Origin of the sequence: Enterococcus lemanii (assembly GCF_016909125.1) — a bacterium.
Lineage (GTDB): Bacteria > Bacillota > Bacilli > Lactobacillales > Enterococcaceae > Enterococcus_I > Enterococcus_I lemanii.
Genome location: NZ_JAFBFD010000029.1, coordinates 1 through 42,297, shown reverse-complemented (window position 1 = coordinate 42,297; position 42,297 = coordinate 1). Strand labels below are relative to the sequence as shown.

The window sequence follows — 42,297 nt, the reverse complement described above, 5'->3', positions numbered from 1 at the left end:
ACAATATCCAAGCAATATGATTTTAAGGAATGAAAATATTTTATTTAGTTTTCAAGGAGCGTAATTTGCTTCTAAATATATTATACGAGGAGGGATTGCTATGTTTTCCAAGACACCGATAGAATTATTATCAAAAGATTACTCAAATCTCTACAACAAGTGCCAAGCCGTTTACGAACTCGTCTCTAGCCGTCGCTACAACGAATCACTTGCACTTTTAACGACTGCTGAAATTTATGCCTTAGCTGAAAAAACTTATGTCCGTTGCGATACTTTTAAAGAATTACAGACACCAGAAGTAGAAGACTACGTGAATGCTTTCGATGATTATTATTTCAGTCTAAAACAAACCCTTTTTCATAACCATCGCGACTTTGAAGAATTGCGCGTTCGCTTACGTGCGATGCGTGAAGCTTATGAAAAAATGAATACTTCCTTTAATTTATTTTAGAAAAGAGGGATACTTTTGACGCCTGATGAAGTATTAGATCGCTTGCGAGAAGAATTGGAACTGCCATTTTTTCAAGTAAAAGTAGAAGAAAAAAATTACACCGAAGAAGAATATTTACAATTTAAAGCAGACTTGTTACGTTATTTTGACGATTACGTCCGCAATGTTGAAAATTAAAATACAATGCCTACTTGCAATTTTGAACGATTGCGAGTAGGCATTGTTATTTGTTTTTCTTTAGAAATTGGTCAATCAAGTAAAAGTGAAATAAATCATCTGTTTTTTCTAGGAAAACCTCTCTAAAATTTAGAAAATTAATAAATTCTTTTTATTTTTTTAATTCAATTACTTTTGTCGCAATTTTTGTTAAAAAATGTGAGTCATGATCAATTACAATCATTGTTGGTTGCGTTTTAAGAATGGTTTGTTCAAGTTGTTTGTAATTGAATGCATCTAAATAGTTTAGCGGTTCATCCCAAATAAAAATATTCGCTGGCGTTACCAGTGCTTTTGCAATTTCAATTCGTTTTTGTTGCCCTTGGCTCATATGTTCAATTTTATTGTTAAACACGTGACGCTCTACGCCTAATTTACGGATTTGATTTAAGAATTGCTCTTCATTTATTTTATTTTTTTGACAAAACGTAGCAATTGTCCCCGTATTTTCTTCAAAATTTTGTCGCACATAACTTAGCTGCCACTGACGATCAATTGTAATTTCCCCTTGAACTTCTCCTTTGAAATTGCCTAAAAAATAATTTAATAGTGACGTTTTCCCTGATCCGTTTTCACCAATCACTGCTAATCGATCACCAGGATTTAACTCAAAGGAAATCGGTTGAAATAAAGGCTTTTTATCATAAAACAATTGAAATTTTTCAACTTTTAACCATTGTTTTTTGTGAGTCGCCAATGGAATTATTTTTAGTTCATCGATCTTTTCGATATTTTTTAATAAGCGTTCTTTTTCTTCTAGTTGTTTTTCTACACGTTGAACAATCGTCTTACTCCGTTTCATAACACGTGCTGCTCTAGCCCCGATTGCACCTGTATCATAAATGGCTCCACTTCCTTTTTGATGTGGATTGCCATATTTATCTTTTTCACGAACATTTGACCATTGTGCTTTTTCGCGAGCCGTTTGATGTAAACGATTAATTTCACGCTTCAATTTTCTATTTTGGGCTTGCTCCATTGCATCTTGTTGTAATTTTTCTTGTTCATACTGACTATAATTGCCTTGATGTAATACGAGCTGGTTTCGTTCAATTGCTAGCGTATGATCAACAATTTCATCCACAAATTGACGATCGTGACTTACTAAAATAAAGCCTTCTTTCTTCCCTTTTAAATAATTTGCGACTAATTGCCGCGAAGGCAAGTCTAAATGATTCGTTGGTTCATCAATTAAAGCAAAACCATTCTCTTGTGCAAATAAAATAGCTAGTAAAACTTTTGTTTGTTCACCACCAGATAATTGATTAAAAGGCTGCCACAACAACTCTGTATCAAGTTTTAATAAATTTAATTCTCTTTCAATTTTCCAATACTCAGTTTCAGTAAATCCTTCAATTACTTGGTAAGTTGGTTGTGCTTTATCTGTTATTGTTTGTGGAAAATACCAAAACTTCACTTGATGCTCAATGCTTCCTGTATAAGGGTATTTTCCTTGAAGTAGTCGTAACAAAGTCGTTTTCCCTCGTCCATTGCGACCAACCAAGCCTAATTTCCAAGAAGTTTGAATTCGCAAGTTGGTTTGATCAAATAACAATACTCCTTGTAAATCAAAACCAAAAGTTAAATTTTTAATATAAATATTTGACATAAACGCTCCTTTCTCTCCCTATCTAAGTAGAAAAGAAAAAACCTCATCCTATTTTCAGGAAAAGGTTTTGCGGTCGTCAAAGAAGCTTCTTCATTTTTCGATCGAACATTACCCCACCTGAAAATCTGCACATGCCCCCCTTGGTCTACCAAAAAAGTCATCTGAATGCAGCTTCAACTCATGGGTTAATTATTCAATCTAAGATCCCTCACTTCCTATTTATCGTATTTAGCATAGCACGTTGAATCATATTTGACAATAATATTACAAAAAAATCGCCCGGTTGGTTAGGCCGGACGAAAAAAGGAGTTTACTCTGGTTAGGAGTAAATGAAAAATAAAAAGGTTATTCGAATTGTTGTTTTGATAGACTTCAATAGATACAGATAACCTTGATATAATGCCTTTTATTGTTTAGTTTAATATATTAGATTCATATAGTTTTGACTATATAGACGGACATACGGACAGACAAATCCACCACGCCGATAGTTGGGATATCGTTCAATTTTCAGCTTACTCTCTAACTATTTTTCCTTCTTTTCTTCAACAAATCCTATATGTTTGTACATATCTTTAACTACTTTTTTATTCACCTTATTATTTTCTTCTATTAATTCTTCAAAAGTTTTTTCTAATAATTTCTCTACCATCATTATTCCCTCCTAATAATTATAGTATTTGTTTCATAGTAACTCTAAAATGCTTCTTTTTCAATATGTTTGCCTAATATTTTCCCACAAGCCCTTCTTTTCTGCGGCAATTTTCTTTTCTTTGTCTTCAAGTGCGTCGTATTCAATTTTAGATGACCAACGATTATACACTTGTGTTAAATACTTATATGGAGCTTCTTTTAATAAATCTTCATAGATATCTTTATTTTCATTTACAAAATCAACTAGAATTTTGTGTAATGGTTCGTAAATTATTCTTTCATTAACTAATCCAGCAGATATGTATAAACAGATATGCTCTAACTGATTAAAGACATAACCTGCACCACATTCTTTCTTAACTATTTTAATTATTAGTTTTTTCTTATCTTGGGGAATTTCATGCAATTTAGATTTGTCTTCTAACTCTTTTCTAAATTTTGATATATAATTATCCATTTGGGGAATTAAATCATTTGCAAATATACTTAGAACTTCTATAGATTTTTCTTTTTTTCTGTATTCAATTTCTTCTTCTTTTTGTAAATTTTCAGCTATAAGTTTTTTTTGCTCATTCTTTAATTGAAGAATTGAAATAAATATCGCTATTATTCCAATAATTGCAACTAGAAAACTTATTGTTTCCAATACATCTTTCATACCTATGTACAAGTCACTAGATACAAAACCCTTAATTATTTTAGTCACGGCTTATCTACCTCCAATTTATGACACACATTGGTTAACATTATATCAAATTATCCTCATAAAGTACTATAAAGATTCATAATATTTCATTCATTACTTCTAATCATCTCTAATTTTATATACTTCTATTTTTAATACTAACGCAATTTCTCGCTCATCTTACTCACTCGGCCGAATTTTCGGCTTATCTGCTAAATAATCGCCTGATTTCTGTTGATTGTTAGCACCATCTCACTCATTACATGCTTAGGGGTGGCACAAAAGTATGCAGATCTGAACAAGTATATTTGTAACTACGCTTATTGAATAAAAGCACCTTCTAAAAAATGAGAACATCAATTATCATAAATTCCAACTTACTCATAAAAAAGAACCTTGCTCAATATGTATTCTAAACGTTAGCAATTGTTAGCATACTAGGCATATTTTAAAGTCAGGTTTTAAATGTTAACAATCGTTAACAATCCATACATAAATGTTAGTCCCTATATGTGTTTTAAAGTTAACAATTGTTAACATGCTATATAAAACTTGACGTGTCAGAACTTCCACCTTTTTCCAACATTTTCCAACATTCTAAGGCGTTCTACTCACTTCCCATAGAAACACATTAGGCGATGAACTGGAGCCACAAAATCCCGTTAAAAAAAGAGCCCACATTTGTATGCAAGCCCTTGAAATTAAGTTGTCGTTTCTTCTAATCAATGCTTTCATTCGTCCACTGATAAACCCTTGTAATACAGATGTTTTAAGTCTCTTTTGCTCTTATTCGTCTCCTGGTGCACTCAATTCCAAAGGTTGGTATTTTTTGAAGAATTCAACTACACCGTTACTTATCGTTTTATCCATTAAAGAAGGCTTTACTTTTCCTACATAAATCATCTAAATCACATCCTTTTTACATTCCACTTTCAAACTCCATCAATGCCTGAGCATGATTATCAGCTAACGCTTGAATCGCTCGTATCATCCCCTCTAAGGCGTCAATATCTTCCGTAGTAATATCTACACTACTAAATTGATTAAAAGTAAGAGTACCCAATCCCTTCAACGCACCGTTTATGGAATTAGCCGCCATTACTAAATCTGTTACTTCTATCGTTTTATTCATTAATATTCCCCTCCGTTTTTTTAATTTACTTAAATGAAACTCATTCCACTCGATAAGAAGTAACTGCAACGCTGGTATTGCAATCAATAGCTTCTTTAATGGTTCCAACGGTAATGCAATAACTACTAATACAGTTAAAGCTAAAATTCTACGAGTTCGTTTCTTCAACATATTTCTATCTCCTTTTCTTTATCAGTTTTACATGATAGAATGGAGCAAAGAAGGCTTTAAATACCCTTTCCTTGCCTTGCCTTTTCGCTAGTCCTCCAAGACAATTAAGCGAAAGGCTTTTTCTTTGCCTCCAGGTAACCATTTAACTCTCCTCACTAGCGATAAGAATACTTTTTAATCGCTTTAACTCTGCAGCCGTTTCAAGAACTTCATCCACACGATCACCTACTGTAATATCTTCGAGAAAGTCATCGCATAACGAATCCATTCTTGTTCCATTCAATGGCTAACAAGTATTATTCGTAAGTATAAGCTGCCAAGAATCACACCACATCACTTTAGGCATACTCATGCAAGTTTACTCCTGCAGGCAGGTATTCCAATTAAAGAAGTAAGTGAGAGACTTGGACACAAAGACATAACCATTACATTAGAGATTTATTCTCATGTCATGCCTGAAGAAAAAGAAAAAACAGCCGCAAAGTTTGCTAATTTTGTTGGCTTTTAATACAAGGGACGGACAAATGGACGGACCTCTCACTTTTCAGACACAAAAAATAGGCGATAACTTGAAAGAAATGTTCTTCCTCAGTCATCGCCTATGTGCTTTAAACGTTGATAAATCAATATAAAACAAAAAAATCGCCCGGTTGGTTAGGCCGGACGAAAAAAGGAGTTTACTCTGGTTAGGAGTAAATGAAAAATAAAAAGGTTATTGTTGGTTATGTACTTAGTATATACCAAAATAGCTCTTTATACATAAAAATCAACTAATAGTTTTATTAGATATTTCTTGTTTTCATATCCTTTTTCATTTTATTTCTTTAATAAAATGCGCGTCATGCGTTGGATAGCAAAAGAAATACCATCCGTCGCCCCGTCTTGCTTTTCTTCAGCCGCATTAAAAGCTTCGACATCGACTGTTCCTTGTGCTAAACTAGCAATCATTTCTTGGCAACCAGCTACATAATTGGCATAGGAATTTTCAAATTTTTTGTGAATTCCTAAGACTTGTGCCGGCGGACGTAAGGAACGAACTTGCTTTAACATCGCTTCGTACTTACTTGTTCCGTTTGCAAAAGTTTCTACAATCTCACTAATTTTTTCAGCTGAGATTTCCGCTAATTGTTCTTGGTCAATTGCTTGGCGAATTTCTTCGTATTTTGGATTTAAGTTTTCGCCAATCGCTTCTGTTTCTTGAACAATTTGATTAATATTTTGAATATATAAACCGAGGTTTGGTCTCACTAAACATTCCTACTTTCATTCTTTGTATGTTCTATTTTACCTTGTTTTGACCAAATAGAAAAGAAAAAAACTACTCAGTAAAAATTGCTGAGTAGTTTTTGATTTTAAACTTTGCCCATTCGACGTTGAACGAATTTCACACATTCAACGACTGGAATAATAGCAAAACTTGCCCCTACAACAATCCCCCATTGGTACCAGTCTAAATGGGTCACCTTAAAGATGTCATTTAAACCAGGAATAATGATGATACCCATCATTAAAACAAAAGATAAGACAATCGCCCAGTTAAAGGCTTTGTTGCGGAAAAATCCAACAGTAAATAGTGATTGGTGAACGGATTTTACGTTAAAGGCATGGAATAACTGCATTAAACCAAGTGTTGCAAAAGCCATCGTTAATGCGTCGGCATGTTGCAAGTTATATAGTTCGGCTGCACTTAAACCAATCATATTTAATTCTGTATGTGCCGGCCATTGAATCGCTGACCAGTAAACGAATAAAACAGCTGCTGCTTCTAAAATACCTTGGTAAATAATACTACTCATTACGCCACCAGAGAAGAAGTTTGAGCTTTTCCCACGTGGTTTACGAGCCATTAAGTTTCCTTCTGCTGGTTCCATTCCTAAAGCAATCGCTGGGAAAGTATCTGTTACTAGGTTAATCCATAATAAATGGATTGGTAGTAACGTATCCCAAGCAAGTAATGTCGCAATAAATAACGTTAAAACTTCGCCAAGGTTTGCGGCCATTAAGTACTGAATCGCTTTTTGAATATTTGAAAAGACTTTACGTCCTTCTTCCACCGCTACAACAATTGTCGCAAAGTTGTCATCGGCTAAGACCATATCAGACGCACCTTTTGATACTTCAGTACCGGTAATCCCCATTCCGATTCCAATATCGGCTTGTTTGAGTGATGGTGCATCATTCACCCCATCACCAGTCATCGCAACGACTTTACCAGCTTGTTGCCATGCTTTGACAATACGAACTTTATGCTCTGGTGAAACACGTGCATAAACAGAATATTGCGTAATTTTGCTCGCAAATTCTTCTTCAGACATTTGATTTAATTCTGCTCCCGTTAAAACAGCTGCATCGTCGCCTGGCTTGATAATTCCAAGACGGCCCGCAATCGCTTCAGCTGTGTCACGGTGATCCCCTGTAATCATGATTGGACGAATGCCGGCTTCTTTGGCTACTTTTACGGCACCCGCTGCTTCTGGACGCTCTGGGTCAATCATCCCGACTAAACCAGCAAAGATTAAGCCATTTTCTAGTTCTTCAGAAGTTAATTCACTTGGTAAAACATCGATATATTTATAAGCAGTACCTAAGACACGTAACGCTTGTTGGGCCATGTTTTTATTGGCAGCTAGAATCGTTGCTTTAGCTTCTTCCGTCATTGGTGAAACTTGTTCATTGTTTAAAATTTCAGTCACACGGTTTAATAAAACATCAGGTGCTCCTTTAACGGCCACTAGATAACGACCATCGGCTAATTGATGGACCGTGCTCATTAATTTACGGTCTGAATCAAATGGTAAGTCGGCTACACGTGGTTCAACTTTAACAGCTTCACGTACATCAAAACCTAAATCTAAACCAAATTGAATTAATGCCGTTTCTGTTGGGTCACCGATTAAATTCCCTTCTTTGCCAAAACGAGAGTCGTTGGCAAAGTTCATCACTTTAACAGCCATTGTATCAGCCGGTATATTTTCTTTGATATCATATTGCTGATAATCAACATATAACTTTTCAACGGTCATTTGGTTTAAAGTTAATGTCCCTGTTTTATCAGAGGCAATAATATCTGTTGCACCCAATGTTTCAACCGCTGGCAATTTACGAATCATTGAATTACGTTTTGCCATAACTTGTGTCCCTAAAGCTAAGATAATCGTTACAATCGCTGGTAACCCTTCTGGAATAGCAGCTACTGCTAGTGAAATTGAAGTTAGGAGCATTTCAACCCAACCTTGTCCATTTAACATGGTTCCTACAAAGAACATCACAACGGCAATGGCTAAAATGGCATACGTTAAGAATTTCCCTAATTGGTTTAAGTTACGTTTTAACGGTGTTTCCGTTTCGTCCGCATTGGCTAACATGTTCGCAATTTTACCAACTTCGGTATTCATTCCAGTGTGAACGACAATCCCTTTTCCTCGACCGTAAGTCACGTTACTATTAGAAAAGGCCATATTGACACGATCACCAATTCCGACTTCTGTATCTACTAAGACGGCTAAATGTTTTTCGACAGGAACAGATTCTCCTGTTAAAGCTGCTTCTTCAATTTTTAGTGTGCTCACTTCAAACAAGCGCACGTCAGCTGGAACCACATCACCGGCTTCTAATAACACGACATCGCCCGGCACTAATTCATGGCTATTAATTGTTACGCTATGGCCACCACGTAAAACGTGTGCATTGGGCGTTGACATTTCTTTTAACGCCTCGATCGCTTGTTCTGCTTTGTTTTCTTGGATGACACCCATAATGGCATTAATTACCACAACGGCTAAAATAATAATCGCATCTACCCATTCGCGGTGCCCTTCAGCATTTGGTACCATCGCTGAAATAGCCGCAGCCGCAATCAAGACAATAATCATTAAATCTTTAAACTGTGCAAATAACTTTTGAAGCATCGTTGTTTTCTTACCTTCGTCTAGTTCATTTGCTCCATACGTCGCTAAACGTTTTTTCGCTTCCTCTTCGGACAATCCCTCTTGAGAAGTTCCTAGGGTTCTCATGACTTCCTCTGGGGTTTGCGTGTAAAATGCTTCATGAAGCTGTTCTTTTTTTGTTTGTTCTGTTGACATTGTTTTCCTCCTTCATAATTAGTTGACACGCTTCTATTTTTCTTCAAAAAAAATAGACTCGTGTATGTGCAACACATACATAAGTCTCACTAATTAAGGCAACACCAGAAAATGAATTCGGTTGGTGATGTTGCCACAGCTATTGTATGCTGCCAGTTACTCCCCTATGAACAAAAAAATAATTACTAGTAACAGTATACAAGATAACAATAGCCTTTGACAACTAATTTGTAAGATTTTCAGAAAAAAACTCACAAATCAAGCATTCGAATTTTTGTTATATTTTTAGAAAGTGATAAATCTTCAATTACTTGAGGATAGGTCAAACCTTTGGGCAAATCGATCATGTAAACATTTGTATAAATCAGATAATCATCAACAATGTCAACATTAAAAATGACATCTTCGACTCGAATGTTATTTTCAACAAAATAGTTCAAAATAAATTCTTTTGTGGCTTCTTTATGAACGTAACGTATTTCGATTTTTTTTAGTGTCTTAATATTGACTAGTCTTTTAACAACTAGTAAAGCAAATAAAATGCCAATAAAACTACTAATAGCAATCATATAATAGCCCATCCCAATCGACAATCCTAACCCTGCCACTGCCCAAATCGAAGCGGCCGTTGTTAAACCACGAATCGAACGATCAGAAACGATAATCGTACCTGCGCCCAAAAAACCAATGCCACTCACAACTTGCGCAATGAGCCGAGCTTGATCGGAGCGAATCACGGTTGACAACTCCGGATAGATTAGCGCATAGCTTAAAGCCGAGGCAGCAATTTGAACTTGAATTAAAGCAATGACCGTTGAACCAATACAAACTAAAATATGGGTCCGAAGTCCAGCCGGCTGGTTTCGGTACTCTCTTTCCATGCCAATCATTCCACCCATAATCAGTGACAGAAACAAGCGGACGGTAATTTCAAAGAGCGACAAGTCTAAATTCATAAGGACTCCTTTCTAAAAAGAAAAGCCAGTAAAATATCTTACTGGCTTTGTTTTACTATTAAGCAATCGTTGAACCGTTTGGCATGCCTTTTGGCGCATCAACAATTTTTAAGTTTCCTTTTTCATCTTCGGCTGATAAAATCATCCCTTGACTAATTAAGCCACGCATTTTACGTGGTTTTAAGTTTGCGACAATCACAACTTTTTTCCCAATTAATTCTTTTGGATCTGGATAAAATTCAGCGACACCAGATAATATTTGACGATCTTGATCATCACCGGCTGCTAAGCGGAATTGGAGCAATTTATCGGCTCCTTTTACCTTTTGGCAATCGATAACTTCAGCGACCTTTAATTCGACTTTATCAAAATCTTCATATTTAATTTCTTTTTCTTTAACAGAAGTCAGCGTGGTTTCTTCTGGGTCCCACTTAATACTTTCTTCTGCACTCGTTCCGCCATCAATCATTTTCTTTTGAATATAAGCGACTTCAACATCTAATTCTAAACGTGGGAAGACTGGTGTACCTTTTTCTACAACTTTCGTTCCTTCTGGGAATTCACCAAAATGAAGTTGTTTTAAGGACATTGCTTCTGGATCAAGACCTAATTGTTTAAAGATTTTTTTCGGCGTTTCCGTCATGATTGGCTGTAATAAAATAGCCGCAATTCGTAAACTTTCTGCTAAATGAACCATTACGCTGTCTAGTTCGGCTTTTTTCGTTTCGTCTTTGGCTAAAACCCAAGGACTTGTTTCGTCAATATATTTATTTGCACGAGAAACAAGAGTCCAAATCTCAGCTAAGGCATGATTGAATTCCATTTTTTCCATGGCTTGGTGATAGCGACCAATCACATTTGCTGCTGTCGTTGATAATTCACTATCAAATTCCGTAACTTTTGACGCGTATTTTGGTACGATACCATCACAATATTTGTTAACCATCGCAATCGTCCGGTTTAGTAAGTTCCCTAAGTCGTTCGCTAAGTCGTAATTTACACGAGACACAAAGTCTTCTGGTGTAAACACCCCATCGCTACCAAACGGCACGGCACGTAATAAGTAGTAACGCAAAGCATCTAAACCATAACGTTCCACCAGCATTTCTGGGTAAACAACGTTGCCTTTTGATTTTGACATTTTGCCATCTTTCATTAATAACCAGCCATGACCAAAAATCTTCTTCGGCAAAGGAATATCTAAAGCCATTAACATAATTGGCCAATAAATAGTATGGAAGCGCACAATTTCTTTACCAACCATATGAACATCGGCTGGCCAATATTTTTTAAACAACGCATCGTGATCTGTTCCATAACCTAAAGCGGTAATGTAGTTTGATAAAGCATCAATCCAAACGTAAATCACATGCTTAGGATCGGATTTGATTGGTACGCCCCAAGCAAAAGTCGTCCGTGAAACGGCTAAATCCTCTAACCCTGGTTTAATAAAGTTATTGATCATTTCGTTTTTACGTGATTCTGGTTGGATAAACTCTGGGTGTGACTCATAATATTCAAGCAAACGATCCGCATATTTGCTCATTTTGAAGAAATAAGACGTTTCTTTTACCAATTCAACTTCGTGACCACTTGGCGCTTTTCCACCAATCACTTTTCCATTTTCATCGCGGTAAACTTGTTCTAATTGTGTTTCGGTAAAAAATTCTTCATCAGAAACAGAGTACCAACCTTCATACTCACCAAGATAAATATCACCTTGATCAAGGAGACGTTGGAAGATTTTTTGAACCGCTTCTTTATGGTCGGCATCTGTTGTTCGAATAAACTTGTCGTAACTAATATCTAGTGTACGCCATAATTTTTGAATATCGGCTGCCATATGGTCCACATATTCTTGTGGCTCGACCCCTAGTTCTGCTGCTTTTTTCTCAATTTTTTGACCATGTTCATCGACACCTGTTAAATAGTAAACATCAAAACCCATCAGACGTTTGTAACGTGCGACTGCATCACAAGCAATCGTTGTATAAGAGTTCCCAATATGTAATTTCCCACTTGGATAATAAATTGGCGTCGTAATGTAAAAAGTTTCTTTCTCAGCCATCTGTCGTTATTCCTCCTTATTCATCTCACAATTCATTCTTTGCTAGTATACCACAATTTTTTTAAATGCGTTTTTATTTTTCCAGTTGTTTCAAACTTAAATCATGTTAAAATAAAAGTAACAACTACCTAAACAAGGAGATAGCCATGAAGTTCACTTCAAAAGAAGCCGAAAAAAAATACTACGAACAAGAAGCAAGTGAAAGTGAGTTCCTTGCTTGGTATAAACAACAAGAACAACCCACTTACGAAAAACCTTCTGTTACAGTCGATATGGTTTTAATGTGTTATAACAAAGAAGAAGACCAATTGAAAGTCTTATTAATTCAGCGAAAAACGAACCCCTTCCGCAATTCTTGGGCGTTACCTGGTGGATTTGTCCACCCGCAAGAGTCAACCGGCGAATGTGTGTTACGTGAGACAAAAGAAGAAACTGGTGTTTTAATTTCCGAACATAATATTGAACAACTACATACCTTTAGTACCCCAAACCGTGATCCACGTGGTTGGGTCGTGACGGTGAGTTATTTAGCTTTTATTGGTGAAGAACCTTTATCTGCTGGCGATGATGCGAGTCAAGTGCGCTGGTTTTCGCTTGAAAGAAAGAACGATGCGCTCTATTTAGTAGATGAAGAAATTGAAATTATTTTAGATTTACCCACCGGTGCTTCTTTAAGCCAACACCACCTTGCTTTTGACCACAATCAAATTATCTTAAAGGCCTTTAAACGCATTACCAATAAAATGGAAAACGAACCACAAGTCCTACAAGTACTAGGAGAAGATTTTACCATCACCGAAGCTCGAAAAGTTTTTGCGAAATTTTTAGGGACAAATTTTCGCGAAATTGATCACTCGAACTTTAAAAAATCCCTCTTACGTTTCTTAGATGAAGTCGGTGAACGCTCGATGGGCATTGGCCGACCTTCAAAAGTTTATCGTTTGAAACAAGGAATCTTTGACGAAGAATAACGAATCTTAAAAGCCACCTTTTCTTTGGTGGCTTTTTTTGTCGCTCGCTTTACGACTCGAACCAGAACGCAAACGATTCAACTTTAGCGGAATCCGTGAATCGTTTGCTGGTTCTCGGTCGTAAATCAAACGCTTTTAAAATGAAAAAGCCATTTTAAAAAGAGTCTGCTTTACGACTCGAACCAGAACGCAAACGATTCAACTTTATGATATTGCTTGCTTTTTTGGGGATATTTTTTTATGATAGACAATAAGTTTTAAATCGTCTGTTTTTTCTGACAATTCAAAACTAAAGGGGGAACAAAATGAAAAAATTGAAAGGATATCGGTTTCGAATTTATCCAGAGGAAGACCAGCGCCAATTTTTTATCGAAACTTTTGGATGTGTTCGCTTCACCTATAACCACTTATTGATGGCAAAAAAAGACAAAACGGTTGAAAGCTTAACGCCAGCGCAACTTAAAAAAGATTACCCTTTTTTAAAAAAGACGGATAGTTTGGCTTTAGCAAATGCCCAGAGAAATTTGGACCGCGCTTTTTCAAATTATTATCGTGGTCGGGCTGGTTACCCGAAATTAAAAAATAAAAAAGCAATCTGGCAATCTTACACAACAAACAATCAAAAAAACACGATTCAATTATTAAATGGCACCCTTAAACTACCCAAATTAAAAACAGCCGTTAAAGTTGAACAGCACCGCGTCGTTCACGGACTTATTAAATCCGCAACTATTTCTGCTAAAAACAATACGGAATTTTATGTTTCTTTGTTATGTTTAGAAGAAATTCAACCGCTAGAAAAAACTGGGGAAAAGACGATTGTCATGTTTCATCCGACGACTTTTATCCAAACGGATGCAAACATCACTTTACCAACGTTAGATTTAAATCCGCTAAATCAAAAAATAGAAAAAGAACAACTTAAACTCGTACGACGAAAAAAAGTCGCTCGTACACGCGGCGTGGCGTTAAGTGATTCCAAAAATTATCAAAAACAAAAACAACGGGTTGAGCAATTGGTTTTGACTAAATCAAACAAAAAGATCAATTTTTTTGATCAACTCACTTGGATTCTTGTGCAACAATTTGACAAAATTGCCATTTCAACGCCCGCTCCAGAAGATTTTTGTGAAGAAGGACTCTATTCACCAAGTGATTGGCAACAATTTTTAATCAAAATCCATTATAAAATCGACTGGTATCAAAAAGAATTACACCAACAACAAAAATAAAGAAAAAACTAAAAGCCAGCCGGTTTTTAGTTTTTTTCTTTATTTTAGGATATTTTTTTCTCTTTTTTTATTTGCTTACTTCTTAATTGACCACATGCGGCATCAATGTCTGTGCCAAATTCTTTTCGAATCACACAATTAATCCCATTTTTCTTTAAAACATCATAAAAAGCCAGGACATCTTCTTTGCTACTACGTGAATATTGATCGTGTTCACTTACTTTATTATAAGGAATCAAGTTGACGTAAGTTAATTTCTTTTTATCTTTTAATAGATTGGCTAATTGTTGCGCATGCTCTACGCGGTCGTTAACATGACTTAGCATAATGTATTCAAAAGTAATTCGACGATTGGTTTTTTCTAAATAAAAATCAACGGCGTCCATTAATTTTTCTAGTGGGAAGTTACGATTAATCCGCATAATTGACGTGCGAACATCGTTATTGGGCGCATGCAAAGAAATCGCTAAGTTGACTTGCAAGCCGTTTTCCGCAAACTCTTTGATTTTATGGGCTAAACCACTTGTTGATACCGTAATATGACGTGCACCAATTGCTAGTCCTTTAGCGTCGTTTACGATGTGTAAAAAGTTCATTAGGTTGTTGTAATTATCAAATGGTTCACCAATTCCCATTACAACGATATGCGACACACGTTCACCGGCATTGCGTTCGTCAAAGTAACGTTGAACAAGCATAATTTGTGCTACGATTTCGCCAGCTGTTAAGTCGCGGCTTTTTTTCAGTAAGCCACTCGCGCAAAATGTACAGCCGATATTACAGCCAACTTGAGTCGTTACACAAACCGACATACCGTAATCTTGACGCATTAGTACCGTTTCAATCATATGCTTATCTGGTAATTGGAATAAATACTTCACCGTGCCATCTTTTGATTCTTGCACAATGACTTGGTTTAATGGGTTAATAATAAAGTTTTCATCTAACTTTTCAATTAATTCTTTGGATAAATTCGTCATTTCACTAAAATTAGCAACACGTTTTTGATACAGCCATTCCCAAACTTGATTGGCACGGAATTTTTTTTCGTTGTTTTCTAAGAACCACGCTTCCAATTCTTCTTTTTTTAAGCCATAAATTGATGGTTTCATGATTTTCCTCATTTCAAAAATAGTCGGTTTCACTATACAGGAATTTAAAAATAAATGCAATTAAGATTTCGATAAGTTTCACAAAAAAACAATCGGCTAAGACGACTTGTCCTAACCGATTGGCTTGATTATTCTTGATACATCGCCTCTTCGTCTTCAGGCATGGGCTCAATTAATACTTTACGTGGCTTACTTCCTTCAGACGGCCCGACAATCCCACTTGCTTCTAATTGATCAACTAAACGCGCGGCACGGTTATAACCAACCCGAAAACGACGCTGTAGTAGCGACACACTTGCTGTTTGCATTTCGATGACTAACTCTTTGGCTTGATCAAACAATTCATCTTGTTCGTCTGCAAAGGCCGTACTCCCTGTATTTATTTCTTCTTCGGTTACCATCATTTCTTCCACGTAATTGGCTCCTTGTTGATCGGTCACAAATTTAACCACCGCTTCAACATCTTGATCAGAAATAAACGCACCTTGAACACGAATCGGTTTATTTTCGCCCATTGGTAAAAAGAGCATGTCCCCACGGCCAAGTAATTTTTCAGCTCCATTACTATCAATAATGGTTCGTGAGTCCGTCCCACTAGAAACCGCAAAGGCCATCCGAGAAGGCACGTTGGCTTTAATAATCCCAGTAATCACATCAACACTTGGTCTTTGAGTGGCTAAAATCATATGAATTCCTGCCGCTCGTGCCATTTGTGCTAAACGAATAATCGCATCTTCAACTTCATTACTGGCAACCATCATTAAGTCCGCTAATTCATCAACAATTACGACGATAAACGGTAAAATTGGATTTTTTTCGCCTAACTCAATATTTCGATTGGCAATCATTTCATTGTAACCTGTAATATTTCGAACGCCACTTGCCGCAAATTTCTCGTAGCGCTCTTCCATCTCTTTCACCACTTTTTGCAACGCTTGCGCAGCTTTTCGCGGATTGGTCACAACAGGCGTTAATAAATGAGGGATACCATTATAGACATTTAACTCGACCATTTTCGGATCGACCATCATCAGTTTCACTTCATGCGGTTTCGCTTTCATCAAAATACTCGTAATGATTCCGTTAATCGCAACGGATTTCCCACTACCGGTTGAACCAGCTACTAATAAGTGGGGCATTTTCGTTAAATCGGCCGTTTGAACACGCCCTGAAATATCGCGACCAAGAGGAACTTCTAACAAAGCACTTGGATCGGCTGGTGAGTTTTCAATACTTTCTCTAAACGAAACCATACTCACGGCATCATTTGGTACTTCAATTCCGATTAACGATTTCCCAGGAATTGGTGCCTCCATCCGAATATCTTTGGCTGCCAATGCTAAAGCGATATCGTCGGTTAAGCCAACAATTTTACTTACTTTCACTCCGACAGCCGGTTGAATTTCAAATTTTGTAACAGCCGGTCCTAGACTCGCTTTCACAACTTTGGCATCAACACCAAAGCTTTCAAAAGTTCGTTCCAGTACGCCAATGTTTTGTTCGATTTTTTTGTACTCACCACTTTGATCGGTTGCTTTTGTCGCTTGCAATAAAGTCGATGGTGGTAACTCATAAGTTTCATCTTCGACTTCTTGTGAGATTTCAAAATCTAAATCATCACTTTCTTCCTCAGTCTCTGCTTGAATGGCCTTCTTGGCTGGTTTTGCTTCTTCCACTGCCGGAGTCGCAACACTTTGGAACGTATCAATAGGAACAAAACTTAATTGCTCTGGTTCAATCGTAACGGTCGTTTTTTGAGCTTGAGAAAGTTTTTCCCCTTCCGTCATCGGACGAATCGTGTTTTGTTTTTCTGCTTGAATTTCAGCTAAGATAGCCTCTCGTTCGGCTTGTTTTTTTGCCGCTTGATTCGCTTTTTTCTCGGCTTTTTTTTCAGCTTTCTTCGCTTGTCGGAGTGCTTGTTTATCCGGATCGCCCTTTAGTAATTGGCTGATTTTTTCTTTGATTTGGCTCAAAAAATCAACTAGTTCATGACCATCTAAATTCGTCATAAAAAATACACCAGCTGCAAATAAAATAAAGCTAATTAGATAACTGCCCACTTGCGCAACTAAAAAGTGCGTCACTTGATAAAACAAAGCACCTAACATCCCGCCACCAACATTTTGCGTCACTTGATTGGCTTTTATATCGGATAATAATAAATGCCAAGTTGTTTTAAAAATCGTCAAATCTTCTGGCTTTACCTTCGCAAATAACTGGGCATGTAAAAAAATTAAAATAGCTATGTACATCAATAATAACCCGTTGATGCGACGATAATGTTTAAATTTCAAGGCTGTATTTTTAACAATTAGCAATACACCATAAATAGCTAAGACCACGGTTAAAACCGAAAAACTATTCCCACCAATAATCCGGAACGTATTCGCGATTAAATTACCTAAAAAGCCTAACTGAAATAAGCCAAATAAGGCAAATAAAATAAATAAAGAGCCTAGCCCGACAAGCATGAGTTTTTCTTCTTGGAGTTGTTGTTTTTTTGTTTTTCTTTTTTTCGTTGGGCGCTTCTTTTGTGCCATTTTTTTCATCCCTCTTTTCAATTCCTACCCATTATAACAAAAAAAGAGACGGGAACAAAAGTTTCCCCGTCTTTTTATTGCAATTTCGCTAATTTTTTTGTAATTAACTGCCGTAAATCACCGTGTAGCGCTTCTTGATACGCTGTTTTGGGATCTGACCAGTGACTTTTATCATAAAGCCACACTGGCATTTTACGTCGTTCGGTTGCTTCTGATTGATACCTTGGAAAGACGTGCGCATGTAAATATTGATCGCTATTGCCTAATATATCATAGTTGATTCGAATCGCATCCGTGCTAGCCAAAATCGCATCGCCTAAATAGGACATTTCCAGTAAAAATTGTTGTCTTTCTAACGGTGGCAAATCATTGAGTGACCCGACTTCTTTTTTTGGTAGTAACACACAATAACCTGGTAAAAATTGCACATCACCAAAAACAGCGTAACTTGCTTTTAGTTCTAGCATCAACATCGGGTTGGTGCCATTTTTAGCAGCCAAAATCCGATTTTCTTGCCAAGAAGTGTTCACAGTCTTTGCTTTTTGTCGTTCCATTTCGACTCCTATTTTTGCGTTATTTTTGTGGCGTTACGTCTTCACCGAACCATTTAGTTGAAATTTCAGCAAACGTGCCCTTTTCTTGTAGCGATTTGAAAGCTGCGTTGATTTTATCAGCTAATGCTTGGTCATTTTTACGTACCCCAACGGCAAAATCTTCGGTCTCAAACGGGCTATTAATGACATTAAATTGCGCTAATTTATCGGCTTTGGTTAAGTAATACTCCGCATAAACTCGGTCAATTAACAACCCATCAATGCGTTTATTTTCTAAATCAATAAACGCCTCGTTAAAGCTTGCATATAAAGTCGCGTCGTTGTCTTTTACGATGTCTTTTAAAACATCGGCTTGTTCGTTAAAAGTCGAGTAGCCAGACGAACCTTCTTGCGCACCTAAAACTTTATCCGCCATTTGCTCAAAAGACGTTATACCGCTATCTTTAGGTGTCACTAATACTTGCAGATTTTCCATGTAAGTATTCGTAAACAATACTTTTTTATCACGTTCGGGTGTAATGGTGTAACCGTTCCAAATCATATCAATCGTACCATTGGCTAATTCGGTTTCTTTCATTGACCAATCAATCGGTTGAAACTTCACTTTCGTATCACTTAAAGCAAAGACCGCTTCGGCTAATTCGATATCAAAACCAGTTAACTTGCCGGCTTCATCGCGAAAACCCATCGGTACAAACGTATCATCTAACCCAACTACAACTTCCGCTTTGTCTGCTGCGCTTTCAACGGACGCGCCACTGCCTTCTTCTGACTGCTTACCACAAGCGGCCAAACCAAATGTTGCTGCAACCATTAACCATAAACCAATTTGTTTTTTCATTTTATTTTCCTCCTAATTGTTTGGGACAACCTCTAATAAATTATCCGCAATGTTTTTTGCAAAAGCTAAATCATGCGTGACCACGATTTGCGTAACGCCTTGTTTTTTTAAACTTAAAATCATTTCTTCGACTTGTTGACGTAACGCTGGATCGAGCGCACTCGTTGGCTCGTCATAAGCAAGCACTTTAGGGTCCATTGCCATCGCCCGTGCTAAGGCTACCCGTTGTTTTTGTCCACCTGACAACTGATAGGGGTAACTGTTTAACAGCTCTGTAATCCCTAATTGTTCTGCCAGCGCTTCTGCTTTTCTCGTGTACACTTCTTTGGTTTCTTTCAACACAAGCTTTGGTGCGAGCGTAATGTTTTCAAAGACACTTAAATGTGGAAACAATTGAAAGTCTTGAAAAACGACACCAACAACTTGCTCATGTTCCTTTAAATCTTTTGGTGAAAAAGCTTGCCCATCTAAAGTGAATACTCCAGAATCAGCCGTTTCTAGGCCGGCTAAAATTCTTAAAAAAGTCGTTTTCCCACCTCCAGAAGGGCCAACCACTGTTAAAATACTACCGGTTGGAATGTCTAAATCTAATTGATTGATGACTTGTTTTTTACCAAAACTTTTGTTTAAGCCTTTAATTTGTAGCATGTCTTTCCCTCCTAACGATAGTAATTAAAGTGTTGTTCAATTTTTTTCAATAAAACGGTAAAAATTCCCGTTAAAATTAAATAAATGATCCCTACGCCCACTAACGGCATTAGCGTGGCATCGCGTTCCATCGCAATTTTCCCCATACGCATCACGTCAGACAAGCCTAAAATATAAATTAAGGACGTGTCTTTGACTAAACTAATGACTTCATTCCCGACTGAAGGTAACGTCATTTTAAAAACTTGGGGAATAATAATTTTTAGAATCGTTTGACTCTTACTCAAGCGCAATACTTGTGCTGCCTCATATTGGCCTTTTGGAATGGCTTGAATTCCTCCACGAAAGATTTCAGCGTAATAAGCCGCATAGTTTAAAATAAAAGCAATTAAAGCCGCTTCAAATCGATCGAAAACAATCCCTAAAATCGGTAACCCGTAAAAAACAAAGATTAATTGCAACAATAACGGGGTCCCTCGCATTAACCAAACATAGCCTTGGGTTAACCAACGTAACGGTTTGAAATTAGCCACTAAAGCAAAAGCAAATAAAACACCTAATGGGATCGAACCGAATAAAGTAAAACTAAATAATTGTAACGTGATTTTCGCCCCTTCTAAAAGTTGGGGAAAAACGCTTGTTAAATAACTCATCTTTTAACCTCCTTAAAAAAATGTACAAAAAAAGCCCCCTGGAATTGCTCCAGAGGACGTAATCTACGTGGTGCCACCTCTTTTTTACTTTCTCTTTCGCAAAAGAAAGCCTCATTCAGTCTTGTTGCCTGTCTTACAAAAAGAAGACGCCACCTATAAAAACAAAAAAATCCCTTAGTCAAATTGACTAAAGGACGTATTTTACGTGGTTCCACCTTTTTTTATTTACTCTTCACAGTAGTAAATCTTCGTAAGTCATCAATCATAATGACTGTCGCTGTAACGGGCTTACCCGGATTTCCCTACTTTTTTTCAAAAAATCGACTCCAAGATGTGTTTCACCTTTACTTTATGATCCCTTTGCACCAACCAGAGACTCTCTAAACATAAAAATAAAAATTACTCTTCTTTTCGATGTCATTGTATGAACTTGTTTTAAAGAATACATTGAATTGACAGATTTGTCAATCAATTTAGAGTGAACTTCTTAATTTAATCAATTTTTAGCTATACGAGCGGGTTTTCTTTCGCTACAATAAAGAGAACAACTCAATCATATCAAAGGAGACTGCGATGAATATCCAAACTTTACAACAAATTTATCCTGAAGCAATAAAACAAGCCCATGCAACCAAAAACCCCAATTATTTTGTCTTTGAAGAAGGGCATGATTTTTTATGGGTACCGGTTCATAACCTTTCAAAGACTGAGCGCCAATTACTTCAGACTTTTTTCAAACCAAAAAAAATCGGTCAAAACATCGAAAATCATGTCTGGTATGAAGCTGTTTTCCAACATCAAAATGCACCCGTGACCGCTGGACGTTTTCGCATGATTCAAGTCGAATTTAGTTCATTGGATGAAGCGACCGCGAATGATTGGAATGATGAATTAACCAATATTTTCCCCCAACTAGTCGATCATTTTTTTGTTAGCGATACTTACGGCTTAATCATCGAAGCGTATCATGAAGATTCTTTAACGACGGAAGATTTAGCAGGGGTCTTTTTAGCGTTAGACGGTGACTTTAATACTTACACGCGTTTATTTGTGGGTTCTTTCTTCCCATATACAGAAGATTTCACCCGTATTTTAGCAGAAGAAAGACAATTATTTGATCATGAATTACAACGTTCAAATCATGAAAAATGCCACAACCTTTCCTCGACAAGCTTGAATTATTTTGCCGAAGAATCCGTTAAAAACTCTTATTTAATGCGCATGCTGTATCAAGATTGGTTTAAATCAGAAGAAGACTTAGTTGAAATTATCCAGGCACTTTGGAACAACCAAGGAAATATCAGTTCAACGGCCAAAGATTTATTCATGCATCGCAATACCTTACAATACAAGCTCGACAAATTTCAACAACAAACACAATGTAACTTAAAGAACATGAACGATTTGTTTTTGGCTTACTTACTTATTTCAACCTTCAAAAACTGATTTTTAACAAGGTGCACAAGAAATTATCTTTTTTTTGTGCACCTTTCCATTGCTAGATTAAACCGTTTTCATTTATAGTAAGTGTGTAAATAACATATCGAAAGAAGGAATTAGACAATGGTAGAAATGGCCTTAAAACACATACACAAAAAATATGATAATAACGATTTTTATTCAGTAACAGACTTCAACTTAGATATCGCAGACCGCGAGTTCATCGTATTCGTTGGACCTTCTGGTTGTGGTAAATCAACCACTTTACGTATGATCGCTGGACTTGAAGATATCTCTGAAGGAGAATTAATCATTGGCGATCGCGTTGTAAACGACGTGGCTCCAAAAGACCGCGACATCGCAATGGTTTTCCAAAACTACGCACTATACCCACATATGACTGTATACGATAACATGGCTTTTGGTTTGAAATTACGTAAATACGACAAAGCTGAAATCAAAACTCGTGTGGAAAACGCTGCTGAAATTTTAGGTTTAACAGAATACTTAGAACGTAAACCTGCTGCTTTATCTGGTGGACAACGTCAACGTGTGGCTCTAGGCCGTGCAATCGTTCGTGACGCAAAAGTCTTCTTAATGGATGAGCCTTTATCAAACTTAGATGCGAAATTACGTGTGGCGATGCGTGCAGAAATTGCAAAATTACACCGTCGTTTAGAAACAACAACAATCTACGTAACGCATGACCAAACAGAAGCGATGACAATGGCTGACCGTATCGTTATTATGAAAGACGGTTTCGTACAACAAATTGGTACACCAAAAGAAGTTTATAACTCACCAAATAACGTGTTCGTAGCTGGCTTTATCGGCTCTCCTGCAATGAACTTCTTTAACGTTACTTTAAACAACGGCGTTATCACTGATGGACATGGTTTAGAATTACGTATCCCTGAAGGCCGTAACAAAGTTTTAGTTGAAAAAGGCTACGAAGGAAAAGATTTAATCTTTGGTATTCGTCCTGAAGATATTCACACGGAACAAGTGGTACTTGATGCCTCTCCAGAAGCAACTGTTCATGCAGAAATCGTTGTTTCAGAGTTATTAGGTGCAGAAACAATGCTTTATACTAAGATTGGTACAACAGAGTTCATCTCTAAAGTGGATGCTCGTGACGTTCACCGCCCTGGTGACATGGTTGACTTAGCGTTCAACTTAAACAAAGGTCAATTCTTTGATAAAGATTCTGAATTGGTAATTAAATTACCTTAAGCTTAATAGTTCGTCTACAAGAATCAGTGGATTTGCCCCCGCCAGTTCTTGCTAGATTACCTATACATTTTCCTTATTTGTATCCCCCGCGAAAAAGTCGTGATGCTTCGTGCATTGCGGCTTTTTCTTTTGTCTTAGATACGGTAAACTAATGTTATAAAAGAAAAGCAGGTGAGGAAATTACTTTTTTAGGTAATTTAATTTGGTTTATTTTTGGTGGGTTTATCGGTGGCGTGTCTTGGTTTATAGCCGGTTGCTTATGGTGTATCACCATCGTTGGCATTCCAATTGGACTTCAGTGTTTTAAGTTTGCTTCTTTAAGCATGTGGCCGTTTGGCAAAGAAGTCGTCTATAGTAATTCCTCCACTTCTCTTATTGTCAATCTTATTTGGTTAATCGTTAGTGGCTTGCCAATTGCTCTGGGTCATCTTGTTAGTGGGCTATTTCTTATGATTACGATTATTGGGATTCCTTTTGCCCAACAATCTTTTAAGTTGGCTCGACTTGCCATCGCTCCATTTGGTGCACGGATTGTACCGATAACGCGGTATTAAAAAAACTCAAGTTGTTCACAAAAAAAGTGAACAACTTGAGTTTTTTTATTCGACGGAAGCTCCGTCTGTCGCAATGACTTCTTTATACCAATAGAAACTATCTTTTTTGTAGCGGTTTAAGTTGCCGCCTTCTTCATCTCGATCAACATAAACAAAACCATAACGTTTTTGATAGCCATTTAACCAACTTAATAAATCAGTGAAAGACCAAGTGCAATATGCCCAAACTTCACAACCTTCATCAACCGCTTTTAATAATTCTTTTAAGTGAGCGTTCAAATAAGCAATTCGATAACTATCATGAATTTGATTATCTGCTGTTTTTTGATCAAACGCCCCTAAACCATTTTCTGAAATGACGATTGGTAAATCATAACGACTCGTAATTTCTTTACAAGCATAGCGCAATCCAGATGGATCAATCACCCAATCCCAATCAGTTGTTTCCAAGTAGGGATTACTTGGATTTTTATAAACGCCTGGTAATCCCGTCACTTGACCCGTTCCTTTTTTACCAGTTGTATTCATTTCACCAAATCGTGTCACTCCATCAATTGGGTTATATTCTACCGCAGCACTTTGATAGTAGTTCACGCCCATAAAGTCAATTAAACGAGCGGCTTCTTTTAAAGTCGCTTGCTCGGTTTCCGTAACAATTGGGGCAACTCCTTGCTTAACTAAATAATTATAAGCATTTTTTGGATAACGTCCATACGCATAGACATCCATCCACCAAAAGTTTTTCAAATTGTCGTAATCAATTTTAGCCATGGCATTTTTTGGTTGGCAATCAACCGCATAACTTGGGCTATAAGCAAAACTTGCCCCAATTTTCCCATCAGGCATGATTTTTTTAAAGGCAATCACGGCTTTGGCATGCGCTAAAAAGACATGATGATTGACTTTATAATAAAGTGCCTCTTCATTAAATTTGCCTGGTGGATGCATCGCAGTCATCCAGCCAAAGTCGGTAAAAATATTTTGTTCGTTAATCGTAATCCAATATTTAACTTTTCCTTTGTACGCTTTAAATAAGTAGGTGGCATAGTTGACAAAATCTTCAATAATTTCAGGGCTTTCCCAACCACCATAATCTCTTTCTAATCTTTGAGGCAAATCCCAATGATAAAGTGTAACCATTGGCTCAATGCCATACTTCAGACATTCATCAATAATCGCTTCGTAAAAAGCAACACCGGCTTCATTAACAGCACCTTTGCCTTCTGGAAAAATTCGTGTCCAAGCAATCGAGAACCGATAAGTCTTTAAGCCCATTTCTGCCATCAAAGCAATATCTTCTTTAAAACGATTGTAGTGATCAACGGCGACATCGCCGGTTGTCCCTTTAAACGTTTTTCCTGGAATTTGGACAAACTCATCCCAGTTTGAAATGCCTTTGCCATCTTTGTCATGAGCGCCTTCAATTTGGTAAGCAGCTGAAGCACTCCCCCAAAGAAAGTCTTTTGGCATCGTTAAGTCATTCATAAAATAACTCCTCCTTTTTACTTTGCTTGCTTTTTATGTGTTTATTTTGCTACAGATAAAAACAATTGTCCAGTAATTCGTTAAACAAATGGAATTTTGACAGTTAGAAGACTGATTTTGACGATAACGACTTTTTTACTCCTTGGTTTACGGGTGCAAAAGTCTGCTCTTTCGGCAACTTCAATCAAGTCGCTCAAGCAAATAGCGCTTGGTCGCCTTGTTCTCCAGTTGCTCAGAGCATAACGACTTTTTTTACTCCTTGGTTTCCATTGCGGCTTTTAGGGCGAGTGCTAATGGGCTTTCTTGTTCTTCTTCGGCTTGGGCGTATTTTTTGACGAGGCGGCGTTCTTCGTGTTTCGTCATTTTTTTCTTTTGCTCTTTTTTATCGAGCATTTTTTCGCTGATACCGCAATATTTACACTTGAAGAAGGCGCCATTTTTTCCTTCAATGATTTCCATTTTTTTATGGCATTGTGAACAACGGCGATTTGAAATTTTAGGATCTTTGCGGCGGCGGTACTTACATTCTTTGTTGCTGCAGACATAGATTTTACCGTCTTTGGTACTTCTTTCTCGTAGCGCTTCGCCACATTCAGGGCAAATTTTAGTGGTTAAAGAGAAATCTTTGTATTCTTCTTTTGAGTCTTTAATTTCTGCCACTAAACGTTTCGTGTCTTTTTCAATTTCTTTTAAAAAGACGTCGGCAGATTTTTGGCCTTTTTCAATCGCTGCTAAATCTTTTTCCCATTTTTCTGTTAGTTCGGGACTAACGAGCGAAGGATTCACTAAGCTCAATAATTGTTTCCCTTTCGGGGTTACTGCGAGCGCATTGACACGGCGTTCCATTAATTCTGATTTGATCAGTTTTTCAATAATTTCTGCCCGTGTCGCGGGGGTGCCGAGCGAATGCTTCTCCATCAAAGCAAGCAAACTGCCTTCAGTGGCTAGTTTTGGCGCACTGGTTAATTCTTGATTGACTTGGAAATTACCTTTGATGGTTTTTAATTTTTGCCAATCAATTAAATCGGTTTGTTTTTCAACGGTTTTCCAACCGGCTTGCAAGACTTGTTCTTGTTTAAAGACAAACAGATGGCCGGAAAAATCAACGGTTGCTTTGACGGTTTGGACGACGTGTTTTTGCGCGAAAAGGCCTAAAAAGCGTTCGACAATTAAGCGGTAAATTTTGACTTCATCACTACTCATTTTTTCAACACGTGGGCTTTCTTCTGTTGGAATTAAAGCATAATGATCGGTTACTTTTTGATCATTGAAGACACTGGTTAATTGAACTTTGCTGCCCGCTTTAAGGTATTCCTTGGCACGTGGCTCAAAATTAGCGACCGCTTGCAGACGGTCTTTCATCGTTTGCGCCACGTCTTTTGGTAAATATTTAGAATCCGTTCGTGGGTAACTCACCGCTTTGTGACTTTCATATAAACTTTGAACGAGTGATAACGTCTTTTTAGCTGAGAATTGATACATTTGGTTGGCTACACGTTGTAATTCGGTTAAGTCATAAGGCAGTGGTTGGCTTTGGCTTTTTTCTTTGACTTCAACACTGGTAACTTGACCAAGTTTGCCACTTAATTCTTTCACGAAATGCTCGGCTTGTTTGCGTTCACTAAATTGTTGCGGATTTTTTAATTGTAAGCGTGCTTTTTCGTTTTGATAAAGTAAATCTACTGAGAAATAAGTTGTTGGTAAAAATTTCTCTACTTTCTCTTGGGCTTGATTGACTAAACTTAAGGTCGGTGTTTGCACACGACCGGCCGATAAATTATCTTGGTATTTAACCGTTAGCGCACGGGTAACGTTTAACCCAACTAACCAGTCGGCTTTCCCACGAGCCACCGCGGATTGATACAAATGATCAAACTGACGGCCAGGTTGTAATTTTTTAAAACCTTCCTGGACGGCTTGTTTGGTTTGGGACGAAATCCAAAGACGTTCCATTGGCTTGTTGGTTTTTAACCACTCAAAAATAAAACGCCCCACGGCTTCTCCTTCGCGCCCACTATCCGTCGCAATCACAATGCCAGTGACATCTTTACGTTTTGCCAAGTCACCTATCACTTTTAGTTGGCGATGGGTTTTCGGCAGTGGTTTTAAGCCGATTTTTTTCGGAATCATTGGAAGGGTCTCTAGACTCCAAGTTTTCCACTCTGGTTGAATATCTTCAGGTAATTTGAGTGATAACAAATGGCCATATGCCCAGGTAATCACGTATTTTTCATTTTCAAAATAATCTTTGCCACGTGGACTCGCTCCTAAAACTTTGGCAAAGTCTTTTGCAACACTTGGTTTTTCTGTTAAAACTAATTTTTTACTCATAAATTCTCCTTATCGCAGCAAATATTTGCTGTTTGCGTTTCTAGCCATAAAAAAACTGCTCCTTACCTTATTGTAAGCAACAGTTTTCGTTTGTCAAAAGAAGTTTGGCTAAGCTTGTTTTCTTTGACAAGTTTTTTCTTTTTCTTTTTCATTAATGGTCTCATAAAAGTCTCGATCGACTTGCATTGAAACGGCCTCGTAATCTTTTAATAAAGCCAAGCCCATAAACAACTGCAAGCCTTCCTCGCAGTCTTCACACCAATGTTCTTCGCCATCATTCCAAAAAGCCGTTAAAAAATTGGGTTTGACATGAACATGATTATACGTATCACGCAATGTTTGCCACTGCTTTAAATAAGCCTGTTGTGCTTGGGCGAATGTTTGAAATTCTTGACACACGCGAATATCGGCTTGCCAGTCTTCAAAAAACCACCATGGTTCATTCTCACCGTACATCGTTAGGACTTGATACATTTTTTCTCACCTCATACATTTTCCTTTGAATAAGGTTATAGTAATCAGTTTTTAACGATGTTTCAATTATTCTGCTTGTGAACAAAACGCTTAAATATATGGTAAAACTTGATTTCCTTGGTATGCTTGATCAATTAGAGCACCACCTAAACATTCCATGCCATCATAAAAGACTACCGCTTGACCTGGTGTGACAGCGCGAGCCGGTGTATCAAAAATAACTTCAGCCTTATCGTCTGGTAGTAAACGAACCGTCACTGGTACGTCTTGTTGGCGGTAACGGAATTTAGCCGTACAACGAAACTCTTTTGGTTTTGCTTCATTCGTTGTAAAGTGCACGGTACTTGCTGTAAGCTTATCAGCAAAGAGTTGTGGATGGTTAAAACCTTGGCCGACAAACAATGTATTCGTCGCTAAATCTTTCCCAATCACAAACCACGGTTCTTGACTCGTACCACCGCCACCAATGCCCAGTCCTTGACGTTGGCCAATCGTATAATACATTAAACCATCGTGTTGGCCCTTTTCTTCGCCGTCTAAAGTTAACATTTTTCCACCAGTTGCTGGTAAATAATTGCTAAGAAATTGTTTGAAGTTTTTTTCACCAATGAAACAAACACCCGTCGAATCTTTTTTCTTGGCGGTTGCTAAACCGGCTTTTTCAGCAATTTCTCGTACTTTTGGCTTTTCGATGCCACCTAGAGGAAACATGGTTTTTTGCAATTGTTCTTGCGATAATTGACTTAAAAAGTACGTTTGATCTTTATTATTGTCAACGCCACGCAACATGTGCACGACGCCATTTTCATCTTTTTCAACTTGAGCGTAGTGCCCGGTTGCCACATAATCAGCACCTAAGTCCATCGCGTAATCTAAGAACGCTTTAAATTTGATTTCCTTGTTACACATGACATCTGGATTCGGTGTCCGGCCCGCTCGGTATTCAGCGAGAAAATACTCAAAAACACGGTCCCAATATTCTTTTTCAAAGTTGACTGAGTAATAAGGAATTCCAATTTGGGCAGCCACTTTGGCTACGTCTTTATAATCTTCGGTCGCGGTACAAACCCCATTTTCATCGGTATCGTCCCAGTTTTTCATAAAGATTCCTACTACATCATACCCTTGTTCTTTCAATAAAAGCGCTGTTACTGACGAGTCCACCCCGCCACTCATGCCGACAACCACTCGAATTTGGCTGTTGTCTGTCATGAAAATCACCATCATTTCATTATAAATTCTGAATTCTACGATTTGAAGGTCGCAACTTTTTCAGTAATTGCCATTATACAAGAAAAGTATGAAAATTTCACGAGATTTATTTTTGCGGGTGGATTTGCAAAAAACAAAGTCGCTTTATTGATAATATTGCGCTTGTGCTTGCCATAATTCGGCGTATTTTTCTGATTTTTGATTCACCAATGCTTGATGCGTTCCCCTTTGAATTAATTCTCCTTGATTAAAAACAAGGATTTCATCGCAAAAACGGCAACTCGATAAACGATGTGAGATATAAATGGCTGTTCGATCACGAATCATTTGATTAAATTTTTGATAAATTTCTTCTTCGGCAATTGGGTCAAGCGAGGCCGTGGGTTCATCCAAAATCATAAATGGTGCATCTTTGTATAACGCTCTAGCAATTGCTATTTTTTGAGCTTCTCCTCCAGATATTTCAATCCCAAGTCGATTAAAATCCTTATATAAGTAACTTTCAATTCCATTCGCTGTTTTTGTTAAACGCTCAGCTAACCCTGCTTCTGTCAGACAACGTTGGACTTTTTCTTCATCATAATTTGTAGAAGAAGCAATATTTTGAGCAATCGTTAATGAAAATAAATGAAAATCTTGAAAAACAACTGAAAACAAAGCGAGATAATCGGCATAATTGTACTTTCGAATGTCAATTCCATTTAATAAAATGACTCCTTCTGTTGGTTCATACAGTCGACATAAAAGCTTAATGAAGGTTGTTTTTCCTGAACCATTTTCCCCCACAATGGCAAAACGTTTCCCAATTTCAAATTGCATAGAGAGGTTTTTAATGGCATACGTATCCGCATCTGGGTATTTGAAAGACACGCGTTGAAAGGTAATCAAATATTTACGGTCCGATCTTTTTTCAGTAGTCAAGCTTCCCTGATACATTTCATTTGGTTCTTCAAGGAGTTCAAAATTTTTACTTAAAAAAGCGGCATTTGATTGGGTCTTACCAAGTGATTCTAACAATTTTGAGATGTAATTTGATAAAGCTAAAATGGCACTAATATACTGCGTGACTAACCCAATACTAAAAGCTCCGGCCCAAGCTTTTAAACCAACATAAAAATAAACTAACCCACTAAATAAAACAGTAGTTATGGTTGATAACCCGCGATAAATCCCCATTGGACCTTTATGATATCTTGCAATTAACGAATGTGGATTACGGTCGACACTGTCATCAAACATATATTTTTTTGATAGCTTATCTTGTCGGTAAATCCGAACATCTAGTCCGCGTTCCGCTAGATTCATGTAGTGACTAAAAAATAGACCAAAACGATTCGTTTCTTTACTCTCTTCTGCTAATAAGACCCAATAACTTTCACTTTTATTCATAAAATAAGGTGGAAGTAAGATTCCCAGTAGTAGGAAGATAAAAAATAAAAGAGTAAAAAACGGGTGATTTAACCATTGAATTGCAGTAACTTCTTCCGGGATAGAGGATCGAAATAAACCCAGTAGCAAGAAAGCCCCGCCAATAATTCCAAATACAGCTGAAAATAAGTCTTCTGATATTTTTAAAACATGGAGTAAACCTAAACCGGACCAATTTTCATTTTCTTTGATTTGAGCTCTCAAACGGTGGATACGTGCAGAAGAAAATTTCGCATAATCCATCTCAAACATTTTATTTAAATAAAATTCATCGTTTAAAATCGACACTAAATTTTGCCATTTCGCTCTTTGCCAAGTAATTATCGCTTGTAAAATACCCAAAGTCATCTCTATAAATAAAGTGAATAAAACCAACCGAAACAAGGCTTCTGGCCTTCTCATGCCGCCTAATTCATTTAAAATTTGTGCACTAAAATAAATTAAAATGTATGGCATCAAGATTTTTAGAAGTGCATCGAAGAACATATAATAGAAAATTTTTGGCTCTTTTTGATACCAAAGCTGCATCCCTTTTTTTTGTAGCTGCAAACTATGCATCAGTGATACTTTCGTTTTTGACTTCTCCATCGACCTCTACCTCCTCTTGATAGTATTTACTTTGAACTTCAAATAGAGCTTTGTATTTGCCGTTTTTCTGCATTAAGTCTTCATGGGTTCCTTCTTCGATCACTTTTCCTTCTTCAATATAAAGAACGCGGTCACAAAATCGCGTAGATGCCAAGCGATGTGAGATAAAAATTGCTAAATGGCCTTTTGTTAATTGATGGTACTTTTGGTAAATGTCATTTTCCGCAATCGGATCCAAAGCAGCAGTTGGCTCATCTAAAACAAGCATTGGTGCTTCTTTGTACAATGCTCTAGCTAACATCAAACGTTGAATTTGACCACCTGATAATTCAATCCCTTTTTCGTAGACCTTTTTCCCAAGCAAAGTACTTAAACCTTGTGGTAAACGCTCAATCATTGGCTGTAATCCGGCTAATTGAATACAATCTTTTGCTTTTTCGAATTGAATCGGATTTTCTCCTTGGGTAATATTCTCTAAAATCGTCGTCTCTATTACCGAAAATTGTTGAAAAACCGCACTAAAAAGGCGATAGTAATCCCGGCGATTGTATTCTTTAATATTTATTCCATTGAGTAAAACCTCTCCATGTGTTGGATCAAGAAAACCACAGATAATTTTTACTAAGGTTGTTTTTCCTGCACCATTGAGACCCACAATCGCGACACTTTCCCCCGCATGAAACGTTAGATTTAAGTCTTCAAAGGTTGCTTTTTTCGCTCCTGGATAAGTAAAGGAAAGGCCTCTTAAGCTAATTTCGTAAGATTGGTGTTTGTCTGCGGTCAGACTTTTTCCTTCTTCAAATAAAAATAATTCTTCTGTTTCTAAAAAGTCCCTTAGATGGTTAATATCCAAACTATACTTATTTAAATTTGACATTTCCGTCAAAATCATTTGGATTCCCTGGCTAAAGCCGCTAATAGCTAAAAAGTATAATAAAAATTCAGACACTAGCCATGATTGACTCATACTTAAATACAGTAAATAGGCATAAACAATTCCATTTCTGACAAAATTCAATCCGATATCGGCTAAGTTCGCTTGTAAATAATAGCTTTCTTTTTTTAACATTAGTTTTTGATAATTCGAAAAAGCAGTTTGGTAAATTTCTTTTAACCAATTTTTTTGTTGGAATAAACGAATGTCTTTTGCATAAGAAAAATCTTCGCCTTTTTGTTGGATATAATTTAATTCCTTCATTAATTTTTCTTCCGCAAAACGAGATAACTGTGCTTGTTTGTTCTTTCTTTGATGATAAAAAAAAGAACAAACAGCTGTCACCCCAACTAATAATGCTAAAGTAATGTCCAAATGACTCAATAAAAAAAGATAAATTACAAAAATAAAGAAATTTTGGATGATTTTCGACATTGTTTCCCAAAAAATTTCAGTTGCTGATCCATTGGTCATTACAGAATAATTCGCACTTTCATATTTTTCCAAAAAACGGGTGTCTTCTAGATTTGGATACGACGTTTGTTGCATTTTTTGACTTAACTGTGAAATTAAGTAAATCCGGATATTTAAACGCCCCAACAAAGTATTGGTTTTTAAATACGCGAGCCCACCTTTTGTTGACATCAGTAGTAAAACAAATAAAATTAACCACTTTATAAAAGTATAAAGTGACGCTTTCATTTCAATTTGTTGTAATAGAATTGGTGTAATGAATAATTCTAATAATTGAACAATGACCGATAAAAAGGTAATACTCAACATGATAAAAATAACAGATTTTCGTTGTTGCCAAGCTAATTGGAACATGTAGCGACTATTTTCTTTCATGGTATATCGTGGTTTTATTGGATCTTCTTTTCTCATTTCTCTCACCTCTTTTACAGCATAGCAAAAAAAGCCCCTGACATGTACAATCGGGGATAACTTGTCCATTATTGGGGCTTAAATGTATTTAAAATTCTTTTCTTGGGGTATTAATACTTCTGTTGTAAACGCGCCATCTTCACTATTGCGATTCAAATAACCATTTAATTGAGCGACAGTTTGGTCAATCCTTAATAACCCTAAACCACGGTTTTCACCTTTCGTTGTTTGGAAGCGACCGAACCACTTCGCTTGCTTTTTCATGGCCGTAAAATTGGTCATGGACAAATAAAATTGCGAACCTTTTAGTTCCATATAAAAACGAATCAAGCGTTTTTCTTCAGGTAAATCAAGACTCGCTTCAATGGCATTATCAAATAAATTTCCTAGTAAGACACAAAAATCAATTTCAGAAATTACTAACGAATACGGAATATTCGCATCTCCTATAATTGTAATTCCTTTTGATTTTGCTAGAGAAATTTTACTATTTAAAATTGCATCTGCCATTTTATTGCCGGTTTTTAGCACAAGTTCAACGGAAGACAACTCCTCATCTAATTCATTTAAATAACGCTCTAATGCCTGGTAATCACTTAATGCAAGGTATGCTTTCATCACTTGGATATGGTTTTTATAATCATGTCGCCAACCACGCATCTGTTGATACATGTTGTCGACCTCTGCATAATGCGTCGCTAAAAGCTCGGATTGATAAGCTTCCAACTGTCTTTTTGCTTTCTTCTTAAGAAACAATTTTCACCTCATCCTTTCTACAAATAACGGATCATTTGTTGATTTAACGCTTCATATTTTCCGCGAGCTAAGGGAAGTTTCGTTTCATCATTTAAAATGACTTCCTTGCGAGTAATTTTTTTAATCCAATTTAATTGAACGATGTAAGAACGTTGAATCCGGAAAAAAGAGGCATCCAGTAGTTCTTCAATTTCTTTTAATGGTCTTTTCATTCGGATACTTTCATTTGCATGGACCGTTACGTAATTACTTTGAACTTCAATATAACGAATATTTTTAATTCGAACGGAATGAGTCGTACCCGAAGACTCAAAGAGTAACACTTGTTCTTCCAGTGCAACTTGTTTAATTCCCCGATTCAACACTTCAAATAATTTTTCAGGATTGACTGGTTTTAACAAATAGTGTAAGGCAGACACGTCATACCCATCGGCTAAGTAATCACTATAGCCCGAAATAAAGATAATGGGTAATTCTTGTTGCGCTTGACGAAGATGCTTTGCTAAAGATACGCCATCCATTGCACCCATTTCAATATCAAGCAAAAGTAAGTCCAGTGTCAACGTTTCTTCTCTAAACAAAAATGACTCAGCCGAAGCATATACTTCAATTTCCACCTGATGGTTTTCACTTTTCGCCCACTTTTCGACAAGTGATTGAAGGTACCTTTGTTCAACTACTTGATCATCGCAAATACCGATTTTATAAACCATTTTTCTATCCTCTCTTTAATTTCGACAAAAAAACTTGAAACAAGAAATTATTCGATCTCGCTTCAAGTTTTTCGCTTATTTCACTTCTTCAAATAACCCACGACTAATAAAGCCATCCATTAGGAAATAAAACTTTTCTTGTAACATTTCGTGTTGTTGGCCTTTAAAAATATTCACCGCTTTTAGGCCGTTCGCCGTTGTAATCGACATTTTTAAGGTTTTAATCTCTTTATCGACGGTGATTTTTAATTTAAAGCCTTCTTTACTTTGAGGGGTTGCTTCCAAAGGTCGAATAATTTGGAAGTTCCCACCATTTGTTTCTAAAAAGCCATTATCACGTAATGTGTACCGTTTTGCTTCAGGCGACAAGCGGTATGTTCTTGCTGCACCTAAAACCGTTGCTGTTTGTTGAAATGCCATTTTCCCACCTCGTTTAGTTTCTTAATTTAATTATAGGGGTTTTCATTTCTTTTGGCTAGTCTATTTTTTTAAGCGTATAACCGCGGCAATGAGCGCATCAACAAAAGCTGCGACTTCTTCAAGCGTATTGCCATAACCAAAACTAATACGAATCGATTCTTTTAAGATTGGGGCGTTTTGACCGTGCATCGCTTGCAAGACGTGCGACGGCGAAACATCGCCCGCACTACAAGCGGCTCCCGTTGAAACTGCAAATCCTTGTAAATCTAAATGAACGAGGAGTAAATGACTCGCCACTCCGGTAAAAGCTAGGTTTAAAATATGCGGTAATTTTTCGTCTGCTTGACCATTCACAGAAAAAGCGATGCCTTCTTTGGTCAAGCGTTCTAAAATATACGTATTAAACTGCTGATAGACTTCCCAATTTTCTTGTTGTTTTTCTGGTGTGAGGCGAGCAATTGCTTGACTCATCCCAACGATTCCGGTCAAGTTCTCTGTGCCGGCTCGCCGTTTTTCCTCTTGTTCACCGCCTAAAAGTAGTGGTTGCAACTTGGTGCCTTCTTTTTGATATAAAAAGCCGACCCCTTTTGGTCCATTAATTTTATGCGCAGAAATACTTAATAAATCAATATTGCATGCTTTTGGCTGTAAAGGAATTTTTCCATAAACTTGTACCGCATCGGTATGGAACGTTGCTGGATGGTCTTTTAAAATTTCGCCAATTTCTTTGATTGGAAAAAGCATACCGGTTTCGTTATTGGCATACATAATTGAAACTAAAATCGTGTCTGGTCTTAATGCCGCTTTTAAGGTCGTCACTTCTAATTGACCGTGTTGATTGACCGGTAAATAGGTCACTTCAAAGTCTTGCGTTTCTAAATAACGCATCGCAGCAAGGACGGCTGGGTGCTCAACTTGGGTCGTAATCAGGTGTTTGCCTTCGTTTTGACGTGCATAAGCTGTGCCCATAATGGCGTAGTTGTCGCCTTCTGTTCCACCACTTGTAAAAATGATTTCATTGGGTTTTACAGCGATGTCGGTGGCAATTTGTTGTCGCGTTGCTTCTAAGCGTTCGTGTGCTTTGCGACCGTATTGGTGAATACTTGAGGGATTACCAAAGCTTTCATGCATCGTTTTTGTCATTGTTTCAATCACTGCTTCTGCCATTGGGGTAGTCGCAGCATGGTCAAAATAGGCCATTTTTTAACTCCTTTCAAACACAAATACCGTTGACTCTTTTAGCTCGAAAGGGTCAACGGCAGTTTCAGTAACATTTAATTAAATTCTTTTTCTTCTAGATGAAATAACGGGCTCATCGGTGTATTTTCGTGAATCCGTTTGATTGCTTCACCCATCAATGCGCCACAACTTATATACGTCAAATTACTTGGATGGCGAGCTTCATCGGTTAAGCAAGAATCCGTCACACAAATATTGGCAATCGGAGCGGCTTCTAATGTTTCTTTCGCTGGTGGGGAAAGTAAGGCATGTGAGGCACAGGCATAAACTTCTGTCGCACCCGCTTCTTTTAATAATTGAGCAGCATTGGCAAAAGTTGTACCAGTATTTAACATGTCATCGACCATAATACACTTTTTACCAACGACATCACCAATGACGTAACCTTCTTCAAGTGTTTCTTCTTGATCAACAATCGCAAGGGTTGTATTTAAATATTCGGCTAAGCTTCGTGAACGTTGGACACCACTATTTTTAGGTGAAACAACCACATACTCATCGCCTTGCATACCTTTATCACGATAATACCGGGCAAATAAAGGCATCGTAAATAAATTATCTACCGGAATATCAAAGAAACCTTGGACTTGTACGGTGTGTAGATCTAGGGTCAAAACACGAGTCGCACCAGCTTCCACTAACATATTGGCAATTAGTTTGGCACTAATTGGTTCGTGTGGTTTAGCTGTTCGATCTTGACGGGAATAAGCATAATAAGGTAAAACCACATTCACTGTCTTCGCACTTGCTCGTTTCATCGCATCAATCATAATTAATAATTCCATGTAAGAATCATTGACTGGTTCATTTGTCGCTTGAATAATATAAGTATGGACACCACGAACACTTTCTTCAATATTAATTGAAATCTCTCCGTCAGCAAAAGTTTTTACGACGCATTTTCCTAACTCTTTACCAAAAGCACTGGCAATTTTCTCAGCTAATGGTAAATTACCATTTAAACTAAAAAATTTTACTGGTTTCTCCTGATCTGTATAGCGCATAGGTCCCTCCAAATAATCTTTTTTGTGCGAATTTCTTCTTCATTCTATCATTAATCAAGGGTGCTTTTCAAGGTAAAGACACCGTTGCATTGACCCATTTCGCTGGAATCACTGCACGATAATTTCCCCAATTGTCGTGAATTTTTAAATAACGTTCACCTTGACTGGTTTCCATGTAGGCGTAAGCCACTACCCAATGATTGCCGTATGTACTACCAAGTAGCTGATTTAAGCCAATAATCAAAGGTTTGCCTTGATCAATGCGCTTCACACTGCGCTGCCAACCACCAATCATCGTTGCCCGTGCTTGAACTGGATAACCGTGGTGGTTAAAAAAACACGAAATGCCATGGGCCACTTGCCAAGCAATCGTCGGCAAGCCATGACGTTGAACAAATAAACGCAAGAAATTAGCGAGCGTCTCGCCATCACCAGACGACTTTTGGCGAATATAGCGTGGAATAACAGCTGAATCTAGATAATCTTGGTAATAAGCTAATAACACACTCGCAGCATACGTCCCACACAAATACCCGCTTGGTGTCCGCCAATTTTGATACAATTGAAATCGTTCTTCTGGCAAGCCATGCCACACATCTTTTTCCATCGATTCACTTCCTATACAATCGTTGCACCTAGTGTCCCAGCAAAATGTTTCAGCGCCCATTCATGTCCAATCGGATCAAAACTTGCGACGGCATCTTTCACAATAAAAACTTGATAACCTAAATTATACGCATCAACGGCTGTATGCAATACACAAATATCTGTGCAAACGCCCGTTAAATAAACTTCTTTAATTTGGCGTTCTCTTAGGCGAATATCCAAATCAGTGCCACTAAAAGCAGAATAATGACGTTTGTCAATCCAGTAGACATTGGTTAAGGCGTTGTTTTGTTCATAAAGTGGTGCCAATGAGCCGTACAAATCGCGCCCTTTTGCGCCAATTAGATTATGTGGCGGAAACAATTTATTTTCTGGGTGAAATTGGTCGGTTGCGTCATGTCCATCAATGGCAAACACGACATAATCACCTTGTTCAATAAATTCTTTCGTAATACCAACTAGCTTTTCCTCAATGGCTTGACCCGCAGCCCCCGTTGTTAAAGCACCATCTGTTGCAACAAAATCATAAGTATAATCAATTGATAGTAAAGCTTTCACAAAAAACTCCTCCTATTCACATAAGGCTAAAAAATGTAACACCATTTCGGCGCTACGTTTGCCAGCAAGTTCAATAAACTCATCAAACGATACATTCGCCTGATGGTCCGCCGTATCACTCATCGCTCGCACAACTAAACAAGGCACGTCAAATTGATGCGCCGTTTGAGCGATGGCCGCCCCTTCCATTTCACAAGCCAGTGCGGTTGGAAAATGGGTTAAAATTTCAACAATTCTCTTTTGATCGGCAATAAAACTATCCCCTGTCACAATCAAACCTTCTTTGACTTGATGAGCCGTTTCATGCGCGGCTTGTTTCATTAATGCAGCAAATTTTGGTTCTGCTTCGTAATAAAGAGGCATGCCACCTGGAACTTGTCCGTATAAATAACCAAAGACCGTGGCATCGACATCATGATACGCCAATTGGTTGGCAATGACCACGTCACCCACGCTTAAGCCTTGACCAATGCCACCCGCTGAGCCAGTATTAATGACTAATGCCACTTCGTATTGCTGAATTAACAGACTCGTTGTAATTGAAGCTAATACTTTTCCGATACCTGATTGAACGACAATCACCTCATGTGCCCCAATCGTTCCTTGATAAAAACGGGCCCCCGCTTTTTCCCAGCTGGTTTGATTAATTAAATGATTTTTTAATGTCTCAACTTCTTGTGACATGGCTCCGATAACGCCAATTTTCATGCTGATTCTCCTCATCGCTTTTTCTATGATTATTTACATTAAGTATGAAATGTTTTACCAAAAAAAGACCATCAATAACACCGCGACCAATAAACAAAAAACGATCACAATCCATTTCGTTAATGTGTTACTAATTCGTTGGGATTTCGCTTTTTCTTCCGTCCTTGTTTTTTGAAGTGGTGGCTGTTTTTTTGTTTGCTTACGATAAAAATTATCGATTTCTTTTTCTTTTCTTTCGTATTCTTTTTTGGCTGTTTTTTCAATTTGCGTTTGTTCTTTTTGTCGTTCTTCTTTTCTTTTTCGTAACTCTGAACGCGTAATTAGTGGTTCTTGACTCATATTAATTCCTTTCCCTTAAAAATAGTGTTTCCCAATATAAAATTGCGTAAATTGTTTTGGCATCACAAATTTCTTGTGTTTGTATTTTTTCTTTTGCTTCTGAGAGAGTGAGTTCATATACTTCTAATACTTCATCGTCGTCTTGCGCCAATGGATTTTCTACTTTTTTTAAGTTTTTTGCATGATAAAGATGCAGTAATTCATTGGCAAAACCCGGAGACAAATACATCGACGTCAAATGCTCTAGTGTCTCCGCTTGATAACCGGTCTCTTCTTCTAGTTCACGCGCGCCTGTTTCCATTGGTGAGCGCCCTTCATGCGTTTCAATTTTACCAGCAGGAATTTCTAAAATAACGCGTTCTAATGGCTTACGAAATTGTTTGACGAGAACGATTTTGTTTTCAGGTGTAATGGCTAGCACCCCCACCCCTCCTGGATGAAAAACCAATTCTCGGTAGCTAGTGCCGCCCATGGGCAAAGCAACTTCATCAAGCGCTACTTCGATAATTTTTCCTTTAAAAATCTCTTGTCGATTGATTGTTTTTTCTTCAAACGCTTCATATTCAAGCATGACGTTTCTCCACCTTTTAGCATTCTCACATTTTATAACTTAGTTTAACACAAAAATGTTTATAAAATTCCTAAATTATTAAAATCCATCGCAAGTCGTATACTTTTCTTAATTAGAACGTGCTAAAATAACTATTGTAGAGGTAACAAAGAAAATGAATCAAACAAGTGGCACTAGGAGGTACACGAAATGAATTTTAAAAAAATTTTGGGGTTAATTTTGGGGTTGATGGTTCTAACCGTCATCTTTGGTATTGCGGCCGATTCAGGAAATCCATTTAATCTCTTTCTTTTCTTTAGCGGTGCTTTATTCTTACTTTTTGCTTTTCGTTCAAGAAAAAAAGCGGCTCATTCACAAGAAATACCCGCTTTATCAAAAAAACGCGAAGCAGCCTATTTAGCTAGTGGAATGACCGCCAGAGAAATCGAAGTTTTCCGCGAGACTTTATTCCAAACTAAGCAACAAATTGACCGTTTGCAAAAAAATATTCAAGATAACGCGAAACTTAAAGCGATTGATTTGCGTCATGACACATTGAAAGCCGCAAAAGCTTTATTTAAAGAGTTAGTCAAAGAACCTATTCGCTTACACGATGCTAGTCATTTTTTGTACACTCATTTACCAAATATGGTTGATTTGACGAATAAATACATCGAGATTAATCAACATGAAGTCAAGAGTCGTGAAACTTACGAAAAAATGGAAGAAAGCGTGCAAATTATTGATCAATTAGCAGCATTAATTACTTCCGATTATCAAAATTTTGTTTCAGACGATTTAGTCGATCTTGACGTAGAGTTATCGATTGCCAAACAAAGCTTAAAAAGAGATAATAACTATAACCAGGCAAAAAGCCATGAATGAGTAGTAAAGAGCTGGGGCATTCCAGCTCTTTTTTTCAAAAACACTGACCCTCAGGAGGAAATAAAATGACCGAATTAAAGCCACAAAAAAATGTCGATCACGAACTCGAAGACTTATTGAGCAACCCGTTTGCGACAGCTGAATCATTAACCGTGACACAACAAAATGAAATCAACGACTTACAAAATCATCAACGCGCTCCTCGTCTAGTCGACAAACTCTCCGCCGAGCGCCAACAACAAGCACAAGAATTAGCGACAAAAATTGACGCAACTGATCAACAATCCGTCATTACCTATGGATCAGCCGCTCAAACAAAATTAAGTGAGTTTTCAGAATCCATGCTAACCCACGTGCAAGCTGCGGATATTGGTCCGATTGGTGATTCACTTACCGAACTAATGTATCGTTTACAAGAGGCCAATCCTGATGATTTACGAGCAGGCGAAGGCAATGTTTTTAAACGCATGTTTGGAAAAGTGAAGCAATCGATTTTTGAAGTGACTGCTAAATATCAAAAAATTGGTGCCCAAATTGACAAAGTAGCGGTGAAATTAGATAAAGAAAAAGAAGGTTTGTTAAAAGACAACCAAATGCTAGAAAATCTTTATCAAAAAAATAAAGATTACTTCGATGCCCTTAATATTTATATTGCGGCTGGTGAATTAAAAATTGAAGAACTAGAAACCGAAATTATTCCCACTGCGATGAAAAAAGCGGAAGAAACAGGCGATCAAATGGATGCCCAAATCGTCAATGACTATTCACAATTTTTAGACCGGTTAGAAAAACGAACTCATGATCTAAGACTAACTAGGCAGATCACAATTCAACAAGCACCACAAATTCGCTTAATTCAAAATACTAACCAAGCTTTAGCAGAAAAAATCCAAGCATCGATTCACACGGCCATTCCACTCTGGAAAAACCAAGTGGCCATTGCGTTAACCCTTCTTCGTCAAAAAGATGCCGTCACTGCGCAACGCCAAGTAGCAGAAACAACCAATGAACTCTTAAAGAAAAATTCAGAATTGCTAAAAGTTTCAGCAATTGAAACAGCTCGCGAAAATGAACGAGGCATTGTCGACGTGGAAACTTTACAAAAAACGCAAAACGACTTAATCGAAACGATTCAAGAAACATTGCGAATTCAGCAAGAAGGAAAAGAAAAACGCCACGCTGCTGAAATTGAGCTTAGCCACATGGAAGATGATTTAAAACAAAAATTACTAGATTTAACGCAGTAAACACCCTTTACACAAACAACCTCCCAACAAATCATTACGGCTCTTTGTCAAATAGTGTTGTTTAGCAATATCCGTATAATTAAGAAGGACTCAGGTTCTTCTTTTTTTGTTATTTAATTTTGGCTTTTTAAAG

At 37.4% G+C, this 42,297-nt stretch carries 41 protein-coding genes and 1 other annotated feature; of the genes, 10 read left to right on the top strand and 31 right to left on the bottom strand.

All coding sequences use genetic code 11. The features are described from left to right. Nucleotides 1-100: 100 nt before the first annotated feature. The gene (locus tag JOD14_RS09165) at nucleotides 101-451 is read left to right on the top strand and encodes a hypothetical protein (protein WP_204654527.1); all 351 of its coding nucleotides are present in this window, start codon (nucleotides 101-103) and stop codon (nucleotides 449-451) included. 15 nt (nucleotides 452-466) lie between these two features. Further along, nucleotides 467-628 (top strand): hypothetical protein, encoded by a 162-nt coding sequence (locus JOD14_RS09160; RefSeq protein WP_204654526.1) that lies wholly within the window; start codon nucleotides 467-469, stop codon nucleotides 626-628. A 151-nt stretch (nucleotides 629-779) separates the two neighbouring features. On the opposite strand, the gene abc-f is transcribed toward JOD14_RS09160, so the two are convergent. The 5 genes from abc-f to JOD14_RS13395 all read right to left on the bottom strand — a co-directional run bounded on the left by abc-f (nucleotide 780) and on the right by JOD14_RS13395 (nucleotide 5,186). Next, the gene (gene abc-f / locus JOD14_RS09155; RefSeq protein ID WP_204654525.1) at nucleotides 780-2,276 is read right to left on the bottom strand and encodes a ribosomal protection-like ABC-F family protein; all 1,497 of its coding nucleotides are present in this window, start codon (nucleotides 2,274-2,276) and stop codon (nucleotides 780-782) included. A 526-nt stretch (nucleotides 2,277-2,802) separates the two neighbouring features. Then, a complete protein-coding gene (locus tag JOD14_RS13400; protein WP_275581338.1) occupies nucleotides 2,803-2,928 on the bottom strand; it encodes a hypothetical protein in 126 nt (41 codons plus the stop codon). 60 nt (nucleotides 2,929-2,988) lie between these two features. Further along, complete coding sequence (locus tag JOD14_RS09150) at nucleotides 2,989-3,636, bottom strand: hypothetical protein (protein ID WP_204654524.1); 648 nt, start codon at nucleotides 3,634-3,636, stop codon at nucleotides 2,989-2,991. A gap of 898 nt (nucleotides 3,637-4,534) precedes the next feature. Beyond that, on the bottom strand, nucleotides 4,535-4,918 hold the full coding sequence (locus JOD14_RS09145) for a hypothetical protein (protein ID WP_204654523.1): 384 nt from the start codon (nucleotides 4,916-4,918) through the stop codon (nucleotides 4,535-4,537). A gap of 142 nt (nucleotides 4,919-5,060) precedes the next feature. Further along, nucleotides 5,061-5,186 carry a hypothetical protein gene (locus JOD14_RS13395; RefSeq protein ID WP_275581336.1) on the bottom strand — a complete coding sequence of 42 codons (126 nt, stop codon included), beginning with the start codon at nucleotides 5,184-5,186 and terminating at the stop codon, nucleotides 5,061-5,063. Here JOD14_RS13395 and JOD14_RS09140 point away from each other — a divergent pair. Beyond that, nucleotides 5,181-5,426, top strand: a complete 246-nt coding sequence (locus tag JOD14_RS09140) for a tyrosine-type recombinase/integrase (protein WP_204654530.1) — start codon at nucleotides 5,181-5,183, stop codon at nucleotides 5,424-5,426. The two genes, JOD14_RS13395 and JOD14_RS09140, sit on opposite strands and share 6 nt — an antisense overlap. Before the next feature lie 308 nt (nucleotides 5,427-5,734). Here JOD14_RS09140 and JOD14_RS09135 read toward each other — a convergent pair whose 3' ends face one another. The 4 genes from JOD14_RS09135 to metG form a co-directional block, all read right to left on the bottom strand. Then, a complete protein-coding gene (locus JOD14_RS09135; protein ID WP_204654522.1) occupies nucleotides 5,735-6,166 on the bottom strand; it encodes a hypothetical protein in 432 nt (143 codons plus the stop codon). 104 nt (nucleotides 6,167-6,270) lie between these two features. After that, nucleotides 6,271-9,000: a cation-translocating P-type ATPase gene (locus JOD14_RS09130; RefSeq protein WP_204654521.1), complete on the bottom strand. Its 2,730-nt coding sequence runs from the start codon at nucleotides 8,998-9,000 to the stop codon at nucleotides 6,271-6,273. A 251-nt stretch (nucleotides 9,001-9,251) separates the two neighbouring features. Further along, on the bottom strand, nucleotides 9,252-9,956 hold the full coding sequence (locus JOD14_RS09125) for an MgtC/SapB family protein (protein WP_204654520.1): 705 nt from the start codon (nucleotides 9,954-9,956) through the stop codon (nucleotides 9,252-9,254). A gap of 58 nt (nucleotides 9,957-10,014) precedes the next feature. Beyond that, nucleotides 10,015-12,024 carry a methionine--tRNA ligase gene (gene metG / locus JOD14_RS09120; RefSeq protein WP_204654519.1) on the bottom strand — a complete coding sequence of 670 codons (2,010 nt, stop codon included), beginning with the start codon at nucleotides 12,022-12,024 and terminating at the stop codon, nucleotides 10,015-10,017. A gap of 146 nt (nucleotides 12,025-12,170) precedes the next feature. Here metG and JOD14_RS09115 point away from each other — a divergent pair, with 146 nt between their 5' ends. After that, nucleotides 12,171-12,995: an NUDIX hydrolase gene (locus tag JOD14_RS09115; RefSeq protein WP_204654518.1), complete on the top strand. Its 825-nt coding sequence runs from the start codon at nucleotides 12,171-12,173 to the stop codon at nucleotides 12,993-12,995. 305 nt (nucleotides 12,996-13,300) lie between these two features. Then, nucleotides 13,301-14,227 (top strand): helix-turn-helix domain-containing protein, encoded by a 927-nt coding sequence (locus JOD14_RS09110; RefSeq protein ID WP_204654517.1) that lies wholly within the window; start codon nucleotides 13,301-13,303, stop codon nucleotides 14,225-14,227. 44 nt (nucleotides 14,228-14,271) lie between these two features. Here the strand turns inward: JOD14_RS09110 and rlmN are convergent, their stop codons facing one another. The 6 genes from rlmN to JOD14_RS09080 form a co-directional block, all read right to left on the bottom strand. After that, nucleotides 14,272-15,342: a dual-specificity RNA methyltransferase RlmN gene (rlmN, locus tag JOD14_RS09105; RefSeq protein ID WP_204654529.1), complete on the bottom strand. Its 1,071-nt coding sequence runs from the start codon at nucleotides 15,340-15,342 to the stop codon at nucleotides 14,272-14,274. A 125-nt stretch (nucleotides 15,343-15,467) separates the two neighbouring features. Beyond that, entirely contained in the window at nucleotides 15,468-17,879 is a 2,412-nt protein-coding gene (locus JOD14_RS09100) for a DNA translocase FtsK (RefSeq protein WP_204654516.1), read from the bottom strand. Nucleotides 17,880-17,953: 74 nt separating this feature from the next. Next, a complete protein-coding gene (locus JOD14_RS09095; RefSeq protein ID WP_204654515.1) occupies nucleotides 17,954-18,433 on the bottom strand; it encodes an HIT family protein in 480 nt (159 codons plus the stop codon). Between the two features lie 19 nt (nucleotides 18,434-18,452). Next, the gene (locus JOD14_RS09090; RefSeq protein WP_204654514.1) at nucleotides 18,453-19,274 is read right to left on the bottom strand and encodes an amino acid ABC transporter substrate-binding protein; all 822 of its coding nucleotides are present in this window, start codon (nucleotides 19,272-19,274) and stop codon (nucleotides 18,453-18,455) included. Nucleotides 19,275-19,286: 12 nt separating this feature from the next. Further along, nucleotides 19,287-19,922 (bottom strand): amino acid ABC transporter ATP-binding protein, encoded by a 636-nt coding sequence (locus tag JOD14_RS09085; protein ID WP_204654513.1) that lies wholly within the window; start codon nucleotides 19,920-19,922, stop codon nucleotides 19,287-19,289. An 11-nt stretch (nucleotides 19,923-19,933) separates the two neighbouring features. Beyond that, nucleotides 19,934-20,575, bottom strand: a complete 642-nt coding sequence (locus JOD14_RS09080) for an amino acid ABC transporter permease (protein WP_204654512.1) — start codon at nucleotides 20,573-20,575, stop codon at nucleotides 19,934-19,936. Nucleotides 20,576-20,762: 187 nt separating this feature from the next. Further along, nucleotides 20,763-20,999 (bottom strand) — a binding site (T-box leader). A gap of 149 nt (nucleotides 21,000-21,148) precedes the next feature. Between JOD14_RS09080 and JOD14_RS09075 the strand changes: the two genes are divergently transcribed. From JOD14_RS09075 to JOD14_RS09065, 3 genes are all read left to right on the top strand, one after another. Then, nucleotides 21,149-22,021: a helix-turn-helix domain-containing protein gene (locus JOD14_RS09075; RefSeq protein WP_204654511.1), complete on the top strand. Its 873-nt coding sequence runs from the start codon at nucleotides 21,149-21,151 to the stop codon at nucleotides 22,019-22,021. Nucleotides 22,022-22,138: 117 nt separating this feature from the next. Continuing rightward, entirely contained in the window at nucleotides 22,139-23,248 is a 1,110-nt protein-coding gene (locus JOD14_RS09070) for an ABC transporter ATP-binding protein (RefSeq protein ID WP_204654510.1), read from the top strand. 179 nt (nucleotides 23,249-23,427) lie between these two features. Then, the gene (locus tag JOD14_RS09065) at nucleotides 23,428-23,802 is read left to right on the top strand and encodes a YccF domain-containing protein (protein ID WP_204654528.1); all 375 of its coding nucleotides are present in this window, start codon (nucleotides 23,428-23,430) and stop codon (nucleotides 23,800-23,802) included. A gap of 45 nt (nucleotides 23,803-23,847) precedes the next feature. Here the strand turns inward: JOD14_RS09065 and JOD14_RS09060 are convergent, their stop codons facing one another. The 16 genes from JOD14_RS09060 to JOD14_RS08985 form a co-directional block, all read right to left on the bottom strand. Beyond that, nucleotides 23,848-25,287: a glycoside hydrolase family 1 protein gene (locus JOD14_RS09060; RefSeq protein WP_204654509.1), complete on the bottom strand. Its 1,440-nt coding sequence runs from the start codon at nucleotides 25,285-25,287 to the stop codon at nucleotides 23,848-23,850. Nucleotides 25,288-25,539: 252 nt separating this feature from the next. Beyond that, on the bottom strand, nucleotides 25,540-27,618 hold the full coding sequence (locus tag JOD14_RS09055) for a DNA topoisomerase 3 (RefSeq protein WP_204654508.1): 2,079 nt from the start codon (nucleotides 27,616-27,618) through the stop codon (nucleotides 25,540-25,542). Between the two features lie 108 nt (nucleotides 27,619-27,726). Further along, nucleotides 27,727-28,092: a DUF1033 family protein gene (locus tag JOD14_RS09050; protein WP_204654507.1), complete on the bottom strand. Its 366-nt coding sequence runs from the start codon at nucleotides 28,090-28,092 to the stop codon at nucleotides 27,727-27,729. Between the two features lie 90 nt (nucleotides 28,093-28,182). Beyond that, on the bottom strand, nucleotides 28,183-29,304 hold the full coding sequence (gene mnmA / locus JOD14_RS09045; protein WP_204654506.1) for a tRNA 2-thiouridine(34) synthase MnmA: 1,122 nt from the start codon (nucleotides 29,302-29,304) through the stop codon (nucleotides 28,183-28,185). A gap of 144 nt (nucleotides 29,305-29,448) precedes the next feature. Beyond that, the gene (locus tag JOD14_RS09040) at nucleotides 29,449-31,320 is read right to left on the bottom strand and encodes an ABC transporter ATP-binding protein (RefSeq protein WP_204654505.1); all 1,872 of its coding nucleotides are present in this window, start codon (nucleotides 31,318-31,320) and stop codon (nucleotides 29,449-29,451) included. Next, complete coding sequence (locus JOD14_RS09035; protein WP_204654504.1) at nucleotides 31,283-33,139, bottom strand: ABC transporter ATP-binding protein; 1,857 nt, start codon at nucleotides 33,137-33,139, stop codon at nucleotides 31,283-31,285. Before JOD14_RS09035 ends, JOD14_RS09040 begins: the two co-directional genes overlap by 38 nt. Nucleotides 33,140-33,217: 78 nt before the next feature. Further along, nucleotides 33,218-33,895: a sensor histidine kinase gene (locus tag JOD14_RS09030; RefSeq protein WP_204654503.1), complete on the bottom strand. Its 678-nt coding sequence runs from the start codon at nucleotides 33,893-33,895 to the stop codon at nucleotides 33,218-33,220. Between the two features lie 17 nt (nucleotides 33,896-33,912). Beyond that, on the bottom strand, nucleotides 33,913-34,608 hold the full coding sequence (locus JOD14_RS09025) for a LytR/AlgR family response regulator transcription factor (protein ID WP_204654502.1): 696 nt from the start codon (nucleotides 34,606-34,608) through the stop codon (nucleotides 33,913-33,915). Between the two features lie 75 nt (nucleotides 34,609-34,683). After that, nucleotides 34,684-35,028: a DUF1831 domain-containing protein gene (locus tag JOD14_RS09020; protein ID WP_204654501.1), complete on the bottom strand. Its 345-nt coding sequence runs from the start codon at nucleotides 35,026-35,028 to the stop codon at nucleotides 34,684-34,686. 60 nt (nucleotides 35,029-35,088) lie between these two features. Next, nucleotides 35,089-36,228 (bottom strand): cysteine desulfurase family protein, encoded by a 1,140-nt coding sequence (locus tag JOD14_RS09015; RefSeq protein WP_204654500.1) that lies wholly within the window; start codon nucleotides 36,226-36,228, stop codon nucleotides 35,089-35,091. Nucleotides 36,229-36,302: 74 nt separating this feature from the next. Continuing rightward, nucleotides 36,303-37,271, bottom strand: coding sequence for a ribose-phosphate diphosphokinase (locus JOD14_RS09010; protein WP_204654499.1), 969 nt, complete (start codon nucleotides 37,269-37,271; stop codon nucleotides 36,303-36,305). A gap of 67 nt (nucleotides 37,272-37,338) precedes the next feature. After that, on the bottom strand, nucleotides 37,339-37,878 hold the full coding sequence (locus tag JOD14_RS09005; RefSeq protein WP_204654498.1) for a C39 family peptidase: 540 nt from the start codon (nucleotides 37,876-37,878) through the stop codon (nucleotides 37,339-37,341). An 11-nt stretch (nucleotides 37,879-37,889) separates the two neighbouring features. Beyond that, nucleotides 37,890-38,435, bottom strand: a complete 546-nt coding sequence (locus JOD14_RS09000; RefSeq protein WP_204654497.1) for an isochorismatase family protein — start codon at nucleotides 38,433-38,435, stop codon at nucleotides 37,890-37,892. 12 nt (nucleotides 38,436-38,447) lie between these two features. Continuing rightward, nucleotides 38,448-39,143, bottom strand: coding sequence for a 5'-methylthioadenosine/adenosylhomocysteine nucleosidase (locus tag JOD14_RS08995; RefSeq protein WP_204654496.1), 696 nt, complete (start codon nucleotides 39,141-39,143; stop codon nucleotides 38,448-38,450). A gap of 54 nt (nucleotides 39,144-39,197) precedes the next feature. Continuing rightward, nucleotides 39,198-39,482 carry a cell wall synthase accessory phosphoprotein MacP gene (macP, locus tag JOD14_RS08990; RefSeq protein ID WP_204654495.1) on the bottom strand — a complete coding sequence of 95 codons (285 nt, stop codon included), beginning with the start codon at nucleotides 39,480-39,482 and terminating at the stop codon, nucleotides 39,198-39,200. Between the two features lies 1 nt (nucleotide 39,483). Further along, nucleotides 39,484-40,053 (bottom strand): NUDIX hydrolase, encoded by a 570-nt coding sequence (locus JOD14_RS08985; protein ID WP_204654494.1) that lies wholly within the window; start codon nucleotides 40,051-40,053, stop codon nucleotides 39,484-39,486. A 189-nt stretch (nucleotides 40,054-40,242) separates the two neighbouring features. Between JOD14_RS08985 and JOD14_RS08980 the strand changes: the two genes are divergently transcribed. Further along, nucleotides 40,243-40,917, top strand: coding sequence for a 5-bromo-4-chloroindolyl phosphate hydrolysis family protein (locus JOD14_RS08980; protein ID WP_204654493.1), 675 nt, complete (start codon nucleotides 40,243-40,245; stop codon nucleotides 40,915-40,917). A gap of 65 nt (nucleotides 40,918-40,982) precedes the next feature. Further along, entirely contained in the window at nucleotides 40,983-42,164 is a 1,182-nt protein-coding gene (locus JOD14_RS08975; RefSeq protein ID WP_204654492.1) for a toxic anion resistance protein, read from the top strand. Nucleotides 42,165-42,297 lie beyond the last annotated feature (133 nt).

Excerpts from the sequence above, each read along its gene's own strand:
- JOD14_RS09165 (WP_204654527.1), top strand. The coding sequence starts at position 101 with ATGTTTTCCAAGACACCGATAGAATTATTATCAAAAGATTACTCAAAT.
- abc-f (WP_204654525.1), bottom strand. The coding sequence starts at position 2,276 with ATGTCAAATATTTATATTAAAAATTTAACTTTTGGTTTTGATTTACAA.
- JOD14_RS13400 (WP_275581338.1), bottom strand. The coding sequence starts at position 2,928 with ATGGTAGAGAAATTATTAGAAAAAACTTTTGAAGAATTAATAGAAGAA.
- JOD14_RS09145 (WP_204654523.1), bottom strand. The coding sequence starts at position 4,918 with ATGTTGAAGAAACGAACTCGTAGAATTTTAGCTTTAACTGTATTAGTA.
- JOD14_RS13395 (WP_275581336.1), bottom strand. The coding sequence starts at position 5,186 with ATGGATTCGTTATGCGATGACTTTCTCGAAGATATTACAGTAGGTGAT.
- JOD14_RS09130 (WP_204654521.1), bottom strand. The coding sequence starts at position 9,000 with ATGTCAACAGAACAAACAAAAAAAGAACAGCTTCATGAAGCATTTTAC.
- JOD14_RS09125 (WP_204654520.1), bottom strand. The coding sequence starts at position 9,956 with ATGAATTTAGACTTGTCGCTCTTTGAAATTACCGTCCGCTTGTTTCTG.
- metG (WP_204654519.1), bottom strand. The coding sequence starts at position 12,024 with ATGGCTGAGAAAGAAACTTTTTACATTACGACGCCAATTTATTATCCA.
- JOD14_RS09115 (WP_204654518.1), top strand. The coding sequence starts at position 12,171 with ATGAAGTTCACTTCAAAAGAAGCCGAAAAAAAATACTACGAACAAGAA.
- JOD14_RS09110 (WP_204654517.1), top strand. The coding sequence starts at position 13,301 with ATGAAAAAATTGAAAGGATATCGGTTTCGAATTTATCCAGAGGAAGAC.
- JOD14_RS09100 (WP_204654516.1), bottom strand. The coding sequence starts at position 17,879 with ATGGCACAAAAGAAGCGCCCAACGAAAAAAAGAAAAACAAAAAAACAA.
- JOD14_RS09095 (WP_204654515.1), bottom strand. The coding sequence starts at position 18,433 with ATGGAACGACAAAAAGCAAAGACTGTGAACACTTCTTGGCAAGAAAAT.
- JOD14_RS09090 (WP_204654514.1), bottom strand. The coding sequence starts at position 19,274 with ATGAAAAAACAAATTGGTTTATGGTTAATGGTTGCAGCAACATTTGGT.
- JOD14_RS09085 (WP_204654513.1), bottom strand. The coding sequence starts at position 19,922 with ATGCTACAAATTAAAGGCTTAAACAAAAGTTTTGGTAAAAAACAAGTC.
- JOD14_RS09080 (WP_204654512.1), bottom strand. The coding sequence starts at position 20,575 with ATGAGTTATTTAACAAGCGTTTTTCCCCAACTTTTAGAAGGGGCGAAA.
- JOD14_RS09075 (WP_204654511.1), top strand. The coding sequence starts at position 21,149 with ATGAATATCCAAACTTTACAACAAATTTATCCTGAAGCAATAAAACAA.
- JOD14_RS09070 (WP_204654510.1), top strand. The coding sequence starts at position 22,139 with ATGGTAGAAATGGCCTTAAAACACATACACAAAAAATATGATAATAAC.
- JOD14_RS09060 (WP_204654509.1), bottom strand. The coding sequence starts at position 25,287 with ATGAATGACTTAACGATGCCAAAAGACTTTCTTTGGGGGAGTGCTTCA.
- JOD14_RS09055 (WP_204654508.1), bottom strand. The coding sequence starts at position 27,618 with ATGAGTAAAAAATTAGTTTTAACAGAAAAACCAAGTGTTGCAAAAGAC.
- JOD14_RS09050 (WP_204654507.1), bottom strand. The coding sequence starts at position 28,092 with ATGTATCAAGTCCTAACGATGTACGGTGAGAATGAACCATGGTGGTTT.
- mnmA (WP_204654506.1), bottom strand. The coding sequence starts at position 29,304 with ATGACAGACAACAGCCAAATTCGAGTGGTTGTCGGCATGAGTGGCGGG.
- JOD14_RS09040 (WP_204654505.1), bottom strand. The coding sequence starts at position 31,320 with ATGGAGAAGTCAAAAACGAAAGTATCACTGATGCATAGTTTGCAGCTA.
- JOD14_RS09035 (WP_204654504.1), bottom strand. The coding sequence starts at position 33,139 with ATGAGAAAAGAAGATCCAATAAAACCACGATATACCATGAAAGAAAAT.
- JOD14_RS09025 (WP_204654502.1), bottom strand. The coding sequence starts at position 34,608 with ATGGTTTATAAAATCGGTATTTGCGATGATCAAGTAGTTGAACAAAGG.
- JOD14_RS09020 (WP_204654501.1), bottom strand. The coding sequence starts at position 35,028 with ATGGCATTTCAACAAACAGCAACGGTTTTAGGTGCAGCAAGAACATAC.
- JOD14_RS09015 (WP_204654500.1), bottom strand. The coding sequence starts at position 36,228 with ATGGCCTATTTTGACCATGCTGCGACTACCCCAATGGCAGAAGCAGTG.
- JOD14_RS09010 (WP_204654499.1), bottom strand. The coding sequence starts at position 37,271 with ATGCGCTATACAGATCAGGAGAAACCAGTAAAATTTTTTAGTTTAAAT.
- JOD14_RS09005 (WP_204654498.1), bottom strand. The coding sequence starts at position 37,878 with ATGGAAAAAGATGTGTGGCATGGCTTGCCAGAAGAACGATTTCAATTG.
- JOD14_RS08995 (WP_204654496.1), bottom strand. The coding sequence starts at position 39,143 with ATGAAAATTGGCGTTATCGGAGCCATGTCACAAGAAGTTGAGACATTA.
- macP (WP_204654495.1), bottom strand. The coding sequence starts at position 39,482 with ATGAGTCAAGAACCACTAATTACGCGTTCAGAGTTACGAAAAAGAAAA.
- JOD14_RS08985 (WP_204654494.1), bottom strand. The coding sequence starts at position 40,053 with ATGCTTGAATATGAAGCGTTTGAAGAAAAAACAATCAATCGACAAGAG.
- JOD14_RS08980 (WP_204654493.1), top strand. The coding sequence starts at position 40,243 with ATGAATTTTAAAAAAATTTTGGGGTTAATTTTGGGGTTGATGGTTCTA.
- JOD14_RS08975 (WP_204654492.1), top strand. The coding sequence starts at position 40,983 with ATGACCGAATTAAAGCCACAAAAAAATGTCGATCACGAACTCGAAGAC.